Below are 57,671 nucleotides of genomic sequence, written 5' to 3'. Positions count from 1 at the left end.
TGATTGATATTGGATGGAATAATTGCCCGCCCTCTTGCAACTTCTTCACGCACAAATTCAGGTTTCATATTTTCCCTTAATGCGATAAATTCCATCTCAGGTGTGATGATGCCCTTCCTTGCATAATGCAGCTGTGTGACATTTCTCCCTTTTTTTGCACGTAATGGTTTACGCTTTAAACCTGGGAAAACGTTATGATTAGCACGAGGATCTTTCTTATCCTTATACCCATTGTCTTCAGCCTTAATTTCTCTTCCTTCATATTCCTCCACATCCCCTCGTTCATGAATCCATGAGCTTCGAAGAGCGGGAAGGCCTTTTGTAATATCTACTGAATAATCAGCATCCGTATATGGCCCACTTGTATCATAGACCCGAATTGGCGGATTTTCTTCTTCACCAAAGTTGCCTGTTGTAGGACTAAGTTCAATTTCCCGCATTGGTACCTGGATATCGGGTCTTGAGCCTTCAATATAAACCTTTTTACTACCTGAAAAGCTAGACATAATGGAAATGCGTTTTTCGTTTAATGAAGTTGTTGACATAAAGTAAATCTCTCCCTGTTTTTAAAATTAAAGGTCGAGATCTAGAACAAAACGAGTGGATGAAAAGTAATGAAGTACATAAAAAAAGCCGAGTCCAAAAAGGATGGACCGGCTTTGTATGTAGAAGTTTATTCAATACATGATGACTTTTTCTAACTTCCCCACGCTAGTATGATCTAGATCAGGTCCAAAGGGTCAAGAAACTTTAACGTGTTTCTCTCTCAGCCCACCTCATTGGACTCCCCTAGTTATTTCTATTCAATTTGGTTTTAGTATACATGAGTCTTAAGTAAAATAAAAGGAATATTAAAAAAAATATAAAAAACGGTTGATTAAAAGACCGTATTTTAATTGGAGATAGTTTCCTCCTCTAATTATAGTAAGGTTAACGTAACGCCAGGTCTTTTTTGCCCAAATATGCTTTAATGGCTATCCGTTGATACGTGTAAAAGAAACATGTTAGAATGAACGAGGATATAATGTTTTTTAATACATAGGAGGTTTTGAGACATGGTACAACCATATAAGCATGAACCATTCACAGACTTTACAATTGAAGAAAACCGTCAAGCCTATCTCAACGGGATAAAAACAGTTGAAGGTTATTTAGGCACAGATTATCCACTAGTAATCGGCGGCGAAAAAATTACAACAGAAGATAAAATTGTTTCTTATAATCCCTCAAATAAAGACGAAATAATTGGAAGCGTTTCAAAAGCTAGCAGAGATCTTGCGGAACAAGCAATGCAGGCAGCCGTTGAAGCATTCAAAACGTGGAAAAAAGTGAAAGCCGAAGTCCGTGCAGATGTATTATTTAAAGCTGCGACGATTATTCGTCGCCGTAAGCATGAGTTCTCTGCTCTTTTAACAAAAGAAGCAGGTAAACCATGGAAAGAATCGGATGCAGATACTGCAGAAGCGATTGACTTCCTTGAATATTATGGCCGCCAAATGCTGGCAATGAAAGATGGCGTTCCCGTTAATAGCCGTCCAAACGAATTTAACCGTTATAATTATATTCCACTAGGTGTTGGAATCATCATCTCACCTTGGAATTTTCCATTAGCAATTATGGCGGGTACAACAGTAGCCGCAATCGTTACAGGTAATACGGTACTATTAAAACCAGCTTCTACTACTCCGGTTGTTGCAGCGAAATTCGTTGAAGTAATGGAAGAAGCAGGTCTGCCTAAAGGGGTATTAAACTTTGTACCAGGAAGCGGTTCGGAAGTGGGCGACTACTTAGTAGACCATAAAGATACTCGTTTCATCAGCTTCACAGGTTCACGTGACGTTGGTCTGCGTATATTCGAACGTTCTTCAAAAGTGAATCCAGGCCAAGTTTGGATGAAGCGATTGATTGCTGAAATGGGCGGTAAAGATACGATTGTTGTTGACGCGGAAGCAGATCTAGAGCTGGCTGCACAATCTATCGTGGCAGGAGCATTTGGCTTCTCAGGTCAAAAATGTTCAGCATGCTCTCGTGCGGTTATCGTTGAGGATGTTTATGATGCAGTATTAAACCGTGTAGTTGAGTTAACGAAGGAATTATCAGTAGGTGACCCAACTGAGCAAGGGACTTTCATGGGACCAGTGAACGACAACAATGCTTTCAAGAAAATCATGGAATATGTTGAAATTGGCAAGCAAGAAGGTAGGGTATTGACTGGCGGCGAAGGCGACAATTCAAAAGGCTACTTCATTCAACCAACTGTAATTGCAGACCTTGCTCCTGATGCACGTATCATGCAGGAAGAAATTTTTGGACCAGTGGTTGGTTTCACAAAAGCTAAAGATTTCACGGAAGCAATTGAAATTGCGAACAATACCGAGTATGGCTTAACAGGTGCCGTTATCACGACTAATCGTGAACACCTGGAGCAGGCTCGTGAAGACTTCCATGTTGGTAACCTATACTTCAATCGGTCATGTACTGGGGCAATTGTTGGTTATCAGCCATTCGGCGGTTTCAACATGTCTGGAACTGACTCCAAAGCAGGCGGTCCAGACTACTTATTGCTTCATATGCAGGCGAAAACTACATCAGAGATGTATTAATATCACATTTTTACCCCTTCTCGGCTGAGGAGGGGTTTTTATTTGTTTGATTATGACAATAATGTGAACTGATTCACAAACTTCCGTTGATATGTGACGTACTTCACAAATTTTCTAGAACTGAACATTTACAATGTAACTATAGAGAAAACTTAAATAACGTAAATTCATAAATTATCAAATATAAGGAGCGATCCGACATGAAAAAACTAGTGATGATTGGGAATGGGATGGCTGGCGTTAGAACGATTGAGGAAATTCTTAAACTTTCACCAAATCAATTCGAAATTACTATTTTTGGACAAGAGCCACATCCTAACTATAATCGCATAAAGTTATCGAATATTCTTCAAGGTGATACAAACTTTGAAGATATCATTATTAATCCACTAGACTGGTATAAAGAGAATAATATTCAGTTATTCACAGGAGAAGCAGTAACAGAGATCGATGTTGAGGCAAAGAAGGTCATTTCCGACCAGGGACGTGACGTAGAGTATGATGAATTAATTATTGCTACAGGTTCTAACTCATTCATTCTGCCTATTCCAGGTGCGGACAAAATTGGCGTTACCGGTTTTCGTGATATAAAAGATTGTGAAATGATGATCAAGTCAGCGGAAGATTATAAAAAAGCTGTTGTAATTGGAGGCGGGCTTCTTGGACTTGAAGCAGCACGAGGGTTAATTAACCTTGGAATGAAGGTTGATGTCGTACACTTAATGCCGAATTTAATGGAACGACAGTTAGACCCAATTGCTTCTAGTCTCCTAAAAGCAGAGCTCGAATCTCAAGGCATGAAATTTTTGATGGAAAAGGAAACCGTTGAAATCATAGGGGATGAGCGCGTTGCTGGTCTTCGTTTTAAAGATGGATCTTTTGCGAGAGCGGATCTGGTTGTAATGGCCATCGGGATTAAGTCCAACACCATGGTAGCAAAAGAAAGTGGAATTTTTGTAAATCGTGGAATTGTAGTCAATGATTTTATGGAAACAAGTGCACCAAATGTGTATGCAGTGGGTGAATGTGCAGAGCATAGAGAGATTGTTTATGGGCTGGTTGCACCATTATACGAACAAGGGAAAGTTCTTGCAGAAAGAATTTGTGGGAAAGAAGCTGCACCATATGCAGGCTCAGTAACTGGAACTCAACTTAAAGTTGCTGGAGTGGACCTTTACTCAGCCGGTGAGATTTTTGAAGATGGTACAACAAAATCAGTTATGGTCTATAACGAATATGAAGGGATCTATAAGCGGGTTTTAGTTCGTGATAACAGGATTGTTGGGATTGTCCTTTATGGCGATACCAAAGATAGTACGAGATTGTTCCGAATGCTTTCGAAAAAAGAAGATATCACAGGAATCTCGATTTTTGAATCGCAATGTTCAGCTGAAGGCGGTAGTGGTGATATTGCTTCCATGCCGAATGATGAATTGGTGTGTGGCTGTAATGGCGTGACAAAAGGAGCCATTGTTGATGCGATTAAAGCACAAGGTCTGACAACTCTTGATCAAGTAAGTCACTGCACGAATGCTGGCCGTTCTTGCGGGCGTTGTAAGCCAATGGTAAATGACATTCTAGCTTATACACTAGGGGATCAGTTTGACGCAGCCGCTGCACAGAAAACGAGCATTTGCGGATGTACAACCATCAGCCGTGAAGAGTTGGTTGCTGAAATTAAAGAAAAAGGTTTAACGAGCGTTAAAGAAGTTATGAACGTTCTAGAGTGGAATAACGAGGAAGGCTGTACGAAATGCCGTCCTGCGATTAACTACTACCTAGGTATGATTCACATGGATGAGTACTTGGATGACCGTGACTCCCGTCTTGTAAACGAGAAAATGCATGCCAATATCCAAAAGGATGGAACATACTCAGTTGTACCAAGAATGTATGGCGGTGTAACGACTGCTGCCGACTTGAAAAAGATTGCCGAAGTGGCAGAAAAGTATGAGGTTCCACTTGTAAAACTAACTGGCGGACAGCGGATTGGCTTGTTCGGAGTAAAAAAAGAAGATCTTCCAAGTATGTGGGAAGAGCTGGATATGCCATCTGGCTACGCATATGGAAAAACACTTCGTACTGTCAAAACTTGTGTGGGAGCACAGTTCTGCCGCTACGGAACACAGGATTCAATGTCATTGGGAATCGAACTAGAGAAGAAATTTGAACGTCTTGATACTCCTCATAAAGTAAAAATGGGTGTGTCAGCCTGCCCTAGAAACTGTTCAGAGGCTGGGATTAAGGATATCGGTTTTGTTGGAATCGATGGCGGCTGGGAAATTTATGTAGCTGGTAATGGCGGTGTCGACCTCCGTGCAGGTGATCTTTTAGCTACGGTAAAAACAGAAGCGGATGTAATGGAAATGACCGGTGCCTACCTGCAATACTACCGTGAAACAGCTAATTACTTGGAACGTACTTCTAAGTGGGTAGAACGTGTCGGCCTGGATCATGTAAAAGAAGTCCTAGCAAACGAAGAAACAAGAAAAGAATTAAATGATCGTATGGACCAAACGTTGAAGAAATACATTGAGCCTTGGAATGAGGCAATTGAAAGTGAACAGATTAAAGATAAATACTATACAAAACACACTGTTAAGGCTGGAGAGTGATTATAAATGATCGAAACAAAAACTCGGACTCTAGTTGCTGCGTATTCTGACCTGCAAGTCAAGGCTGGATATTCTGTAAAAATAGACGATAAAGAAATCGCCTTATTTAAAGTAACAAATGGTAAGGTTTATGGAATTGAAAATAGCAGTCCGCATCCAAAAGGCGGGGTCTTAACGGAAGGTCTAGTAAGCGGTGAATATGTTTTCTGCCCAGTCTATGATTGGAAGATTTCCTTAAGTGACGGAAAAGTCCAGGCACCAGACGAAGGTCAAGTAAAAACCTATCAAGTGGAAGTCGAAGCGGATAACGTTTATATTATTATATAAGGTCTAAAAGCGACAAAGTTTAAGGAAAAAACTTTATATAAAGAGTTTGGAAGGATGGCTGCAGGATGGAAACAGGAAAAGTATTTTTAGTAGGAGCAGGACCAGGTGACGTTCGATTAATTACAGTAAAAGGATTGGATGCAATTAAGCAGGCTGAAGTTATTTTATATGATCGGCTTGCGAATCCAAAGCTTTTGGAGTTTGCTACAGAGGATTGTGAGCTCATTTACTGTGGAAAATTACCTGACCGCCATATATTACGCCAAGAGAATATCAACGACCTTTTAGTAGAAAAGGCGCTGGAAGGTAAAGTGGTTGTTCGGTTAAAAGGCGGAGATCCTGGTGTTTTTGGCCGTGTTGGTGAAGAAGCAGCAGCCCTAGCTCTCTATCAAATTCCATTTGAAATAGTTCCTGGCATTTCTTCGGGGATTGCAGCCCCCCTTTATGCAGGAATTCCTGTTACCCATCGCGAGCATGCAGAATCGTTTGCCGTCGTTACAGCGCATGATAAATCTACAGATGGCAAACCGGTACTTGATTGGGAAGGTCTTGTCCGTGGAGTCGATACCATCGCTTTTTACATGGGTGTTGGAAATCTGCCGTTTATTTGTGAAAATCTGATTGCTCACGGAAAGCCTTCAAGTACTCCGGTTATCTTAATTCACTGGGGCACATTTGGCCGCCAGAAAACCCTTCAAGGAACCTTAAGTGATATTTCTAAAAAAGTGCTAGAAGCTAAGTTTAGCAATCCGTCGATTATACTTGTGGGAGAGGTTATCTCCCTTCGTGAAAAAATTAGTTGGTTTGAAAAAATGCCATTATACGGCAGACAAATTCTTTTAGCCCGTACTAGTGAAGGTGCCAGCGGTTTGGTAAAGGGATTAATGGAACAGGGTGCGGATGTTATCGAATTTCCAAAATGGAAAAAGACCATTTTACCTGTAGAGGTAGGGAATGTCACAAATTACGATAAGATATTGTTCACATCCCCTGAAAGTGTCGGAGAATTTTTTGATGCAGTCATTGAAAAAGGAATCGATATTCGAAAAATAAAGGCTGAATTCTATGGGCGCTCAAGCAAATCTATTAAGGCCTTAAAAGAACGTGGAATTATCGCTAGCCTCACCGAAGACATGCAGCAAGAAGGAAGTTTGCTGGTGGTCGGAGACGATTGTAATTATGGTGTTGAAAATGCTGATTTCTTAGTCACGAGTAAAAAAGAGCTCGACCAGCAGTTCCTGCCAATTTTTCAAAGAATGCTTGAGGAAGCTGAAGTGAATACAATGGTATTTCCAAGCGGGGCATCAGTTGGTGCATTTATTGAAGGCTTAAAGAAATGCGGTATTGACGTGTTCGACCTGTTGAAAGATGTCCAGGTGGTTTGCATGGGACAGCATACAAAAGAGCAGGTTGAACGTGCCGGATTAGTTTCAGTAGGAATGCCGGTTTCTCCAACCCGTGAAGCGTTGGTCGAATACTTAATTCAGTATCCGATTGTATAGGAAAGGCAGGGTGCATACTTGAATTCGAATTATCCGATTATGTTAAGGCTTGAAGGTAAAAAGACAGTGGTTGTAGGCGGCGGCAAGGTGGCAGAACGGAAAGTTACTGGTCTGCTTGGTACAGGCTCGCATATCACCGTGATTAGCCCTAATGCTACAGATGAACTTAAAAGGCTAGCTAGTTGTGGAATGATAGGGTGGCTTGAAAAATCATTCTCAAAAGAAGACATAGAAGGTGCATTCTTAATTTTTGCCGCAACGAACAACACTGAGTTAAATCAGTTTATAAAAATGGCAGCAAGTGACCAACAGCTTGTCACCATTGCCGATGACCCGGAAGGATCGGATTTTCATGTTCCCTCACATATTCAACGGGGACGATTGAGTATTGCGGTATCAACAGGCGGAGCCAGTCCAACACTGGCAAGGCAAATAAGGGAACAGCTGGAACAGCAGTTTGATGAAGGATTTGAAGACTATCTAGAATTTTTATTTTCAGCAAGGCAGCGAGTTTTGAAAGAAGTGAAAGATGGCTCAAGAAAACGAAAAATATTATCGGCAATTGCTAGTCGAGAGTTCTTGAATAGCCCAAATCGTGAGGCTGACTTTTTTCGGTTATTGCATAACAAAAGAAAATGACGTGTGAATTAATTTCACACGTCATTTATTTTACAAATTTATAACATCGTTATCGTATTCTTCCAATTGTTCTTGTAAATTTAAAATGTAATTCATTATCGCTATTCTCACTATCGAAGGGTAATATCGATTATTTAACTCATGTTCACATTCCTCTAAATCCATCTTTTTTACAGCAATAATTTTGGTTAGCTCTTCAACGCTCATTCATAAACACTCCCCATTTTGATCTTTCCATCCATAATCCAACCATCATATTCTCCTAATCTATTTCTATAGCTTCAGCATGGGCAAACTTTTAATAGTTTATACATCATTTTTCTTGTATAAAAAGTTCATGATAAGGCGAAAAAGATAGCAAAAAGCTTGTGAGGGTGAATTATGAACGAGAAAATAATCCATAGCTATCAAATCCTAGATCAGTTACGTTTACCGCACGGTTTGTATTTAGCTTCATCATCCCAGGACTATCAATATGTTTGGTTACGTGATTCCTTTTATATGTCACTGCCTTATTTGAATCAAAACAATCAGATTTATGAGATGACCTACCACCGAATTCTGGACATATTTAGAGAATACGAATGGAAGCTGGATATTCATACCGTTCAAAGACCGAGGGAGCAATGGGAATACCTTCATTCCAGGTACTCTGCTTCCGAAGTAAGGGAAATCGATACCCCATGGGGACATGCTCAGCATGATGCCATAGGAGCGATACTCTGGGGGATTGGAATGGGCCAACAGAAGGGCAAAAGGATCATTAGAGATGCAAAGGATCATGATATCGTTCAAAAGCTGGTTGGCTATTTAGGTTGTGTTCGATATTGGGAGGACGCAGATAATGGAATGTGGGAGGAATGGAGAGAGGTCCATTCAAGCTCTGTAGGGGCATGTGTTGCTGGCCTTCAAGCAGTGAGAGATATCGTATTTGTTCCCGGAGAATGGATTACCAATGGATGTGAAACTCTATCGAATATCTACCCGCAAGAAAGTAACCAGCGCCCCTTTGATTTAGCTCAACTGAGTTTAATTTATCCATATCGGGTTTTGGCAGTGGAAGAGGCGAAAGTGGTGGTTGACCAAATTGAAACGCACCTTTTACGGGAACGGGGGGTAATCCGCTACAAGGGAGATTCCTATTATTCAACCATTGAACATGAAGGAAGGCATCACGATCTATCCTTTTATTATGGTACTGAGGCAGAGTGGACATTTGGATTGCCTTGGCTGGCATTATGCCATTTAGAATTAGGTAATGTCAAAAAGGCTAAACAGTATATAGCCCAAACCGAAAACGTAATGCTTCCAGATGGCAGCTTACCCGAATTGTATTTTGCTCAATCGGAAAAGTACAACACTAATACCCCATTGGGATGGGGAAGCGCTATGTATATCCTAGCTAAAGAGCGATATGAAGGACTAATGTAATAAGGAGAGGCTGCCTGAGATATTTCGGCAGTCTCTTCTTAAGCTATTCGAACGTAGTTCACTGTCATGGAGTTTGTTAAGCAGATAAACGAAGGAAAATGCAGGTAAAATAAAAAATATGCAGGTAAGCAGTTAAAATCCGCAGGTAAAGGTGTCATTTTGGCTGGTAAGAAGAATTAAAGCATCTGGCTTACTATTATAAAAATAGGTCTTATGTATTATTTTGCCTATTTTTATAAAATTTTCTGAAAACTAGTTCCATTTTTAATTTTTGTGTTATATAATACATCACAGAGCAAGGTACTGTAGTATAACAAAGAGGTGAATCGTTCATGTCGACGCAAACAACAGGTATTGAAGTAGTTGGAGCTCTCAAAGCGCACTACGATGAGATTTTAACCCCCGAAGCGCTGAAATTCATTGAGGAGCTTGAACAAAAATATGGAGCAAGGCGAATTGAACTGTTGCAGTACAGGGAAAAACGCCAAGAGGAAATCAATAGCGGTAATCTTCCGGATTTCCTTCCCGAAACAAAGCAAATTCGTAATGGTGACTGGACAATTGCGCCATTACCAAAAGACCTTCAGGATCGCCGTGTAGAGATTACCGGACCAACCGATAGAAAGATGGTCATCAACGCTTTAAATTCGGGTGCAAAAGTTTTTATGGCGGATTGTGAAGATGCTACTTCACCAACCTGGGAAAATATCGTCGAGGGACAAATCAACTTAAGAGACGCAGTAAATCGGACGATTTCCTATGAAAATCAAAATGGAAAAAGATATGTGCTGAATGATGAAACGGCCGTCTTGTTTGTAAGACCGCGTGGACTTCATTTAGAAGAAAAACATGTGCTGCTTAATGGCAAGCCCATTTCTGGGAGCTTCTTTGATTTTGGACTGTACTTTTTCCACAATGTGAAAAATCTGCTGGCAAGAAGAACTGGTCCATATTTTTACCTGCCAAAGTTAGAAAGCCATTTAGAAGCACGACTATGGAATGATGTGTTTGTTTTTTCGCAAAACAGGCTTGGAATTGCTCAAGGAACAATTAAAGCAACTGTCTTACTTGAAACCATTATGGCGGCATTTGAAATGAATGAAATTCTATTTGAATTAAAGGAACACTCGGCGGGCTTGAACTGCGGCAGATGGGATTATATTTTTAGTTACTTAAAAAAACTGGGTAGTCATGAAACAATCATTCTGCCAGATCGATCCCAGGTAACCATGACTGTACCGTTTATGCGTTCCTATTCATTGCTTACCATTCAAACCTGTCATCGCCGGAAGGCCCCAGCGATAGGAGGGATGGCGGCACAAATACCAATTCGCGATAATCCTCTGGCAAACGAGGAAGCATTTGCGAAGGTTCGTGCTGACAAAGAGAGAGAAGCACGTGATGGTCATGATGGTACATGGGTAGCACACCCAGGTCTTGTTCCAGTTGCTTTAGAAGTATTTGATAGAGAAATGCCGGTAGCAAACCAGATTCATACAACGAAACAGCAAAAGATTACGATAACCGCAAGTGATTTACTCGAGTCACCAGGCGGTAAGATTACCGAAGAAGGTGTCCGCGTTAATATCAATGTGGGGGTTCAATACATTGCTTCGTGGTTATCGGGAAGAGGAGCTGCACCCATCCACAACTTAATGGAGGACGCGGCAACTGCTGAAATCTCACGGGCTCAAGTTTGGCAGTGGATCCGCCACCCAAAAGGTGTACTCGCAGACGGCAGAAAAGTAACTGTAGAAATGTATGAGCAATTAAAGGCCGAGGAATTATCGAAAATTAAGGATGAGATTGGCTTGCCTGCCTATGAGAATGGCCGTTTTACTGAAGCTATTGAGCTGTTTGACAGCTTAATATTAAATGATGAATTTGTAGAGTTTTTAACATTACCCGGATATAAGCTTTTATAAAAAATTTTAATAGATTAATAGGAGGAATTTAAAATGACAAATTCAAGAGCCAAGGCATTACAAGAAAGCTGGGAAATGGATAAGCGCTGGAATGGGATTACAAGACCATATACAGCTGAAGATGTTATCAAACTTCGTGGATCGCTTGATATTGAGCATACATTGGCTAGACGTGGAGCAGAAAAGCTTTGGAAGCAAATGACTGAAGAAGACTACATTAATGCTTTAGGAGCACTAACAGGCAATCAAGCGGTACAGCAGGTCAAAGCTGGATTGAAAGCCATTTATCTCAGTGGCTGGCAGGTTGCTGCCGACGCTAACCTATCTGGACATATGTATCCAGATCAAAGTTTATACCCTGCAAACAGTGTACCAAGTGTGGTAAAACGAATTAATCAAGCTCTTCAGCGTGCTGACCAAATCACCCATTCAGAAGGCGATAATTCTATCGACTGGTTTGTGCCAATTGTTGCGGATGCAGAAGCAGGCTTTGGCGGGCAGTTAAACTGCTTTGAATTGATGAAGGGAATGATTGAAGCAGGAGCAGCGGGTGTTCACTTTGAGGATCAGCTTTCTTCTGAGAAAAAGTGTGGTCATTTGGGTGGTAAAGTCTTATTGCCAACACAAACGGCGGTTCGTAACTTAATTGCGGCTCGTTTGGCTGCTGACGTTATGGGTGTTCCAACCGTATTGGTTGCGCGGACAGATGCCAATGCTGCTGATTTAATTACGAGTGATATTGATATGAACGACGCAGCGTTCATTACAGGTGAGCGCACTGCAGAAGGCTTTTTCCGAACAAAAGCAGGACTTGACCAAGCGATTGCGCGCGGCTTAGCTTATGCACCATATGCAGATTTAATCTGGTGTGAAACATCTGAACCAAATATTGAGGAAGCTAGACGTTTTGCTGAAGCTATTCATGAGAAATTCCCTGGAAAAATGCTTGCCTACAACTGTTCTCCGTCCTTTAACTGGAAGAAGAAACTTGATCAAGATACGATTGCCAAATTCCAGCAAGAGCTTGGGAAAATGGGCTACAAGTTCCAATTCGTAACACTTGCAGGCTTCCATGCCTTGAACCACAGCATGTTTGAACTAGCTCGTGGCTACAAAGAGCGCGGTATGGCGGCATACTCCGAATTACAGCAAGCTGAGTTCGACAGTGAGCAATACGGCTACACAGCAACAAGACACCAGCGCGAAGTAGGAACAGGCTACTTTGACCAAGTGTCAATGGTGATTACAGGCGGAACATCCTCTACAACTGCGTTAAAAGGGTCTACAGAGGAAGAGCAGTTTACAAAGTAATTGAAGTGGTAAGACCCCTTCTCCCATGGGAGAGGGGTTTTTGCTTATTTAATAGGCAGGTTACTGGTGGATGGCGGGAATTAGTTGCGGATAGCAGGAATTAGTTGCGGATGGCAGGAATTAGTTGCGGATAGCAGGAATTAGTTGCGGATAGCAGGAATTAGTTGCGGATGGCAGGAATTAGTTGCGGATGGCAGGAATTAGTTGCGGATAGCAGGAATTAGTTGCGGATAGCAGGAATTAGTTGCGGATGGCAGGAATTAGTTGCGGATGGCAGGAATTAGTTGCGGATAGCAGGAATTAGTTGCGGATGGCAGGAATTAGTTGCGTATAACAAACTATAATTTCGTAAAGATGCCGCCATTTTGGAAATGAACACTTTTTGGGGTATTATCATACATAATAATAGCCTTTTTAATGGAGTTGATCTTTTTGAAAAAGCAGAGCGTGGATGAAGTCCTTCAACAGGGAATTCATGGTCCTTTGGAAACGAAGCCGGACGAAAGACGGAAATTTTTAGGAACATTACGAGAACGAATTATTCTTGCTCTTAAGAAAAACCAAGTGGCTGAACCAACGATATACCCTCAAGTGGAGAGGGAAATGAAAAAAAATCCACAGGCGAATCTCTTATTAAATGGAAATATCGAGTACGCAGCGTTATCCAAATACGTAAAGTTGGCAGCCAAACACAACATTGACCATAAAATTGTAACCAATAAGGAACGCGATACAGATATCGGCCTGCTGCTTGCTATGGACCATGCAATTGATAAGGAAGAAATTTATATCACGCAAAAGGAAATTAGTCAGCCTGAACCCCCAAAAAGTAAAGGACTATTTGCAAAATTATTTAAACGATAAAGGGCAAACAACTAAGCAGTCAGTTAGACTGCTTTTATTTTTTATTGGGTTAATAGGAGGAGGTACTTCGACCTAAAAATGGATATAACTGGAATTATATAAAATATTGGAATATTATTATTATAATGAGATTACCATTTGGGTCTATTAATATAAGGGGGACAGATTACTCATAATGGGCACGAAAAGAAAAATGGTCAGGTAAGAAGGTGGGGTTTCTATTCCCTATTACTTTTTACTAGAGATTACTAGATTACTAACATCTGGCCAAATCTAGGAGGAGAGAATTATGAGAAGAGGTAAAGTTCTTTTTATCGCAATTGTTCTAATGCTTATTCTTACGGGGTGCAAATATCCAACACTAGAAAAAGCCATTGCTGAGACAATTCCATTCGAGGTTCAGGAAGTTTTGTACAAGACAAAAAGTGATGGAATAACAATCGTCTTATACACTACGCAAGCAGAAGGAAAAGAAGTGGAACATATAAAAGAGCCGGTACTAGGTGTTTCTTTCTTTGAAGGGAACGATAAAAAGGGATGGAAAAATGATGGACCAAATGGCTGGGAGCATGCAGAAAGCGAAACCTATTCCATTTACAATGAAAACTATACAAAATATGATGATAAAGGGAATGTTCTTAAAGATATTTACGTTGTGTTTGGAGAAATCAATAGTGAGAATATCACGGCCATTGAAATCGCCAACCAGGGTACTGAGGAGTATAAAAAAGCAAAGATGATTGAGAAAGATGGAAGACGCTACTATGTGGGAATAGGCATCCGCCCGCAGGTTAGAGCTTTAAATGGTAATGGTGAGGTTATTCCTCAACAATAAACAAATACATAATTCAGGGAGCAAAATGCTCCCTTTTTTTTATGGCTAGCAATCTAAAAAGAATTTAATATGCCAATACTGATGAAGGAATCATTGCGGTGAAGCGAAAAAGTTTGGTATTATCAATAGTAAATTAACTAAGACATAAGTGATTGGAGGAATGAAAAAAATGACACGAATCTCAAACGAGCAGGTTAAGCATGTAGCCAACCTAGCGAGGTTAGAAATATCGGAGGATGAAGCTGAAATCTTCACAAAGCAACTTGACGCTATCATTACATTTGCAGAACAGTTAAATGAGCTCGACACGACAAATGTTGAACCGACTTACCATGTACTCGATATGAAAAATGTTTTCCGAGAGGACATTAAGGAAAAGGGATTACCGCGTGAAGAAGTATTAAAAAATGCACCAGATCAACAGGATGGACAAATTAAAGTACCTGCAATTATCGGGGAGTAAGGAGGAAAACGTGAGCTTATTTGATTATAAAGTTTCAGATCTTCATGAACTTTTACATAAAAAAGAACTAAAAGTGGCAGATCTCATTGATGAGTCGTATAAACGTATTGCTCAGGTGGATGGCAAGGTACAAGCTTTTTTAACATTGGACGAAGAGAAGGCGAGACAAGCGGCAAATTCACTAGATGAGAAGCTTAACGCCAACTCCACAAGTAACTTGTTATTCGGAATGCCAATTGGCATTAAGGACAATATTGTCACAAAAGGACTTCGGACAACCTGTGCAAGTAAAATTCTAGAAAACTTTAATCCTATCTACGATGCTACCGTGGTTCAAAAGTTACAGCAGCATGAAACCGTAACAATTGGAAAGTTAAATATGGACGAGTTTGCAATGGGCTCTTCAAACGAAAATTCCCACTATCAAAAAACACGAAATCCGTGGGATCTAGACAGAGTACCAGGCGGTTCATCAGGCGGCTCTGCTGCTTCCGTTGCAGCAGGTGAAGTCCTGTTTTCACTAGGTTCGGATACAGGTGGATCCATCCGACAGCCGGCGGCTTTTTGCGGAGTGGTAGGGTTAAAGCCAACTTATGGACGAGTATCCCGTTTCGGACTTGTGGCATTTGCCTCGTCTCTTGATCAAATTGGTCCTATTACGAGAACAGTTGAAGATAACGCCTATCTTTTACAAGCAATATCTGGATTAGATCCAATGGATTCAACTTCAGCAAATGTGCAAGTACCGAATTTTATATCTGCATTAACTGGCGATGTAAAGGGGTTAAAAATAGCGGTACCGAAAGAGTACCTAGGTGAGGGTGTGACTGACGCTGTCCGCCAGTCTGTGATGGATGCATTAAAAGTCCTTGAAAAACAAGGAGCTGTTTGGGATGAGGTTTCCTTACCTCACTCTAAATATGCATTAGCAGCCTATTATTTGCTTTCATCTTCAGAAGCATCCGCCAATCTAGCCCGGTTTGATGGCGTTCGTTATGGCTACCGGACACCAAATGCTGATAATTTACTTGACTTATATAAGAAATCAAGATCGGAAGGTTTTGGGGATGAGGTAAAACGCCGTATTATGCTCGGTACCTTTGCATTAAGTTCAGGTTATTACGATGCCTATTATAAAAAAGCACAGCAAGTCCGTACGCTCATTAAGAAGGACTTTGAAGATGTTTTTGAAAAATATGATGTCATCATTGGTCCAACGACTCCAACTCCGGCGTTTAAAATCGGTGAAAATATTGAAGACCCATTAACCATGTATATAAATGATATATTAACAATTCCAGTGAATCTAGCAGGAGTGCCAGGAATTTCTGTTCCGTGTGGATTTGATAATGGATTACCGCTAGGTTTACAAATCATCGGTAAGCATTTTGATGAAGAAACCATATACCGAGTCGCACATGCATTTGAACAGGCAACAGATTATCATAAACAAAAGCCAGGATTATAGGGGGTGAATAAGATGGAATTTGAAACAGTGATTGGTCTTGAAGTTCATGTTGAGTTAAAAACGGATTCAAAAATCTTTTCGGCAAGCCCAAACCATTTTGGTGCAGAGCCGAATTCGAATACAAGCGTAATCGACCTTGGTTATCCAGGGGTATTGCCAGTCCTTAATAAAAAAGCAGTAGAATTCGGAATGAAGGCAGCAATGGCCTTGAATTGCCAGGTAGCCACTCATACGAAATTTGACCGTAAGAACTATTTTTATCCAGATAATCCGAAGGCGTATCAGATTTCTCAATTTGATAAGCCAATTGGGGAGCATGGCTGGATTGACATTGAAGTAAATGGCTATACAAAACGAATTGGAATCACAAGGATACATTTAGAAGAAGATGCAGGGAAACTCAGTCACGGGAATGGCTATTCATTGGTGGATTATAACCGCCAGGGAACACCGCTTGTGGAAATCGTATCTGAACCTGATATCCGGACACCTGATGAGGCCTATGCTTATCTTGAAAAATTAAAATCAATTATCCAATATACTGGAGTATCTGATTGTAAGATGGAGGAAGGCTCTCTTCGCTGTGACGCTAATATTTCCATTCGTCCAGTTGGTCAAGAAGAGTTCGGAACGAAAACAGAGTTAAAGAACTTAAACTCTTTCAATTTTGTTCGGAAAGGATTGGAATTTGAAGAGAAGCGTCAGCGTGAGGTTGTGTCAGCAGGCGGAAAAATCGATCAGGAGACACGTCGATTTGATGAAGCGACAGGTGCTACCTTACTTATGCGGGTAAAAGAAGGATCAGATGATTATCGTTACTTCCCGGAACCAGACTTACTTGATATCTATATTGATGAGGAATGGAAAGCTAGTATTGCGGCTGAAATACCAGAACTTCCCGATCAGCGGCAAAAGCGCTATGTAGAAGAGCTGGGATTACCTGTCTATGACGCCAAGGTACTAACTGTAACGAAAGAAATGGCTGATTTCTTTGAAGGAGCAGTAGGAGCAGGTGCTGAGGCGAAATTGGCTTCCAACTGGATTATGGGGGATGTTTCTGCATACCTGAATTCTGAGGGTAAAGAACTTCATCAGATCGCATTAACACCTGAAGGCTTAGCTAGTATGATTAAGCTAATTGAAAACGGAACAATTTCTTCCAAAATCGCAAAGACTGTTTTTAAAGAATTGATTGAAAACGGCGGCGATGCTGAGAAGATTGTTAAAGACAAAGGTCTCGTACAAATTTCAGATGAAGGAACACTGTTGAAAATCATTTCAGAAGTTCTCGATGCGAATCCACAATCCGTTGAAGATTTTAAAAACGGTAAAAATAAGGCAGTTGGTTTCCTCGTTGGGCAGCTAATGAAGGCAACAAAAGGACAAGCAAATCCACAAAAAGTAAACCAATTATTGAATCAGGAATTAAGCAAACGATAAATATATTCGGCTGGCAGATATCATTCTGCCAGTTTTTTTGTCGAAAATATCTCGACAATTATTATTTAAAGATTTCCCAGGAAACTCACTAAACATAGGGAATTATATAAAACTAATCAAACGTTTAATTAGTCGACACCAATCATCCCTTTTTTTTAAGGGAAAGCTTTTAATAACAAGGGTCTCAGCCTATATTAATCAAACGTTTGATTAGTATAAACGCTGGGGAACAATGTCGAATTGCTATCCATTTGCAGACAATAATGATAATCCATCTGATTCGGGGTCACATATTGACAATAAATTTAATGAGAATTGCGCAAAAACCCTCTCGTCTAAGCATTTCATCGCTATTTAATCAAATGATTAGTTAAATGACATGAATCTACCATTTTCCAAAGAAAAATCCTTTAATATTAGGGATTAAATCAAAACTAATCAAACGTTTGATTAGCTAGGAAAAGGAGAAACTTGACGGCCAGATAGACAAAAAATGCCCGGATAGTGTTATCCAGGCATTTCAAAAAGTTCTATTCCTTTTTTAATAAGCTTACACTTTCATCAAATTCTTTTTCAATGTCTTCATTTTTCTTGTACGTAAGTAAGCTGATGATATAAGAAACGATTAAGTTAAAAGCAAAACCTGGTACGATTTCGTAAAGTCGATCACCAAGTCCAACGTTTTTCCATACGATAACGGTTAACGCGCCCACAATCATACCGAAAAGAGCACCCCAGTTAGTCATCTTCTTCCAGAATAAGCTTAGAATAATGATGGGACCAAATGCAGCTCCGAAGCCTGCCCATGCATATGCTACAAGGTCTAGGATGGTGCTGTTTTGATCAAGAGCAAGGATTGCCGCAACAACTGCTACCAAAAGAACTGCCATTCTTCCTAAGAAAACGAGGTGTTTGTCTGAGGCCTTTTTGTTCATGACTACTTTGTATAAGTCCTCCACAAGTGCACTCGACGTAACGATTAATTGTGATGAAATAGTACTCATAATAGCTGCAAGAATCGCGGCTAAAGCAAATCCAGCGAATAAAGGATGGAATAGAATCTGACTTAGTTCAATAAATACTGCCTCTGGATTCTCTAATACATGTTGAGGATTATTATGGAAGTAAGCAATTCCAATGAATCCAGTAAAGATGGTACCTAGCAGTGAGAAAATCATCCAGCCCATTCCAATACGGCGTGCACTTTTGGTTTCTTGTATCGTTGAAATGGCCATGAAACGCACAATGATATGCGGCTGACCAAAATAACCAAGTCCCCAGGCCATTGCAGAAATAATTCCTAATGTTGTTGTTCCTTTAAAGAAATCAAGGTATGTTGGGTCAATAGCTCGAATCGTATCAAACGTTTCTGCGGGACCCCCTACTGTGAAAATTCCAATTGCCGGAACAAGAAGGAGAGCAATGAGCATCATTAATCCTTGAATAAAGTCGGTGTAACTAACAGCAAGAAATCCTCCGAATAATGTATAGGCAATGGTAACACCGCCAACAATTAAAAGTCCTGTCAGATAGCTCGTTCCAAAGGAACTCTCAAAAAAGACTGCCCCGGATACTAAACCTGAAGAAACATAGAACGTAAAGAAAATCAGAATAACGATACCAGATACAATCCGCAAGAGCTTGGTGTTGTCTTTAAAGCGGTTTTCTAGGAAACTTGGAATTGTTATAGAATCATTTGCTACCTGAGTATAGGAGCGAAGGCGAGGTGCCACCAATAACCAATTAAGGTATGCTCCAATGGTTAAACCAATAGCAATCCATGCGTCGGCTAAACCCGTTACATAAATTCCTCCTGGCAATCCCATTAATAGCCACCCGCTCATATCTGCAGCTCCAGCGCTTAATGCTGTGACAGCAGGTCCTAGTGACCTTCCTCCAAGCATATAGTCTGTTAGATTGCTAGTTTTACGATAAGAATACCAACCGATAAAAAGCATCATCGCAAGGTAAATTCCAATCGAAACAAGCTGTAGTGTTTCGTTTGACATAATTTTCCCCCTTTATTATGTTGAAAAATAATTGAAATAATATTTTTTATATATAAAATATTCTACCAACTGGATATAACTATATCCACTAGTATTTTTTTACTTTCCTAAAATAGGTTAAAGTACTCTTGGAATATTAGTAAAAAAGGTAGAAATCCTTTCATTTGTAACGAAGAAATGAAAGGGCTATGATAAAAGAAATAGAAGGGAGTGTTTAGTTTGGAATTAAATTCTTGGTTTCAAAAAGGGTTAACGAAAGATGAGTACATAAGCTCAATGACTCGGAATAAAGAAGAAATGACTTCTATTTATGATCGCTTCGAGTTAACACAAGATGATAAAAAGCAACTTGAAGCAGTCCAGTCAAAGAAATTACGCGCAATTGTTCTAACAGAGGATTGGTGCGGTGACGCCATGCTTAACAATCCAGTATTGCTTAGATTGGCTGAAGCTGCTGGAATGGAGGTCCGGTTTGTTCTGCGAGACCAGAACCTTGAACTAATGGACCAATATTTAACGAATGGCACCTCTAGAGCAATTCCTATTTTTATTTTCATTGATCAAGAAGGAAATGAAGTGGGAGTATGGGGACCACGTGCACCTGAAATGCAAGCTCTTGTAGAAAAAGGCCGAGGAGAACTGCCGGATAAAGACGCTCCAGATTTCCAAGAGAAACAGATGGCTTTATATAAGCGTCTAGGTCAATCTTATCAGACTGACTCATCGATTTGGCAAACCGTTGCAAACAGTATTATGAAAGCTTTTTTATAAAATTTGAAAATCCCTGGCTGGTTGGCCAGGGATTCTTTTACATCTTAAAGTTGTTATTTTTTGGAGGAATACGGTCATTGATAAGATTTTTATCATTTATTTTCGGTTCAATTCCTAGGATAAGGTTACGAATATTAGAGCGGTGAAGGTAAATTAAAAATAAAGTAAAGAATGAGAATATAAGTTCAAAATCTTGTTGAGGAGAAATGAAAGAGTAAATCAAAAGGCTGAGACCAACTGAGATGGAGCCGAAGAATACATACTTAGTTAAAAAAATCACCAAAAAGAACGTTACATAAGCGATCAAGGCCAATGGGAAATTTGCTACTGCTAAGGTTCCGGCAGTAGTGGCAATAGCTTTTCCACCACGGAAACCAGCAAAAATAGGGTAGCAGTGTCCTACGACTGCCATCAGACCAAAGTAAAGTGGTTCAACATCAAGGTTAAAGTGTAAAGGCAGGTAAGCAGCAAGTGCTCCTTTACCAATATCAACAAGTACCACGATAATAGCAGATCCTTTGCCAAGAACCCTTAATGTGTTGGTGGCACCAGGATTTTTACTGCCATGGTCGCGAATATCAACCCCGTAAACCAGCTTGCCCACAATTAGCGCAGTCGGAATGCTTCCAATCAAATAAGAGGAAAGGAGCAACAACCAAAGCATATCATCATTCCTTTGTCAGAGTATCTTCTATAACAATAGCATTTTACCATACTTCAATGGTATTATTTTAATAATTCCTAAATTAGGAAATATTAAAGGGGCGGCTAGCATGGAACACATCGATTTTGGTCAAGTTGCTAAAAGTTATGCGAAAGCAAGAGAAGATATTCCCGTAAGTTTAATGGATAGTCTTTATGTCCGGGGGATTTTTTTGGATGGGAAAAAGGTTGCGGATATTGGCTGTGGGACAGGATCCTTAACAAGAAAGATCGCTATGAGGAAAGCAGATGTTACTGGGATAGATCCATCAAAAGAATTGCTTCAACATGCAGTGGAGTTAAATAAGTCAAAAAATTATACCATTCCATATCTGCACGGTACTTCTGAGAATACTGGTTTAGATGATTCTCAGTTTGATATAGTAACGGTTATGCGTGCCTGGCACTGGTTTGACCGTGAAAAGGCAATTGCAGAAATGAAGCGAGTATTAAAAGCAAAAGGGACACTAATTGTTATAGATTCTGGTTTTCTTGCAGGGTCATCAGTTGTTGAAAAGACTTTCGAAGTGCTAACTAAATATGTAAGTGATGGACTTAAACCTGCAGGGGCAAAGGCAGAATCCAGCCAGAGGATTAACGGCTTTCCGGCAGAGTGGTTCCATGAATGGCAAAGCAATGGTTTCGAGTTAAGGGATTTTTATAAACTCAACTATAACATTACCTTTACAAAGGACACATGGGTAGAAAGAGTGGAATCCATCTCCTGGCTTGCAGGGTTAGTAAAGGATGTTAGGAATAAGGCGCTAAAGGATTTAACTGAATCCTTATCTGACCAAGAAACGTTCGTAATTCCACACGAATGTAATGTTTGTATATTAAGGCTTCAAGAATAAAGTTATTCCTTGGACGTGCGACTAGCTCGCACGTTTTTTTATGCTACTATTTTACCTAGAATAAAAAATAATTTTTAAAAAGTGTAGGGGTTTGTAAAATCAATTCGTCTATTAAGGTGAAGGTCAGATAGAAAGGGGGAGAGAGCGATTAGTGATTCAGTATTAATACAAAAAGTAATGGACGGCAGTGATCATGCCTTTCGCCTTTTGGTTGAGAAGTACCGCAATGATGTGTTCCGGACCGTCTTTGCTGTTCTTCGTGATCAAAAGGAAGCAGAAGATGCCGCTCAAGAAGTATTTATGAAAATATATTCCTCTCTCTCCCAATATGAAAATCAAGGCTTTAAGACTTGGATGACCAGAATAGCCGTTAATCATGCCATCGATATGAAGAGGAAGCAAGCACGAAGAAAAGAAGAAGTGATGGAGGCTTTGGAACAGCAGGCACTTGGCACTCCAAAGGATAGTGTTGAGAAAGAACTCATCGTTAATGAAAGACGAAGGCTTGTAAGAAATAAACTGGATGAGCTTCCCGAGAATTATCGTGACGTCATCTATGGTTTCTATATAGCGGAAAAAAGTTATCAGCAGATGGCTGAAGAACAAAATGTACAAGTGAAGACAATTGAAACAAAGCTTTACAGGGCAAGGGTTTGGATGAAAAAGAATTGGAAGGAGGGCGATTTTTCATGAAGCATTATAGTTATGATGAGTGGTTGAGCTATGTGAAAGACGAAGTCATCGGCACGATCCGAGAGGAAATCGAAAGTCATTTATATACATGTGACCAATGTCTAGAGCATTATTTACAAGCTGTTTCAGAACATGAATCATCACTTCCAGTTCTATCAAACGAGAACAGTTTTACAGACCTGGTAATGGCGGAGGTTTCTAAGCAAAAAGAGTTCACAGAAAGTCCGACAGCAGTGAAACAGCCAGTTAAAACGAAAAAGTCATTCTATCAACAGGCATCTTTTCACTATTTAATTGCAGCCGCTGCAACACTATTGCTTACTTTTTCAGGAGTGTTTCAATCACTTGCCACCTATGCAAGTGCGGTAGAGGCACCACAGCATAGTAAGGAGAAAAAGCATACAGTGACAGAAGGCGTTATTGATAAAACATTTGCATGGATGGACTCACTAGAAAAAAAGGAGGCAAATAAGAAATGAAAAGTTCAACAAAAGCTTTAACCTTATCGCTTTTCCCAGGCCTCGGTCATATTTATTTCGGAAACATGATTCGTGGTGTGCTTTATTTATTATCAGTGTTTGGATGTGCATTGTTTACAGTATTATTTCTTGCAAGTGGTGTTGGCGAAGAGACCATCATTCCGTTTATGATTGGAATTTTCATTTACTTAATCAGCTTTATAGATATGGGAGTACAAATTTCCAAACAAAAGAAAGCATTAATAGCGTCTAATCCTGCTGTACCGCAAATACAAGCGACACAGGATTCAGAGCGGTTCTATACGATAGTACTTTCGTTTGTCCCGGGATTAGGTCATTTCCAGCTGGGACTGATGAACCGAGGACTCACCTTGTTAGCTGCATTTTTAGGACTTGGTGTTATGGTGATTTTCATAACGGCTCTTAGCAGTCGTTCAGAGTTTCTCGTTTTCTTAGCGGGCTTGCCAATTATATGGGTGTATGGCTTTTTTGATTCCGTACAGCAATTAAACAAGAAACAGCGTGGTGAGGAATTGGTTGACCGTACCATATTCGAAGACTTTGAAACACGAAGAGAAGATGGAAAAAAGAGCAAATCGATTGCCACCTTTCTGTCAATTTTCCCTGGTGCAGGGCACCTTTATCTAGGTTTACAAAAACGCGGCATTCAGTTAATGGCAGCTTTCCTGTTTTCAATCTATATTTTAGATATTTTACGTCTTGGTATTTTCTTGTTCTTGATACCGATTATCTGGTTCTATAGCTTTTTTGACGCCATGCAAAAGGTTTCCAAATATGGTGAGGAAGAAATTGAGGATGTTCCGATTATTTCTTACTTAATTAATCACCAAAAATGGGTTGGAATTGGTCTAGTCGTGCTGGGGGTTTATTACCTATTCATGAATGTGGTTATTCCTGTCTTTGCCCCAATGTTATCAAATCTTATCCAAATTGATTTAGTGTATTGGGTCCAAAGTTATTTTCAAACGGGGATTGTTTGTGTGCTGTTAATTGGCGGCGGCATTAAGCTTTTATCAGGGAGCAAGCAAAAAAGGGAGGAAAAAAGATCATGAAAAGGTGGAAAAACACACTAACAGGGGTGCTCTTAATCGGGGCAGGTATTGGGTTCCTTTTTAAAAAAAGAAAGGAGGAGCAGGCATGAGGACATGGCGTGTTGGCACGTTTTCAATGGGGGCCTCGCTCGTTTTTCTTGGCCTCTTCCTTTTTCTTTCACGTTTTTTAGGATTTGATTTAGTTCATGTGATGTCGGCTTGGTGGCCAATTTTGTTAATTGTTCTTGGAGTTGAAATTCTCCTCTACTTATTTTTCTCGAGGCAGGAGAAGCCTATTTTAAAATATGACTTTGTCAGTATTCTTTTTGTTGGATTGCTAGGTATGGTAGGGATACTATTTGCGACCCTTAGTGCAACGGGGATTATGGGGAAAGTGGAGGAAGTGGTTGCAAGGGAAGAAATGTCTTTTGAACTGCCGGACTTTTCTCATCAGGTGGATGACAGTATCAAACGTGTTGTCTTAAAAACCGTAGGTTATCAAACAACGATTGAAGCAACGGATGAAAAAGAAGTGTCAATGTTTGGAACGTACCGGACACAGACAACGAAAAAGAAAAAGCTCCTAACAAGTGCGGATGAATATGTGTATGCAAACAGAAAGGGAGATACTCTTTTTATAAATGTTAAGACACTTCCGAATGAATTGGGACCTTTTTATAGCCATCAAGAAGTTTCCTCAACCATTCTTATCCCAAAAGGGGTAAAACTTGAGGTAATTGGAAACGGAAATGAGATTACGTTAAACCCGCGGGATCTTGAGAATGACTGGAGTATAAATGGTGCCTCTTCACTAAATATAAAGGTTGTAGAAAACAGCAATTTGAATATTGCAGCACTTGGTGTAAGTGAAGTAAATGGTAAGGATGGAGCATGGAAGATAACTGAAAAAGTGGACCCGAATGTTGAAGGAGTAGAAAGAGACGCTGTATACCAATCCGGTGAGGGTACCTATCATATTAATATCACCAATATTCCTTATGTTAGTTTAAACTCGAATTAGTTCACATCTTATTTTTTGCAAAAAAATAAAAAAAAGGTATGATAGTAGACGGCAGAGTTATGGACAGAATAATATTTGATGCCTGGGTTAATAATTGTAAGCCAAGGGGTAAGTTGGTAGAATATAGAAGAGGTCCATAAGAAGCCATTTATTGATTTCATAAAAATAGGATGATGAAACATGAAAAGAGCACGATTAATATATAATCCTACTTCAGGGCGGGAAATCCTTAAGCGCCATCTAGCAGAGATACTAGAGAAACTTGAGATTGCCGGGTATGAGGCCTCTTGCCATGCGACGACGGGTGCAGGTGATGCAACGGCAGCCGCTCGGATAGCAGTTGAACGACAATATGATGTTGTCATTGCTGCTGGAGGTGACGGCACCATAAATGAAGTAGTCAACGGACTTGCGGAGCAGGAGTTCCGGCCAAAATTAGGAATTATTCCAGCTGGTACAACGAATGATTTTGCAAGAGCTCTCCATATACCCAGAGATATTGGTGCAGCGGTCGATATTATCACCAAAGGTGAACGGATTCCGGTGGATATTGGCCGAATTAATGACCGTTATTTTATTAATATCGCTGGTGGCGGCAGAATCACGGAGCTTACATACGAGGTTCCAAGTAAACTTAAGACGATGCTTGGGCAGCTTGCATACTATTTAAAAGGGATGGAAATGCTTCCTTCCATTAAAGCTTCGGATATAAGTATTGAGTATGATGGTAAGCTTTTTGAAGGGGAAGCAATGTTGTTCCTTGTAGGGCTGACCAATTCTATCGGCGGATTTGAAAAGATTGCTCCGGACTCTTCGATTAATGATGGTCTATTTTCATTGCTGATTTTGAAAAAAATTAATTTGGCCGAATTTATTCGAGTTGCAACGTTAGCCATTCGCGGTGAGCATGTGAATGATCCGAATGTTATATATGCAAAAGCGAGCCGGATAAAAGTCCATTCAAATGAAAAGGTACAATTGAATCTTGATGGTGAGTTCGGTGGGTTACTGCCTGCAGAGTTTGCTAACTTGTACAGGCACTTAGAAGTATTTGTCCCACTTGATGACATTCGTCCTCTCGATAAACCAACAGATTGGGTACCGGGTCAGAGATATAGCTGAAAAAGTCCGTTCCGACGAGGAATGGGCTTTTCTTTTTTAAAAAGGTATTTTACTATTTACACATTCGATGTAAGTAATCCTGATTTCAAAATCCTACTTTTTGTCTATAATCAGCTAGGTCATAAGATACTTACATATTAAGCTTAGGCTTGTTACTATTTAATGGTAATTACTAAATATTCTGTGTTTTAAAGTATTATTAAAAAATGAAACCCATTTCATAAAAAAGTCAAAAATACTACATTGGAACTTTAGCTGGAGATTGAACAGTTAAATTACTTCTAAGCATATTAGAGGAGGTGTATGCCAAGAGCTAATTTTCACAGAATATAGGTAACCCAATTTGTTTTCTACCTTTTGTATTAATTTTTATGAAACCGATTTCATTTTAAAGTTAGGATTAAAATTTTATTCGAACAAATCATTCTGGAAGTTTATTTACAATAAGACTGGAGGTTTATTATGTTTCGAAAATTTACTAAACTCGGGTTAGGCATTTTTCTTCTCAGTTCTACCCTTTTTACTGGAGGAGCTTCTGCCATTACTAATACACCAGTAGCAGACCGTGAGCCAATGAACACGGAAGTAAAATCCATTGATGGAACGAACGTTTTGTACCAATATGGTGAACCAGTCCCATCGTTTGATACTTGGACACAAGAAGAGCCGAGTAGAAACTACTTATCACTTGATGGGAAATGGAAATTTGCGATGGATCCCGATAGCCAAGGGATGACTGAAAAATGGTACCAAAAGGATTATAATGATTCAAGTTGGCAGCAAGAAAAGGTGCCAGGCAGCTGGGATCTTTATGATACACCTGGGTTTGGTACATACGATGGTTCGAATTTTGGTGAAGGAACGGCATTTTACGATGGCGATGCCTGGTTCCGGACACATTTTTCACCTGATGCCAGTTGGAAAAATCAATTCGTAAAACTTAATTTTCTTGGCGTTAACTATCGTGCATGGGTTTATGTGAATGGTCATTTTGTAGGCGAGCATGAAGGTGGAAATACCCCGTTTGCGCTTAATGTTAGTGAGTATTTACAACCAGGGAAAGATAATGTGATTGCGGTTCGAGTACATCGCAGAGCAGACTTTGATTCTTATACCAGTCCGGATGCGAAGCCTGTTACAAATGACGTGGAACTGCCATACAAACCTGTAGACTACTGGAGATATGCAGGAATTACACGTAGTGTCTATTTGGAAGCAACATCAAATGTAAATGTTAGTAAAATCCTTACTTCAACAGGTGATCATACTTTAACAACAAAAGTGGTTGTATACAATCATGGAGACAAAAAAGTAGATCGTCAACTAGTTGTAGATCCAGGTGAACAAACTGGTGGAAAGCCTAAGTCACAGGAAATAGAATTAAATCCAGGCGAGGTAAAAGTGGTCTCAATGGATTTTGATATTAAGAGTGCAAGCTATTGGACACCGGAATCCCCTAATCTTTATGAAGTAACTGCAACTCTTTATAAGGGAAAAGGTGAAGGTCAAGTTTCACAGAATGGAATTGGCTCTGTTGATGACAGCCTTTCAACAACTTATGGTATGCGAACAATTGCTACAGAGGGTAGTAAATTAACCTTAAATGGAGAACAGGTATTCTTGAAAGGTCTTAACTGGCATGAGGAAACAGCTGCAAACGGCAAATCTATGACAATTGAAGAGTATGATACCGAGTTGAATCATGTTCTGAATGTAAATGCAAACTTTATTCGTAACAGTCACTACAACCGTCACCCATATGTATATGATTTTGCTGATAAGCATGGAATAATGGTATTGGATGACGTTGATAATATGTGGCTAGATACGAAGCAAGAAGCGTTACAAACAAACTCATATGGTCTTTCAAGATCACTAGTATTAAGTATGGCGTGGAATCAAATTAATCGCCCTTCTGTTATCATGTGGTCATTACAAAATGAGTCTCAAATTTGGGATGATGAGCAAGTTTACCGTGACTGGCTTTCGGATATGAAGAGTGCTGTCAAAAGTGTTGATATCCAAAACCGCCCTGTCACATGGGCATCTGGAAGCAGTTGGGATCCAGCCTATGACTTGGCAGATGTCATCGGTTTGAATGAATACTTCGGTTATTTCTATATGAAGGATGAGGACCTAGGGACCACGTTAGAGGCGGTTCATAGAAACCATCCAAATAAACCGATATTAATTACGGAAAATGGAACGTGGGCCTATGCAGAAGAGGAACTCAAACATGGAGAACCTACAACGTCCGGAACTGAAGAATGGCAATCCGCTAAATTCCTAAATCACTGGAACCAGGTAACTGATTCTACTCGTCTAGATTATATGGCCGGATATACGTTCTGGGTGTTAAAAGATTATAAACAAAGGTTAGGTTATAACCAACAGATAAATGGGATTTCTACCATGGGATTAATGCGATTCGACAACGAAGAACCACGCTTGGTATATGAAACCTTTAAAAACGCAGCAAATCCATTTAAATAAGAGTTTTTGTACTATAAAATCTAATCATTTATAATCCTGCAATACTTAAAAAAGGTAAACACAATTTAGTTATGTGTTTACCTTTTTTAATTTCATATAATCAAAAGGGACTTGAATGGGCATTAGGGTATTTTGAACAACGCGTTCCATTGTGGAGCGGGCTTTTTGAGTTTAGAGGAATAAAAGGTTCTTGCACAGAAATATTTATAGGATGAAAGGGAGGTATCGAAATGGTTAAAAAAGCATTAATTAATATCGATTATACGTATGATTTTGTTGCAGATGGAGGGGCATTAACTTGTGGAGAGCCAGGGCAGGCAATTGAAGAGAAGATCGTTCAGTTGACTCGTGAGTTTATTAATAATGGTGATTATGTTGTTTTTGCTATCGATGTTCATAATGAAGGTGATTCCTATCATCCAGAAACAAAACTATTCCCGCCGCATAATATTCGTGGAACTTCAGGTAGAGATTTGTTTGGTGGGCTGCAAACACTTTATGAAGAGAAAAAAGAGCGTGAAAATGTATATTACATGGATAAAACACGGTACTCCGCTTTTGCTGGCACCGCTCTTGAAATCAGGCTACGTGAACGGGGAATTTCAGAGCTGCACCTTGTTGGGGTATGCACAGATATTTGTGTTCTTCACACTGCCGTAGATGCATACAATAAAGGTTTTAAGATTGTAGTCTACAAAGAAGCCGTTGCTTCCTTTAATCAAAAGGGACATGAATGGGCATTAGGGCATTTTGAACAATCACTTGGAGCGCTGGTTAAATAGTTTTTATAATGGTAAAATTATTTAATATGTTGAAAAAGTAGTTGTTCGGAGGGTTATGATGAAAAACATTTATCAGGATGATAGCTTAGCACTGCATACTGATCTATATCAGATCAATATGGTAGAAACGTATTGGAGAGACGGAAAATATAATAAACGCGCAGTATTCGAATTGTTTTTTCGTAAGCTTCCTTTTGGGAATGGTTATGCGGTTTTCGCTGGCTTGGAAAAAGTCATTCAGTTTATCCAAGGCTTCCGCTTTACAGAAGATGATCTGGAGTATTTAAAAAATGAAGTCGGCTACCAAGATGACTTTTTAGACTATTTAAGGGGAATGCGCTTTACGGGTACCATTCGCTGCATGAAAGAAGGCGAGCTTGTTTTTGGAAACGAGCCGATTTTAAGCGTAGATGCCCCGCTTTGTGAAGCTCAGTTGATTGAAACAGCACTACTTAACATCATTAATTACCAAACATTAATTGCGACAAAGGCTTCTCGTATTAAACAGGTGCTTGGAAGTGAAATTGCTATGGAGTTCGGTACTCGCAGGGCGCAGGAAATGGACGCGGCCATTTGGGGAACGAGAGCTGCATACCTTGCTGGATTCGATGGAACAAGTAATGTGCGGGCGGGTAAATTATTTCAAATTCCTGTTTCTGGTACACATGCTCACTCGATGGTTCAAGCCTATAAGGACGAATATATTGCCTTCAAAAAATATGCTGAATCTCATAAGGATTGTGTCTTTTTGGTTGATACATACGATACTCTTAGGTTGGGTGTTCCGAATGCAATTAAAGTCGCTAAGGAGATGGGCGATTCTATTAATTTCATAGGAATCCGTTTAGACAGCGGTGACCTTGCTTATCTTTCAAAGGAAGCACGAAAACTGCTTGATGAGGCAGGATTAAAGGACGCAAAAATCTTTGCTTCAAGTGATCTCGACGAGTATACGATTCTCAACTTGAAGGCACAAGGTGCAAAAATAGACAGCTGGGGCATTGGGACAAAGCTTATTACCGCTTACGAGCAAGCGGCACTAGGGGCTGTCTACAAGATTGTTTCGATTGAAGATGCGGACGGCAAAATGGAGGATACGATTAAAATCTCTTCCAATCCGGTAAAAGTCACGACACCTGGGATTAAGAATATTTACCGTATTATCAATAATAAGAATAACCATGCTGAAGGTGACTACATTGCGCTCGAGGATGAAAAACTGCCGGAGAAGCGCCTGAGAATGTTCCACCCAACGCATACTTATATGAATAAAATCGTGACAAACTTTACCGCAAAAGAGCTTCATGAAGTGATTTTTGAAAAAGGTGAGCTTGTCTATGAAATGCCATGCCTCGAGGAGTCGCGTGACTATTTAAAGCAAAACCTAGACGCCCTCTGGGATGAGTATAAACGTACAATGAATCCGGAGGAATATCCGGTCGACCTCAGCCAAAAATGCTGGGATAACAAAATGAGGAATATTGAAGAAGTAAAAGAAAAAGTGGCTGAAATGAAGGCAGAATAGGTAGTGTAAGGCATCCATTATTAATTGGGTGTCTTTTTGTATGAAAAATAGGTTGAGGGTTTATCACAGGAACCCGCGAGAATTCTCACGAATAAATAGGAAATCCCACGGGATTATGTCTAAAACCCGCGGGACCATCTCAGTTTATTTTTGTTTAAAGAAATCCATGAACGCATGGTAAATTTCTATGCCTTGAAAGGTTAGCATACCAGCTGCAGTTACTGAAAAAATACCAATCATAACAAAACGAATCCACATCATTTATTCCTCCCCTTTGTGTAAGTTTTTAACTTATCAATTTAGGGGAGAGGATTACATAATTGGATTGATGAAAAACCGGGATTAGAAAGATGGAGTTCCTGGTGTGGTTATCAGAAAAGATTCTGTGAAGGGTGACTACGACCAATGAGATTAGGCAAAGTACTTTGACAAAATCAAGATAAAATAAATGTTTTTCCTCATCATCCGTTTGTGTTTTTATACTCCAATCATCAATCAAAAGCACAGCTTTATTTGAATGATGTGATTGAACGAATAGATTGGAAGTATGAAGAACGGAAAATGAAATGAAGGCAAGCAGCAATGCGATGGGAAGAAAATATACCTTCTTTATCGTAACCACCTCCTTCCATGGGATTGTTATTATTATAAACACTATCACCATATTGTTAAATTAAAATGCTCCGACAATTTACGCGATAAGAATTTGATATACATTCATAATATGGCGGATTTCGCAATTAGACTGGGTTTGTGGTACAATCTTGCTAGTCAAATCGGAGTAAAGGAAGTAAATAATGAAGAAGACGATACCGGTTAAAAAAAATGATTATATAGATGTGGTATTTGAAGATTTAACTCACGATGGTGCAGGGGTCGCAAAGGTGGAAGGCTTCCCGTTGTTCGTACCAAACGGGCTGCCTGGCGAAAAGGCGCAGGTTAAAGTGATTAAAGTGAACAAGGGATACGGCTTCGGGCGTTTGATTGAAACTTATGAAAAAAGCCAATACCGTGTAGAAGTTCCTAACAGTGAGATTCATAAATATGGCGGCTGCCAGCTGGAGCACATCAGCTATGAAGGACAGCTGAAATATAAAGAGAATCAAGTGCGTCAGGTCCTGACAAGGATCGGAAAACTAGAGGATGTAATCGTCCACCCAATCTTAGGGATGGACAACCCATGGCATTATCGAAATAAAGCTCAGGTACCTGTTGGTGAAAAGGATGGAAAGCTGATTGCTGGTTTTTTCAAGCCTAGAAGCCATGAAATTGTAGATACTGATGAAAGTTTGATACAACTTCCTGAAATAAACGAAGCTGTGCAGGCAGTGAAGGGAATATGCAGTGAACTTGGGATATCAGCTTATCATGAAGAGTCACATAAAGGTGTTCTGCGACACATTATGGCCCGTTATGGACAACAAACAGGGGAACTAATGGTGGTGCTTGTTACCAGAACCACGGATATTCCAAAAAAAGACAAACTAGTTGAGGAAATTGTTGCACGCCTTCCAAAAGTGAAGTCGATTGTCCATAACGTTAATTCAAAGCGTACAAATGTAATCCTTGGCGAAAAAACAACAGTACTTTGGGGTAATGAAGTTATCTATGACACGATTGGTGATGTGAAATTTGCCATTTCTGCTCTTTCTTTTTATCAGGTAAATCCTGTTCAAACAAAGGTTCTTTATGATAAAGCGCTTGAGTACGCAGGGCTCAGTGGGGAAGAGTCAGTCATCGATGCCTATTGCGGAATCGGAACGATATCACTGTTTTTAGCACAAAAGGCAAAGAAGGTCTTCGGAGTAGAAGTGGTTCCAGAGGCGATTGAAGATGCGAAACGGAATGCAGAGTTAAATGGAATGACAAATGTAGAGTTTGCAGCCGGGGAAGCGGAGGTTGTGATTCCTAAGTGGTATAAAGAAGGGAATTCTGCTGATGTGCTTGTCGTGGACCCGCCGCGCAAGGGCTGTGATGAGACATTTCTGCAAACGATTATTAAGATGAAACCTAAAAAGGTTGTCTACGTATCCTGTAATCCAGCTACCTTGGCACGGGATTTGAGGATCTTAGAAGATGGTGGGTATAAAACTGTGGAAGTGCAGCCGGTGGATATGTTTCCGCAGACTACACACGTTGAGTGCGTATCGCAGTTAGTGTTGAAATAGTCTGCGATCACCACTCAAGCCATTGTGAGGCAGTGGCAAAGGTAGTTTTGAAAGAAGAAGCAGAAGCCTGATAGGTTTCTGTTTTTTTGTTTTTGAGAGCAGAAGGTGAATTAGATAAAAATTGTAGAATTAATTTATCATGTAATAAGCATCTCTGAAAATATAGACACTTATTACATGAAAGATCGATTTTGCGTGTTATGGATCATCTTGGTCTAGTTATGACTAAGTTATTCTATTTATTGATGACATATTACAAATCAAATCTCTTAAGAGAGAATAAAGAAATATCAAAACTACTTTTCCCTTTTTGCGCCAGTTGGCCGAGCACTTCTCCCATAACGCTACCAAACTTAAAGCCGTGGCCGGAAAAACCGCATGCAATGATGATATTTTCATGTTCAGGGTGATAATCAATGATAAAGTGATTGTCACTTGAGAGGGTATATAAGCATGTTTTTCCTTGTTTTAATTCTCCATTTGCTTTAGGCATATAGGTTCGGAGGAAGAATCTTAGGTCCTCTTCATCTGTTTCGTATTGACCAAAGTTCTGTTTGTGTTGGTTAGGATCAATAGCTTGACCTCCATCTGATCTTCCTATCTTAAGGCCTGCTCCGTCTTTGCAAGGAAATCCATAACACATATTCGTATCGTCCTCTACGTAAAAAGAGGGGAAGTTGGTGATATCGTAAAGGTCTGCAGGGGCGTCAAACCAGCCGAAGGCTTTACGGGTTGGCCGAATAGGGAGATTTAAGTCTGGTAATAGTTTGGCTACCCATGCTCCTGCTGTAACAATCACTTTTTTCGCATAATAAACCTGGTTTTCAGTTGAGATTTTTATATTGTTCATTTCTTCCATCTCAATTTGCTGTACGGGTGTATTTGTAACAAGTTTTGCTCCATTATTAATGGCGATTTCTTTATAAGCTTTAATGGCATTCTCACTATAGATGAGGCCTGATTCTGACTCAAAACAACCAATAAAATGATCTGGTACTGAAAAACCTGGCCATCTTTCTTTTATTTCTTTGCTATTTAGAATATCTAATGGCAAATCATATTTATTAGCAGCCTCAATCGTTTCTTGAAGAAAGGAAGAATCTTTTGGACCTAATCCAAGAACACCGGTTTTTTCAAAGATTTTATAGGTGGTGTGCTGTTCTAATTCCTCCCATAATTGTTGTGCACGTTTTACTAGTGTTACATACTGTCTGCCTTCACCATAAGCATGTCGAATCATACGGGTATCTCCGTGATGGCTTCCATGATGATGTGGTGGGTCGAAAGCATCGATTAACACAGTGTTTACTTTCTGTTGAGCTAAAAAGGCACCGGCAGCTATTCCCATTGTACCAGCACCAATAATTGCTACATCAAAATAGGCTTCTTCTTTCAAGTTCATTTCTCCCATCTTTTTATCCTGAATTCTCAAAATCTATAAGATTTAGTGTTATACTAAAATCAGATTATTTAGTGAATTGTACATAGTGAAAAAGTAGTTGACAATAGTATTAATATTAAATATTATCATAATATACAAAAAATAACATAAAAAATGAATAACTTATCACGAGAGACCGAGGGACAGGCCCGACGACGTCCAGCAACCATCATTCCATGAAGGATGAAAGGTGCTAAATCCTGCAGAGTGTTTCATTCTGAGAGATAAGGTTTAGATAAAAAGCCTCTTTCTGATTGGAAGAGGCTTTTTTATTTTATTGTTCTGTTTCCGTTTTAGTGATTTGAATTGGATATAAGTAATGACTTAGATTCTTATTCAATAATAATAATAAATTTATTTTAAAGGAGATAGTAAAATGAAAAAGAAATCTAGGTTATTGTTATCAAGTATTGCACTAGTAGGTTTGGTTAGTATATTAAATGGTTGTTCCTCTAAAGAAACAACAACAGCAGATGGAACGGAGGAAAAGGTTATTTTAGTTGGAACTCAAAATGATTATCCTCCTTTCGCTTATGCGGATGAAAGTAATGCACTTATCGGATATGATATCGACGTAATAAAAGAAATTGATGAAAGATTAGAGGGGTATACCTTTGATTTTGTTGCTACTCCATGGGACAGTATGTTTCTTGCACTAGAATCAAATAAAATTCAGGCAGTTGCCGACCAGGTGGCGAAAACATCTGAACGTGAAGAGAAGTACTTGTTTACAGACGAATCTTATTTTGCTGCAGAAACCGTTATTGTTGTGAAATCAGGTCGAACAGATATTCAAACAGTAGAAGATTTAGAGGGGAAAAAAGTTGGAGCTTTAGCTGGTGATTCTTATACATTATTACTTGAAGAACATAATAAAAAAGCAGAAAATGATATTATTTTAAAATATAGCGAAAGTGGAACCCCTTCAGAAATTTTACAAGATGTACAAAATGGACGTGTGGATGCCTATGTAAATGACCCAATTATGATTCATTCTGTTATAGAAAAATATAATATAGATTTAGAAGTTGTAGGACAGCCTATCGTGAATGATAAGATTGGAATTGTTTTTAAAGATGGAAAGCAGGGAGAAGAGTTAAAAGGATTAATTGATCCTATTCTAAAGGAACTCAAAGAAGACGGTACATTAGCTGACCTGTCAGTCAAATGGACGGGTGGAGAATACATCCCTGAATAAGGCTGTAAAGGGAGGAAGAAATGGAAAATTTATTGGATATTCATTTTTTAATAGAAAGCTTTCCTGCGATAGTTGCACGATTACCTATTACAATTGGAATTGCCGTAGGTTCGTTGATTATTAGTTTATTTATTGGGCTTACTACAGCACTGATAAAAATTTATCGGGTACCCGTATTAAAGACAATCTCTTCTTTTTATGTCTCTTTTATTAGAGGAACCCCTCTCTTAGTGCAGATATATCTTGTGTTTTATGGAATACCAAAAGTGATTTACTTTTTTCAAACTGAATATGGATGGATCATGAATATTGATGTAAATATCATTGCACCGGAAGTATATGCTTTATTAGCCTTTTCAATTAATTTAGGTGCTTATTTGTCTGAAACGATACGATCAGCGATTGAATCTGTTGATCGTGGTCAGTTTGAGGCAGCCAGAGCTATAGGGTTGAGTCCCACTCAAATGATGCTGAAAATTATTTTCCCGCAGGCTTTATCGGTAGCCATACCTAATTTAGGTAATATGTTTATCAGTACAATTAAAGACACTTCTCTAGTCTTTATTATTGGGGTTATTGATATCATGGGACAAGCCAAAATTCTTGGTTCTCGTGGTTTAGCCTTTTTTGAAGTCTATATAGCAGTTTCTATTGTTTATTGGATCATTTGTATTATAGTCGAGAGATTGCTAGTTATAGTAGAAAAGCGTGCCCGGAGATATGAAAGAGGGGTTATCTCATGATTAAAGTGGAAAATCTCCATAAATATTTTGACCAACAGCATGTGTTAAAAGGAATAAATTTTTCCGTTAATAAAGGAGAGGTTGTTTCTATTTTAGGACCAAGTGGTTCAGGGAAATCAACCTTATTACGCTGTATCAATTTCTTAGAACAACCTACAAAGGGCATCGTTGAAATTAGTGGAAAGAGAGTAAATATTGAATCCGCTAGAAAGGTAGATATTCAGTCTTTACGATTATCCACAGGAATGGTCTTTCAACAGTATAACTTATTTAAAAATTTAACAGTGTTACAGAATGTCATGATTGGCTTAACAAGTGTGAAGAATATAAGTTCGAATGAAGCGAAGAAGGTAAGTGCAGAAATCCTAGAAAAAGTTGGTCTTCAAGATAGATTGGAGCATTATCCAGTACAGCTATCTGGTGGACAACAACAAAGGGTTGGTATTGCTCGAGCACTGGCGCTCAATCCAGAGGTTTTATTATTTGATGAGCCGACTTCATCGCTTGATCCAGAGTTAGTTGGGGAAGTGTTAACTGTTATAAAAGATGTAGCAAAGGAAGGCAATACCATGCTGATTGTCACACACGAGCTTAATTTTGCTCGTGAAATTTCTGATCGAATTATCTTTATGGAAAATGGAATGATTCTTGAAGAAGGAACAGCAGAACAAATGTTTACAAATCCAAGTGTTGAAAGAACGAAGCAGTTTATAAGTAAAGTATTAAAAAGGTAGGCTATTTTACTAGGAAGAAGGATAAGTAAAATGAATCCGATAGAACAGATCTTAGAAAATTATCCAATTATGATTATCGATGGAGCAATGGCTACAGAGCTTGAGAATTATGGGTGTAATCTAAATGACCGTTTATGGTCAGCAAAGATATTAATGGAAAATCCAGAGCTAATCAAGCAGGTTCATTTAGATTATTTTAAAGCGGGTGCAGATTGTGCCATAACAGCTAGTTATCAAGCTACTATTGAAGGTTATGAGGAAAGAGGGCTATCTGAAAAAGAGGCCGCTGATTTAATTAAAAAGTCTGTTCAACTTGCTATTAATGCACGTGATGAATTTTGGGATAATACCGAAAATCGGAAGAACAGACCTAAACCAATAGTGGCTGCATCAGTCGGTCCATATGGTGCCGTTCTTGCGGATGGTTCTGAATATCGTGGGGATTATGTATTAAATGAGGATGAACTAGTTTCTTTTCATAGAGAGAGAATTAGAATACTAGTTGAAGCTGGTGCTGATATCCTAGCGTGTGAAACCATTCCATGTCTGATAGAGGCTAAAGCAATAACAAGGGTGATAAGAGAATTCCCAGAAATCTACGCTTGGATTAGTTTTAGTGCAAAAGATGAGCTTCATATTAGTAATGGAGAAAAAATGTCTGATTGTGTGATGTGGCTAGAAGGGGAGAAGCAAATAGCTGCCATTGGTATTAATTGCTCATCACCAGATTTTATTGATTCATTAATTAAAGAAATAAAAGGCAAAACTTCTAAACCAATTATTGTTTATCCAAATTCAGGTGAAGAATATGATGCTACGAATAAAAAATGGAATGAAGGAGCTTCTTCTAAACAATTTACCATGTGCACTCAACGCTGGTACGAAGAAGGAGCAAAAATAATAGGTGGGTGTTGTAGGACGAAACCTGAAGATATAAAAGCTATTAACGATTGGGCACGTAAGTAGCTTTAACTTACGGGCGGCATGAGGTAATTACCACTAAATAATCTTTAAGCACTTTCCTTAAGTAAAGGGAAAGTGCTTTTTCTATGTTTCTCAATTTTTTTAAGGAAAGCATGCATAAAAAAATATTTATTATTAATGTAAACTTTTCTCTACGTAATACGTCTTGTAGACGGGAGGACGATAATGGATGGAATTAAAAAGAATCATGAACTTAATGTAGAACTTAATATTGTGTATAGATACCTACTTAAGGTTGGCATTCCAAAGATGGATGCGGAGGATGCGGTTCAGGAAGCTGCATATAAATATCTTCTTTATTTCGATTCAATCAAGAACTCAAAAATACGCAGTTGGTTAATACGGGTTGCGTTAAATTTCTATTATGATCAATGCCGTAAGCAAGGGAGGTTTGAGTTGAACTTAAACGAAGAGCTTTTGAAAGTAGATATAAAAGAGCTTCCTGAAACAATCTTTCTAAAAAAGGAAAGGAACAGTGAGCTTGGAAAGGCACTCTCACAGTTGAAACCTCATTTTCAAGAGCTGTTGCTGTTAAAATATCAATCAGGACTTACATATGAAGAAATTTCAAAACTATTAGAAATAAGAGTTAGTTCCATAAAGACGAATTTATTTAGGGCTAGAAAAAAGCTAGAGGAAATTTATAAGGAGGCAGCCTATGAGTGATAAGCGTGAACCCAAAAATGGTGAGGAAATCGATTTTATAAGTAGTCCTTCCATACAGAAGGCCATCAAAAAATCAAAAAGGAAACAAACCATTAAGTATGTAACCATTACAGTTCTTACGACGACTTTATTATTGACCATTCTTTTTATGGGCAGTCAATATATTTTAACAAAAAGAATACAGAACCAAGATATGTTTTATGAAAGTGTTCACGGAGCAAATATTTCACCTGGAGGAACTTCCTATAATTACAACCTTTTTAGTATAACTGCAGAGACAACCTACCGTAAAAACATAGGTGACCGTTCTATACTTTGGGATAAAAAGATTGAGAAAATTCCTCTAATCGGAAGAATTGAAACACTAGAAAAAGGAAGCGGAATGACAGAAGTCAATAGCCTAAATCCAGAAGCACAAAGATATGTTCGTTATAATGATTTCAACAATGAAAGAAAGATAGATTTTTATTATCCAGGGTTGGAATATGACTATTTGCCTCACGAACTCGATATTGCCGTTGGGTTGGATGAGAATACGTTAATCGAAGTGGCCCTTTCTTTTAAAGAACCAATGACCATTTCAGAAGTGGCAAATAAGCTTGGAAAAGGAAATGTCAATTGGCTTTGGGTTGATACTACTTCAGCCTCTCAAATGGAAAGAATGGAAAGAGAGCTAGATAGTGATAGTTTGAAGACTAAGGGAGGAGGAGGTGCCTTTGGGTTTGCGGTTATGCCTGAATATCCTTACTCTGAAGAAAGTGGGGAAGGGTTCGTCGGAATGCTGGAACAGTTGAGGGATAAAGGTATCCATAAAAGTACAATTAAGGAAGCCTTGAAGGGAATTAAAGAAAATACACAAGCGACAAATGGAAAAGTCCGTTTAAATGGAGCCGTTGTAACAGGTACTCCAGTTGAACTTAAACGGTTTCAGGAACTTGACTTCATCCGAGCATCTGTCCTTGGCGCTACAATCGATAAATATTAATTGTAAATTAATAATGGTTGAACCTGTTAGCCGGTATTAAAAGTGAGGCGGCTGAGAGTGGACCCTCTTTAGCATTACTAATACAAACATCTGGGATATTATGCAATCGCGTCCGGATTTTTAGTTTAGATCCATTGATTCCAATTGAAACATTGATTCAACTGCTTAAAAAACTCACCAGCACCACATGTGTTGCCAAATACACTCCGCACACGTGGAAGCCGTCACTAAACTTGTATTAAAAGAAGGTAACTGACCCATACGTGAGTTGCCTTCTTATATTTCTTGCGATGGATTTGCGGCTCAGGGATTCCCCTTTTTAATTCTTAGGCAGAGGATTTATTATCCTCTACCTATTTTGCTTTAGACCTGCAAATGGATCATTATTATGAAGGGGTGAATTTGATCACGCAACGAGCAATTCTATCTTTTCTTTATATTTTTAATGACTGAGCAGATAATTTTTGGTTGAACACATCCGATAAGTAGTCCTCTACTGTTAAGTACAGCAATCCGTTGCCTTCGAGTTTTGGCGAGTTTCCTAGAGGAACTGTTCTCTTAATTAATTGTGCATATAGCTCAGGCTCTGTCAGATTACGCTCAAAGTTTTTGTTAGCTACATCTTTTATGAGGGCAAGTGCACCGGATATATGCGGTGTTGCCATTGAAGTTCCGCTGAGCCTAGCATATTGTCCGTTTATATACGTTGAAAGGATTTCTTCGCCAGGAGCCACTAAGTCGACTTCATTATTCGAATTTGAAAATTCAGATGAGCGTCGTTTTAGATTAATGGCTCCAACGCTAATCACTTCATTGTAAGAACCGGGATAGGAGAATTCATCTGAGGAAACCTGTCCATCTCCCTCGTTTCCAGCTGCACAAACGACTAGAATTTGATTAGTGATTGCGTTTTGAATCGCTTGATGCAATTCAGGTACATCCTCAGAACCGCCAAGGCTCATTGAGATGATAGCCACCTTTTGTTCAACTGCATAATTAATTCCTTTTATAATCCAGTCGTATTGTCCTGATCCATTTTTATTGAGCACCTTTAAAATCAGTAAGCTTGCTTCAGGTGCAACCCCAATGACTCCGTTGTTATTTTGGGCGGCAGCAATTGTCCCAGCCACATGCGTTCCATGACCATTATAGTCAGTGTATAAATCAGGGTTCCCATTATCATCATCTGTAAAATTACATCCGCCAATAATCCGTTCACTCAAATCCGGATGGGTGATATCGCACCCTGTGTCCAGTATTGCCACTGTGATTCCTTTACCTTTCGATTTCTCCCAGATTTTTGGAGCACCAATCATATTAATACCTTCAGGCACCTCAGATACCACTTCGACGACTTCATTCACTTGATACGGAATTAAACGTAATCTTTTCTCCATTTGTATCCCTCCTGACAGAATTAGTTTTCTGTGTATTCTAGGGAGTTGCTAATAGTTTAACAATTCAGAATATATTTAAACAGTTACTTTAGTTGTGTTTTTATCGAACTAACGTTCTTGTTGAGCGTAATTTAATAGACAAATTTATAAAACTATATTGTGGTTTAACGAAAGGTTGAAACATTTTTATCTAGCATGAAAGAATCTTAATAGAATTAGCATAAATGTTATCCATTCTTATAATGAAATCCCAAACCCCTATGTTAAGATAATGCAAAGCCAATTTGAGTTATTGGCGAAACATGGGCCAGTCCTTTTTGAATGATTACATGTATAACAGGAGGTCTCTTTATGAAACAAAAAATAATTGCAATGTTGCTTGCGATATCAATGCTTCTTTCTATTCCTTCTACGAGCTTTGCAGATTCAGTCGAAGGAGATGTCATGGTTTCATTAGGAGAAAATCTAACCGAGCAGCAAAAAAATGATATGTTAACAGAGTTAAAGGTACCAGATAACGCACAAATGATTACAGTATCCAATAAAGAAGAGCATGATTATTTAGGGGAGTTTATTCCTAAGTCACAAATAGGTTCCCGTGCGATTTCATCAGCAAGTATTACAATGGGGGCGAAAGATTCCGGGTTAGAGGTTCAGACAAACAATATTACATGGGTTACGGATGAAATGTATATCAATGCATTGACTACAGCCGGTGTAAAGGATGCAGCTATACAGATTTCCGCTCCGTTTGAAGTATCAGGTACAGCTGCTTTGACAGGAATTATGAAAGCTTATGAGGCGACAACGAATAAAGAAATTCCGGAAGAAATAAAAAAAATGGCAAATGAAGAAATGGTGAAAACCGCCCAGCTTGGTGACTCGATTGGAGCTGACAATGCTGCTGCTCTCATGGGAAAAGTCAAGGATGAAATCGCCAAGAATGAACCGAAAACAGAAGCTGACTTGCGTGCGTTAATTGAACAAGTGGCCGCAGAGCTTGGGATTACATTAACAGATGGAGAGTTAGATATGTTAGTAGACTTCTTTAACCAACTGAAGGCGATGGATATTGATTGGAATCAAGTAAAAGAACAGTTAAGTGTGACCGCAGAAAAAGTCTCGACATTTTTGCAATCTAAAGAGGGGCAGTCATTCCTGCAGAAGTTGCAAGATTTCTTAAATCGCTCGCTTGATACGATTCGTGAACTCACTGCTTAATGTACACAAATAAAACTTTTAATGCCCCTCTTTATCGAGATGGGGCTGTTTTACTTGTTTAATATTGACAATTTTCTCTCTGCTTTTGAGATAAAAAGCTGATATGTGAAAGGATCATACTGAATCTAATCAAGCGTTTGTGTAATGTATTTTTATGGCGAAAAAAGTTATTTTCACAATTCCTGCAGATGATTAGCGAAAAACGTTACTATTTCCTCGACAATAATTTCTCCTCAAAACTAGCCAAGGTCCGTTTTTCAAAAGGGTTCTTGGACATTTAATCAAACGTTTGATTAGGAGATGCTGTTCGAATTTTGTTGAATACTGAGATGTATTTGTAGATTTGGTAATAATAAAAGGAGAAATTAACACTAGAAGGTGGATTTTCTATGGAAAGAATCATTTTGTGGGCATTGTTACTAGTTGGAATTACCCTATTAATATTCAGTTTAAGAAAGCCCTTCATTAAAGACTGGATTTTAATTTTTTTATTGAATGCTTATCTTTCAACGTTTATTGGCGTTCTTGTTGTAGAAGAAAACATGCTTGAATATCCAATAAGGTTTTTAGATAACTATTTCACTTCGAGCCTTCTGTATGAATATCTTCTCTTTCCCGTTGTTTGTATTTACTTATATCAAAAAACGTATCATTCCAGCTTTAAAGCCATTTTTCTATATTGTTTATTGTTCACCTCTGCCTTAACAGTCATTGAGGTTCTATTTGAAAGATATACCGATTTAATTGAATACCATACATGGACATGGATGCACACATTTATTAGCACCTTTATTCTAATGTTTTTTATCCGCAGTATTATGCAATTAATAAATCAAAAGGTAAGTTAAATTTGAAAGAAATCCGGCACAATGAATGAGCTGGATTTCTTAAGTCTCCTTCCCCTAAGGTGATGAAAAGACTTTTCGAAAGTGTCTGTTCAAACAATCTTCAGGTCATCTTTGACCCAGTAAATTATTTAACAATAAGTACATCGTATTAAATATAACACTTTACAAACGTTGAATTTGTTACGTATTTAACTAAAGTTGGACGCAGAAAACGTACAACTTTAAACAATATTTTGAAGAATAGTACAATTGACATAACAGCAGCGCCGTGCCTATAATACAAGCTGGTGTGTTAATAATAGTATATCAGTTTGGAGTGACAATATTGGAGAAGACAGTTACAACCATTAAAGAGATAACAGCTAACCCTGCTCCACTTGGTTTAATGGGATTTGGTATGACAACAATCTTGTTGAACATTCATAATGCAGGATTTTTTGCATTGGATGCAATGATTTTAGGAATGGGAATATTTTATGGTGGCCTAGCACAAGTAATAGCGGGCATCATGGAATTTAAGAAAAACAATACATTTGGAACGACAGCATTTACATCCTATGGCTTTTTCTGGTTATCATTGGTTGCATTAAAAATGATTCCACTAATGGGATACGGGGAGGCAGCCAGTTCTTTATCAATGGCCGCTTATTTATTTATGTGGGGACTTTTCACGTTATTCATGTTTGTTGGAACATTGCGTATTAATAAGGCCCTTCAAGTTGTTTTTGGAACACTTACGATTTTATTTTTCTTATTGGCGATTGGAAATTTCACAGGATCTAGCTTGATTTTAAATATAGCCGGATATGAAGGAATACTTTGCGGTTTTACAGCAATCTATGCGGCTATGGCACAAGTACTAAATGAAGTATATGGAAAAATCATTCTGCCAATTGGTGAGAGTAAAGTCCAAGAGCGTTTAGCGGATGATTCTAAAATTAGAAAAGCCAGCTAGTTATTCTATTAATAATCATTTTAGCGAAAAAAACTATGACATAACGACCCTAATCTCGCAAAAAAACTTTTGCGATTTTGGGGTCTTTTTAATCTCAAACACTTGTTCTGTCTTATGATTAACACGTTGTTTATATAAATTGTGGTATGATACTTCCTAAGAGATTTAGGAGGGCCCAAACATGTCTTCGGAGCGAAGCAACTGCTGTATTTAATGAGTTAGAAACCTCTTGAATATCGGTGCCTGTCACCCATTTTCTAAAAATGAAACATCCACATCAAAGAGGCACCGGAGGGAAGGAGAGTTATGTTGCAATTTAAGAGGATTTTTCATGCAGTGAGGATTTTTTTTGAACGGAATGTTTGGCTTAAGGTTAAGGGGAGTATTCGTTATAAGTTAATGGTTTTAATGCTTTCGGCGATGATTTTGCCTTTACTTATTTTAATTGTCTTTTCGATTAATGTTTCGCAGCGCAATTATGAAAAGGAAGTTGTTACTTCCAATGAGTCGAGGATTATTTTAGCGGGCAAGTATATAGATGAGAAGTTGAATGAAAGTGATAAACTCTTGTTTTCAAGTCTACTTGATGACAAATTAATACCAAGTATTAGCCGAAGCAATGAGGGAGATATTCCACTGGATTATAATACGCTCGAATATATCCAAGACAAATTGTACTCTACCTATTATCGAAATGACTATATTGATAGTATTTCGATTTATGCTAAGGAAACTCAAAAAGTGTATATGTTGAAAGAGGATGAATTCCATTTATTAAATCTATCCACTATCGATGGGACAAACTGGGACGAATTAAAGGTTAGTCCTCATTATGTTTTTAAGAGCGGGCTTCCACAAGAGAATTACTCCCTGACTCGGAGCATTATTCGGTTTGAGGACCGTGAAATCGTCGGGGGGATATCCTTTGATATTAACTGGAATACAATCGACAGTGTGATTGAAATGTTGAAAACTGAACAGGATAGCTCCGTTTACTTACTCAATAAAGAGGGTCAAATCATTTATAACCCTAACGCTGATGACAAGATAACTTTAGATATGCAACAAATCCTCCAACAAATCGATACTAGTAAAAACGTAAACTACCTAAAAACGGAAAGCAGTTATGTTTTTTTCAAAAAGGCTTTTAACTCTCAGGTAACAATTATAAAAGTAATTCCAATGGCCATCATTATGGAAGGTGTAACAATGACTTTTGTATATGGAATTATGATTAGTATTATTTCTATCATCATTACGGTTCTTTTATCGATTTATATGTCATTGAAAACCACAAAGCCGATCATTCAATTAGTGGATGCCATGAAGGAAGTCAGCGAAAATAACTTTGAAGTGCACATTAGAACAGATCGAAATGACGAAATAGGGCTGCTGGAAAAGAATTTCACAACAATGGTTTATAGAATAAAAGAGTTGATAGAAAAAGAGTATAAAAGTGAAATTGCTACTAAAGAAGCTCAGTTTAAGGCATTACAAGCACAAATTAACCCTCACTTTTTATACAATACACTCCAGTTAGTGGGCGGAATGGCAGTTGCACATAACACTACTACTATTTATTCAATCATTGGTGCACTAAGTGATATGTTTCGCTACATTACAGGGAAGCAAGGAGACCTGGTCGATATCGCCCATGAAATCGAACATATAAAAAATTACCTCTTTATCCAGGAGCAGCGATTTGAGGGGAGAGTAGTAACTGATATTTTTGTGGAAGAAGGTACAGAAAATTATATAATCCCTATGCTGATGATTCAGCCTATAGTAGAGAATGCATTTATTCATGGATTTGAACAAAAAACGGGGATCTGGAAATTATCTATTGAAGTCCAAAAAGTTTTTGATGATCTCGAAATTATCATTTCAGATAATGGCATCGGGATACCTGTTGAGCGATTGACAGTGCTGCAACAGCAAATAAATCATATCTCTAATCCTTTAAATACCAAAGGAAGTATTGGCATATTAAATGTGGCTGCAAGGATCGAATTTTATTTTGGTGAAGATTCTGATTTTGAAATTTCAAGTGAAGTTGGAAAAGGAACACAAGTCATAATTAGATTTCCTGCGATGCTAAGGGAGGCAACAGCATGATTAAGGTATTAATTGTCGATGATGAGAAATGGACACGTGAAACCATAAAAGAGTTTGGTCATTGGGAGCAGTATGGAATCGAAGTAATGGGTGAAGCGGCTGATGGACAAGAGGCGTTAAGGTTGATTGAACAAATGTCACCGGATATTGTTATCACAGATATGAAAATGCCGGGTATTGATGGCCGGGAATTACTTCGAATCGTGGCAGAACGATACCCGCAGATAAAGCTTATCGTGGCGAGTGGTTATGACGACTTTAACTATATGCGACAGGCAATCCTTTCTAAGGTGAATGAATATTTACTAAAACCGATTAATGCAAGGGAATTAAACCATGCTCTTGAAAAGTGTACAAATGAAGTGAAAAATGAATTAAGGTATCAGTTAAAAAAGTCGCTTTCGTTTGTGAATAAGGATACCTCTGCTTTGATCTTAGAGTATAAAAAAAACATCACATCCTTTTTGGAAGAATTAAACCTTGAAGGCTTTGAAAACAGTATGCAGCGTTTTATGAGCGTCCTTCAAAAAGTGGAAGGGCTTGATACCAGTGTCCTAGCTAAAATTGAACATGATATTCTCTTATTATTAGAGGAACAAATGATCAAAAATAATTGCGATTTCTTAGTGGTGTTTGAACATCATAAGGACCTGATGAATGAAAGCGGCAATACACTTGATTCCATTATCAATAAACATATGGTTCTTGGGAAAAGCTATATCGAATATATGCTCCATTTGAAAAGAAAGAAAAGCAGAGTGGATTTGGAAGAAATAAAAGAATATATTGATCGAAATTTTACAGATTCACATCTTTCATTGGAGATTTTAGCTAACAAGTTTTTTGTAAGTAAAGAGTATTTAAGCAAAGCCTTTAAAAGAATGTATCAATGCAATATCACAGAATATATCGTAGGACGGCGTATGGAACAGGCCAGGCAATTAATCGATAATAATGAACTGCAAATAAAGAGTATTGCGGCCATGGTTGGCTATGAAGATGTGACTTATTTCTATCGTGTCTTTAAAAAGTATTTTAAAATTTCTCCGGGTGAAATGAGGCAAGGTTAAAAAAGTCCAAATGTAAGCGCTAATATTTTCAATTTTCAGTTTGAAGTTAAATGATTAATATTGATTTATAAGCTAAATATTAATCAGGGGGTTGTAAAAAATGAAGAAAGCGTTTTCTAAGTTTCTTGTTCCGTTGCTGGCCATTGGGTTGTTAGCAGGTTGTAACTCTAATGATACGGCTTCTAGTAACAGTGATGAAAAAGCAGGAAAAGAAGTAGAACTTAAAGTTTTTATCGGACAACCACGATTTAAAGAACAATATGAAACCTATTTGGACCAGTTTGTGAAGAAGGAAAAGGAAGAAAAGAACATCGATGTAACCATCAAGCTGGAATTACCAAACGTTAACCAAGCGTCACAGCTTCTAAAAACAAGATTGGCATCTGGTGATAGTCCTGACATATTCAGTCTTCATGCAGTCAATGACATCCCGCTATTTCATAAAGCCGGGTATTTAGAAGATTTATCAGACGAGCCGTTTGCGGATAAACTTTATGACACTGTTAAGCCGGCTGTCACCACTACTGATGGAAAAGTGGTTGCTGTTCCTTTGGAAACACTTCAATGGGGATATTTATACAACAAGAAGATTTTTAATGACTTAGGTTTAGAAATTCCACAAACGATTTCTGAAATGAAAGAAACGGTTGAAGTATTAAAACAAAACAAAATCACACCATTTTTGTCAACGTATAAGGATGCCTATATTCCGCAATTATTCTTACCATTAACGGTAGGTGGAACGATTGGTACGGAAGCTCCTGACTTTATAAAGAGTATGAATGAGGGTAAAAGTTCATTTGAAGAAATCAAAGACATGTTTGCCATCATGGATTTAACAAATGAAAATGGTACAGACCGTGCATTTGAAAATGGACAAGACCAAGGTGCATCGGATTTTGCTAATGGTAAAGCAGCGATGTGGGTACAGGGACCATGGATGTCAGAATCAATTTTAAAAGCGAACCCAGACTTTGAATTCGGAGTTGCACCGCTGCCAATCAACGATAATCCTGAAGCTACTTTGCTAAATCTTAGTACTTCAACTTCCCTTGCGGTTTCCAAAATGAGTAAGAATAAAGAGGTTGCCAAGGACTTTATCAATTATGTTCTAGATGAGCAGGATTCAAGTGCATTTTATGAAAGCCTAGGATTTAATGCAGTTTCTGCTGTTCATACTTTTGAACCATTCCCATGGTTAACAGAATCAACGGAATATGTGTCACAAGGAAAAGCGGTTCAAGATCCAGCAATCCCAATCGCTGTTAAGGATGAGTCGCAAAAGTTGTTCCAGAGTTATTTTGCGGGTGATGCTTCTAAGGATGAAGTAATCAAAGGATTAGACCGTGCATGGGAGCAATTCAATAAGAATAATAAGTAAACTAAATCATCATTAGCCAACGATAAAGGCAGCTTTCTAGCTGTCTTTATCATTATCAAAAACAGCCGAGCGAGGTGTGGGGAAATGTCACAGCTAGGAAAACAAAGCAGTGAATTGGTAATCGAACAGGTGCAGCCGAAATTGAAATTCAAAGCATCATCCAGAACGAAGAAGCAAAAAGCTACACTTAGTTTGATATTATTTGTTCTACCAGCATTTATATTTTATTTTGTGTTCTTACTCATTCCAATGGTTGGGGCAGGGTTTTATAGCTTTACTGATTGGAATGCGTTATCCCAAACTTATAGTTTCGTAGGATTTAGTAACTATATTGAAGCATTTAAAGATGATCCGGATTTTCGTCACTCCTTTTTCTTTACGTTAAAATATACAGCTTTCATGTTTGTTTTTCAAAATGTGATTGCGTTGCTCCTAGCATTATTTATTGAAACGCGGGTAAGGACGAAAGGTTTTTTCCGAACTCTCTTCTTTATGCCGAATATGTTAAGTCTCATTATTAGTGCGTTAATGTTTTCGTTTATTTTTTCAAACGTCCTTCCTGAACTATCACAAAAAGCGATGTTACACTTTCTTGATCAACCATGGATTGGTGATGCAAGATTCTCATTCTACTCCATTCTCATTGTTTCATTATGGCACGGAATCGGTTATATGATGGTCATTTACATGGCCGCACTTCAAGGAGTTCCGTCACATCTGAAAGAAGCAGCGATGATTGATGGCGCTAATCCTTTCCAGCGATTGATTCACATAACAATCCCAATGATCATGCATGCGATTACGATTTGTGCCTTCTTGACTCTAAATGGAGCATTTAAAGTATTTGATGTGGTTTATGCACTAACGGCGGGTGGACCAGGAAGATCCACACAGGTAATGGCGCTGAATATTTATGAAGAAGCCTTTTCTAATAATTTTAGGTATGGTTATGCCAATGCCAAGGCTATGATTCTCTTTTTCATTGTTTTAGTCATTACGTTAATTCAAACAAGAATGTTGAAAAAGAAAGAGGTGGAAGCATAATGAAAAGAATGTTTGGGGTTATCACTACACTCATACTGGCTCTTTTTGCCGCCATTTCGTTTTTCCCTATCTATATGGCCGTTATTAATTCCTTTAAAACACAAGGGGAAATTTTCGATTCCGTTTTGAATTTGCCTACTACATTACATTTTGAGAATTATACCGGTGTATTTGAGCAGCTTGACTTATTTCATAGCGCTGGAAATACAGTGATTGTTACGGTGATTGGATTAGCGGGGATTGTAATTTGTGGATCGCTAGCTGGATATAAGCTTGCTAGAACTCCAGGTAAACTAAGTAATTTTATCTTCACCTTATTTTTAGCTTCGATGCTTGTTCCTTTCCATTCCATCATGATTACCTTGACCAAAGTTGCTAAGGGTATGCAAGTTCAGGGATCCTTATGGGGGTTAGGGTTAATTTATATCGGACTTGGTGTTAACATGGCCATCTTTTTATACCACGGCTTCGTGAAAACAATCCCGAAGGAGCTTGAAGAGGCAGCTAGGATTGATGGATGTAATGATTTTCAAATCTTCACGAAGATCATTTTTCCACTTTTGAAGCCGATTACGGCGACCATCCTGATTTTAGATATTTTATGGCTATGGAATGACTTCTTACTTCCGTTGATCATGCTGACGGATGTTAATAATTATACACTGATGTTATCGGTAAATATGTTATTTGGGCAATACAATAGTGATTGGCCAAAAATCCTTTCTGGTCTTATTGTCACCGCCCTGCCAGTGGTAGTCTTCTATGCAATCTTCCAAAAATACATCCTTAAAGGAATTGCAGATGGAGCGATTAAATAATTTTATAGACTAGATAGTTAGAAGGAGATTAGATTATGAAGCAATTGTTATATGGAGTGGCGTATTACGATGAATATATGCCCTTTGATCGATTAGAAACAGATATCCAGATGATGAAAGATGCAGGAATCAATGTCGTCCGTATTGCAGAGTCCACGTGGAGTACCCATGAGCCACAAAACGGGGTTTTCGATTTTTCATCCGTAGATCGTGTATTAGAGGCGATGCATAAAGCTGGAATGAAAGTCATTGTGGGAACACCCACTTATGCCATTCCTACTTGGATGGTGAAAGAACATCCCGATGTTTTGGCCATTACTCCAAGGGGACCGGGAAAGTATGGGGCTCGTCAGATTATGGACATTACGAATCCTACCTATCTTTTTTATGCGGAAAGAATCATTCGAAAATTGATTGATCGTGTAAAAGATCATCCTGCGGTTATTGGGTACCAAACGGATAATGAAACAAAGCATTATGACACATCCGGTCCCAATGTTCAGCTATTATTTGTAAAATATATGAAAGAAAAGTTTAAATCGCTTGATGCTGTAAATAAGAAGTTTGGTCTTGATTACTGGAGTAATCGCATTAATAGTTGGGAAGACTTCCCATCAGTTGTTGGAACGATTAATGGCAGCTTGGGGTCAGAATTTGCAAGGTTTCAACGTCAACTTGTTACCGATTTTCTAGCTTGGCAGGTTTCCATTGTAAATGAATACAAGAGCAGTGACCAGTTTGTCATGCAGAACTTTGACTTTGAATGGAGAGGTTATTCTTTCGGGATTCAGCCAAGGGTGAATCACTTTGAAGCAGCGAAGGCTTTTGATATTACCGGAGTGGATATTTATCATCCATCCCAAGACGATTTAACAGGAATTGAAATTTCCTTTGGTGGAGACGTGGCCCGTTCGACAAAGGGAACGAATTATCTGGTTGTCGAAACAGAGGCACAAGCTTTTACAAATTGGACGCCATACCCTGGTCAACTTAGGCTGCAAGCATTCTCTCATCTCGCTTCAGGAGCGAATATGGTAGCCTACTGGCACTGGCATTCTATCCACAATTCTTTTGAAACCTATTGGAAAGGGCTATTAAGCCACGATTTTGAACCGAATCCCGTTTACCATGAAGCGAAAACGATTGGCAGGGATTTTGAAAGACTTTCTCCAAAGCTAGTTAATCTGAAGAAAAATAATAAAGTTGCGATACTTGTTAGCAATGAGTCATTAAGTGCTATCGATTGGTTTAAATTCAATGGTAAGAGTTCGAAAAACTACAATGATATTGTTCGAATGATGTATGACGAACTTTATAAAATGAATATTGAGTGCGATTTTGTGAATCCCACTAGTGAAAACTTTAAAGACTATCAGATGTTGATTGTCCCAGCTTTGTACACGGCACCTGATAGTTTACTAGAACGTTTAAACGAATTTGTGTTAAACGGCGGACATATTGTTTACACCTTTAAGAGTGGATTTACTGATGAACATGTAAAAGTAAGAACCACCCATCAGCCTGGGATTATTAATCAAGCATGCGGTGTTTATTACAGTATGTTTGTAGAACCGAAAAATGTATCGTTAAAAGATGATCCTTTCCAGGTGGGATCTGAAAATAATACTGTGGGTACCTGGATGGAACTTCTTACTCCAACAACAGCTGAGGTTCTCGCTTATTATGACCACCCGCATTGGGGGAAATATGCAGCGATCACGGAAAACCGGTACGGCAAGGGTATGGCAACCTATATTGGTTGTATACCAAGTCAAGCAATTATGAAAGAAGTACTACGGCATGCTGTCAAAAAAGCCAATTTATGGGGTGTAAATCAGGAACTTTCCTTCCCGCTTATTATCAAGGATGGGATGAATCAAGACGGAAAGTTGCTTCATTATTACTTTAATTATTCCGAGGAGCAACATTCCTTTACGTATCCTCATCAGCAGGGAAGGGAATTGCTAGCGGAAAGTAAGGTAGAGACGGGCCAAAACTTAGATATCGAACCTTGGGGCTTAGTTATTATAGAAGAGTCATAGATCACTGATGTTAATAAAAGGTTCTGTTGTGATTCACATCGGGACCTTTTATTATATGTCAATTTTGGAGGGATAACGATGGAGAAAAAATTAATTCAATGGGTGTCAACAACAAAGGAAGCTTATTGGAACACGCAAGAGGTAGTTCAAACAGCGACTGGTCCTGCCAATTTGTCTTTGACTAATCAAACTGATCGGATTATTGAAGGTTTTGGCGGATGTTTTAATGAACTAGGTTTTACCGCATTAGAAAATTTGCCAGAAGAAGAAAGAAGCCAAGTCTTTGATGAGCTTTTTTCACCTGATGGTGCGTGTAAATTCAGTATTTGCAGGTTGCCGATTGGGGCAAGCGATTATGCCTTGGAATGGTATAGTCATAATGAGGTAGATAATGATTTTACTATGGAGTACTTTAACATTGAGCGTGACCGGAAATATTTAATACCCTACATAAAAGAAGCGCTGAAGCGAAATCCAGACATGAAACTATTTGCTTCTCCATGGAGTCCTCCCACTTGGATGAAGTTCCCTAAGGCTTATAATTATGGAAAGCTTCGGTGGGAAAAAGAAATACTAGAGGCATATGCGTTATATTTTGTGAAATTTATAGAAGCTTATGAACAAGAAGGTATTAAGATTCACCAAATTCATGTGCAAAATGAAGTAGTTGCCGATCAGAAATTTCCTTCTTGTGTGTGGTCCGGGGAAGAACTTCAAGAATTTATCCGCGATTATTTAGGACCAGCCTTTGAAAGACATAATATCGATACGGAAATTTGGCTTGGAACCATCAATGGAGTTGTGAACGAGCTTTTTCAAAAATCATCCTCAGATTACGATCAGATGGCGAATGTCGTACTCAGTGACCCTGAAGCAAAAAAATACATTAAAGGTGTCGGCTATCAGTGGGCAGGGAAATATACAATCCAACAAACGGTACAAAGCTATCCAGAACTGCGTTACATGCAGACAGAAAATGAATGTGGAGACGGAGAAAACACATGGGATTATGCTCAATACGTCTTTAACTTGTTCCGACATTATTTTGTGAATGGTGCAAATGCCTATGTTTATTGGAACATGGTATTAGAACCGTTTGGACTTAGTACATGGGGATGGAAACAAAATTCTATGATTACAGTCGACCCTGAAACGAGAGAAAGTATTTATAATCCTGAGTATTATGTGATGAAACATTTTTCTCATTTTGTCGATTCCCATGCCGTAAGGATCGAAACCACAGGAGCATGGACTGGGAATACAGTGGCATTTCAAAATCCAGATGGTTCTAGAGTAGTAGTCCTAGCCAATCCGTTTAAAGATCAACGAGACCTCTTTTTATCAAATAATAATACAACCTATCGTATTACATTAGAGCCTGATTCTTTCAATACATTTATCATTAATAATGAGTAAATATGATTCTCTTGAAAATAAACCCTGGAATTTAGTTAGATGTAGCATTGAGTATAAAGGTCCCATACTGAGGGGCCTTTTTTTAATAGGAACCTTTGTGTTCCATAGTGAATTCCATTCGTCTTTTAGTTGATTAACTCTACATATTGTTTAAGACATTCCTCGTGCCGCGTTTTCTCCTTTAACATTAACATTTCATGGGCATTATGTGTCCCATTCCCTTCATTGCACTGAGGATATTCTCCTCATTACTCTTAGTTTTTCTAATAGAATTCTAAAAATAATCACTTTTACTATATATATGGTCTAAGCGTACAATTGTTTTGAGAATAGTCAAGAGTTTAGGAGGGAACGCAGTGGGAAATCGATATATTAAAATTAACGAGAATGATAACGTTGCCATTACAGTGAATGCAATTCCAGCAGGTACCATTATCATGGATGATATTCTAGCAAACCAGGACATTCCCCAAGGGCATAAAATTGCATTATGCAATATTGAAGAAGGTCAACCAATAATCCGATATGGTGTCACTTTAGGATATGCATTACATTCTACTAAAAAGGGTGATTGGATCAATGAACATATGTTGGAACTTCCAATTCCTCCAGCTTTAGATGAAATGCAGTTTGCAACAAATTTAGTAGAAGAGTTACCTGAACCGCCAGCAAGAACGTTTATGGGTTATCCAAACAAGGACGGAGAATATGCTGGAACAAGAAATATATTGGGAATTGTCACAACTGTTCAATGCGTAACAGGTGTATTAAATAACGCGGTAAAAAGAATAAAAAAAGAACTTCTTCCAAAATATCCAAAGGTAGATGATGTTGTAGCGATAAACCATGCCTATGGATGCGGAGTTGCCATCAATGCCCCTGAAGCAATAATCCCAATTCGGATGCTGCAAAACATGGTCAAACATCCGAATTTCGGTGGAGAGACGATGATCATCTCTTTGGGATGCGAAAAACTAACATTAGACATGTTATTGGATTCGGAATATAACACTTCAGACAATGTGGTAACGTTTCAAAACGAAAATGGACATCAAGCTATCATGGCAGAAATTATGAAAATGGCAGAAAATAAATTGAAAAGATTGAATGAAAGAGTTCGGGTTGAACTGCCTCTTTCTGAGTTATGCATTGGATTACAATGCGGTGGAAGTGATGCCTTCTCAGGTGTAACAGCGAATCCTTCAGCCGGATATGCTGCCGATATGTTAGTCAATGCGGGTGCGACCGTTATGTTCTCTGAAGTAACCGAGGTCCGTGATGGTGTCCATATCATTGCAGAGCGTTGTGTAAACGAAGAAGTTGGGAAGAAATTAGCTGACGAGATGAAATGGTATGATCAATACCTGAATAATGGTCAAGTCGACCGTTCGGCAAATCCGACTCCTGGAAATAAAAAGGGCGGTCTATCGAATATTGTTGAAAAGGCAATGGGTTCGATTGCTAAATCTGGTTCATCTCCGATTGTAGAAGTTCTTTCACCAGGAGAAAGACCAACCAAAAAAGGTATGATTTTTGCAGCAACTCCAGCCAGTGACTTTGTATGTGGCTCGTGCCAGTTATCCAGTGGAATGACGCTCCAAGTTTTTATGACAGGACGTGGAACTCCATACGGCTTAGAGGCTGCACCAGTCATTAAAGTATGTTCAAGAGATGATATGAAAAATATGTGGCAAGATTTAATCGATGTCAATGCAGGGCCAATTGCCACAGGTGAAGCAACCATTCAAGAAATTGGAACTCAATTATTCAACGAAATTATTGATGTTGCCAGCGGCAGGAAGCAAACTTTTGCAGAACAATACGAAATTTATAATGATTTTACTCTATTTAATCCAGCACCAATAACCTGATTAAAGGATAAATACATTTTGTGAAGGGAAACAACATTAGCTGTTCCCCTAGAGAGACTCTTAACTTTCGTTGAGATGAGCTTTTTTAAGGAATCTAAAAAGTTTATTTTTATGAAAGTTTTGGATGGTTAAAAAAGGGGTACCCAAGTGAATTATTATTCATTGGGTACCCCTTAATCTTAAGTTAAAACACTTTCGTAGTCCAATCCTCACAATTCCAAATATCGGTCGCAATTTCACGATAGAAATCTGGTTCGTGGGATACCATCAAGATACTTCCGCGATATGCCTTTAAGGCACGCTTCAGTTCTTCTTTTGCGTCAACATCCAAGTGATTGGTAGGTTCGTCTAGAATTAATAAATTGGTTGCTGTGTTAATAATCTTACACAAGCGAACTTTGGCTTTTTCGCCACCAGAAAGGACTTCGACTTTACTTTCAATATGTTTCGTCGTTAGTCCACATTTAGCAAGAGCAGCTCGGACTTCAGCCTGATTCATACTTGGGAACTCGCTCCAAATCTCTTCAATACAAGTGTTGTAGTTGGACTGTTTAACTTCCTGCTCGAAGTAACCAATGTGTTGATACTCACCACGCTCCACTTTACCTGAAATTGGATCAATTAAACCAAGAATACTTTTTAAAAGAGTAGACTTACCAATACCATTTGCACCTACGAATGCAATCTTTTGTCCGCGTTCCATTTTCAAATTCAGAGGGCGGGAAAGTGGTTCATTGTAACCAATAACAAGATCTTCAGCCGTGAAAATATAACGACTAGCTGCTCGAGCTTCTTTGAAGTTAAACTCTGGTTTCGGCTTCTCTTTCCCCAATTCAATAACTTCCATTTTGTCGAGCTTCTTCTGACGAGACATCGCCATATTACGAGTCGCAACACTTGCTTTGTTACGAGCAACGAAGTCCTTCAAATCAGCAATTTCTTGTTGTTGGCGCTTGTAAGCAGACTCTAGCTGTTGCTTCTTCATTTCATGAATATTTAAGAAGTTATCATAGTCACCAACATAGCGATTCAGCTCTTGGTTTTCCATGTGATAGATCAAGTTAACAACATTGTTCAAGAATGGAATATCATGTGAAATCAAGATAAATGCATTCTCATATTCCTGAAGGTAGCGCTTCAACCATTCGATATGCTGTTCATCCAAATAGTTCGTAGGCTCGTCTAGTAATAGGATTTCAGGCTTTTCTAGCAAAAGCTTAGCTAGCAAAACTTTCGTACGCTGCCCACCGCTAAGATCATCTACATCTCGATCGAGTCCAACATCGTCTAATCCTAGACCACGAGCAACTTCCTCAACTTTTGAATTGATTTGATAGAAATCATTACTATCTAACGTTTCTTGTAGCTCTCCAACTTCTGCAAGCAGTGCATCGATATCAGCACCTTCATCACCCATTTTTGCATAAAGTTCATTGATTTCTGCTTCCGCATCAAAAAGATATTGAAAGGCAGTACTCAAAGCGTCACGCATCGTTGTACCTTTTTGAAGTACAGCATGCTGGTCTAAATAACCAACACGAACTTTTCGTGACCACTCAACTTTCCCCTCGTCGGGCTGCAACTTCCCAGTAACAATATTCATGAAAGTAGACTTACCCTCACCATTTGCCCCAACTAGTCCAACGTG

The 57,671-nt window shown here is 38.7% G+C and carries 50 protein-coding genes and 2 riboswitches (2 of these 52 only partly in view); of the genes, 42 read left to right on the top strand and 8 right to left on the bottom strand.

Going from position 1 to position 57,671, the window contains the following annotated elements; genetic code table 11:
• Window positions 1-545, bottom strand: the start of a protein-coding gene (gene thiC / locus ABC255_RS28115; protein ID WP_412998406.1) for a phosphomethylpyrimidine synthase ThiC. It extends 1,240 nt beyond the left edge of the window; the window shows 545 of its 1,785 coding nt (coding positions 1-545); the start codon lies at window positions 543-545; its stop codon lies beyond the left edge, outside the window.
• A gap of 141 nt (window positions 546-686) precedes the next feature.
• Window positions 687-801: riboswitch (TPP riboswitch) on the bottom strand.
• A gap of 254 nt (window positions 802-1,055) precedes the next feature.
• Here thiC and pruA point away from each other — a divergent pair.
• The 5 genes from pruA (at window position 1,056) to ABC255_RS28090 (ending at window position 7,686) form a co-directional block, all read left to right on the top strand.
• Entirely contained in the window at window positions 1,056-2,603 is a 1,548-nt protein-coding gene (gene pruA / locus ABC255_RS28110; RefSeq protein WP_412998405.1) for an L-glutamate gamma-semialdehyde dehydrogenase, read from the top strand.
• A 200-nt stretch (window positions 2,604-2,803) separates the two neighbouring features.
• Window positions 2,804-5,218 (top strand): nitrite reductase large subunit NirB, encoded by a 2,415-nt coding sequence (gene nirB, locus ABC255_RS28105; RefSeq protein WP_412998404.1) that lies wholly within the window; start codon window positions 2,804-2,806, stop codon window positions 5,216-5,218.
• A 6-nt stretch (window positions 5,219-5,224) separates the two neighbouring features.
• Entirely contained in the window at window positions 5,225-5,545 is a 321-nt protein-coding gene (nirD, locus tag ABC255_RS28100; protein WP_412998403.1) for a nitrite reductase small subunit NirD, read from the top strand.
• A 65-nt stretch (window positions 5,546-5,610) separates the two neighbouring features.
• The gene (gene cobA / locus ABC255_RS28095) at window positions 5,611-7,047 is read left to right on the top strand and encodes a uroporphyrinogen-III C-methyltransferase (RefSeq protein ID WP_412998402.1); all 1,437 of its coding nucleotides are present in this window, start codon (window positions 5,611-5,613) and stop codon (window positions 7,045-7,047) included.
• A gap of 39 nt (window positions 7,048-7,086) precedes the next feature.
• On the top strand, window positions 7,087-7,686 hold the full coding sequence (locus ABC255_RS28090) for a precorrin-2 dehydrogenase/sirohydrochlorin ferrochelatase family protein (RefSeq protein ID WP_412998401.1): 600 nt from the start codon (window positions 7,087-7,089) through the stop codon (window positions 7,684-7,686).
• A 30-nt stretch (window positions 7,687-7,716) separates the two neighbouring features.
• Here the strand turns inward: ABC255_RS28090 and ABC255_RS28085 are convergent, their stop codons facing one another.
• Window positions 7,717-7,893, bottom strand: coding sequence for a hypothetical protein (locus ABC255_RS28085; protein WP_412998400.1), 177 nt, complete (start codon window positions 7,891-7,893; stop codon window positions 7,717-7,719).
• Between the two features lie 174 nt (window positions 7,894-8,067).
• Here ABC255_RS28085 and ABC255_RS28080 point away from each other — a divergent pair, with 174 nt between their 5' ends.
• The 8 genes from ABC255_RS28080 (at window position 8,068) to gatB (ending at window position 17,423) form a co-directional block, all read left to right on the top strand.
• Window positions 8,068-9,117 carry a glycoside hydrolase family 15 protein gene (locus ABC255_RS28080; protein WP_412998399.1) on the top strand — a complete coding sequence of 350 codons (1,050 nt, stop codon included), beginning with the start codon at window positions 8,068-8,070 and terminating at the stop codon, window positions 9,115-9,117.
• 332 nt (window positions 9,118-9,449) lie between these two features.
• Window positions 9,450-11,042: a malate synthase A gene (gene aceB / locus ABC255_RS28075; protein ID WP_412998398.1), complete on the top strand. Its 1,593-nt coding sequence runs from the start codon at window positions 9,450-9,452 to the stop codon at window positions 11,040-11,042.
• 33 nt (window positions 11,043-11,075) lie between these two features.
• Window positions 11,076-12,353: an isocitrate lyase gene (gene aceA, locus ABC255_RS28070; RefSeq protein WP_412998397.1), complete on the top strand. Its 1,278-nt coding sequence runs from the start codon at window positions 11,076-11,078 to the stop codon at window positions 12,351-12,353.
• Between the two features lie 432 nt (window positions 12,354-12,785).
• Window positions 12,786-13,217 carry a YueI family protein gene (locus ABC255_RS28065; RefSeq protein WP_412998396.1) on the top strand — a complete coding sequence of 144 codons (432 nt, stop codon included), beginning with the start codon at window positions 12,786-12,788 and terminating at the stop codon, window positions 13,215-13,217.
• Between the two features lie 289 nt (window positions 13,218-13,506).
• On the top strand, window positions 13,507-14,052 hold the full coding sequence (locus tag ABC255_RS28060) for a hypothetical protein (protein ID WP_412998395.1): 546 nt from the start codon (window positions 13,507-13,509) through the stop codon (window positions 14,050-14,052).
• 169 nt (window positions 14,053-14,221) lie between these two features.
• Window positions 14,222-14,515 (top strand): Asp-tRNA(Asn)/Glu-tRNA(Gln) amidotransferase subunit GatC, encoded by a 294-nt coding sequence (gene gatC, locus ABC255_RS28055; RefSeq protein ID WP_412998394.1) that lies wholly within the window; start codon window positions 14,222-14,224, stop codon window positions 14,513-14,515.
• 10 nt (window positions 14,516-14,525) lie between these two features.
• A complete protein-coding gene (gene gatA, locus ABC255_RS28050; RefSeq protein ID WP_412998393.1) occupies window positions 14,526-15,983 on the top strand; it encodes an Asp-tRNA(Asn)/Glu-tRNA(Gln) amidotransferase subunit GatA in 1,458 nt (485 codons plus the stop codon).
• Between the two features lie 12 nt (window positions 15,984-15,995).
• The gene (gene gatB / locus ABC255_RS28045) at window positions 15,996-17,423 is read left to right on the top strand and encodes an Asp-tRNA(Asn)/Glu-tRNA(Gln) amidotransferase subunit GatB (protein ID WP_412998392.1); all 1,428 of its coding nucleotides are present in this window, start codon (window positions 15,996-15,998) and stop codon (window positions 17,421-17,423) included.
• 530 nt (window positions 17,424-17,953) lie between these two features.
• Here gatB and putP read toward each other — a convergent pair.
• A complete protein-coding gene (gene putP / locus ABC255_RS28040) occupies window positions 17,954-19,432 on the bottom strand; it encodes a sodium/proline symporter PutP (RefSeq protein WP_412998391.1) in 1,479 nt (492 codons plus the stop codon).
• Between the two features lie 219 nt (window positions 19,433-19,651).
• Between putP and ABC255_RS28035 the strand changes: the two genes are divergently transcribed.
• Entirely contained in the window at window positions 19,652-20,203 is a 552-nt protein-coding gene (locus ABC255_RS28035; RefSeq protein ID WP_412998390.1) for a thioredoxin family protein, read from the top strand.
• Between the two features lie 37 nt (window positions 20,204-20,240).
• Here the strand turns inward: ABC255_RS28035 and plsY are convergent, their stop codons facing one another.
• Window positions 20,241-20,867 carry a glycerol-3-phosphate 1-O-acyltransferase PlsY gene (plsY, locus tag ABC255_RS28030; RefSeq protein WP_412998389.1) on the bottom strand — a complete coding sequence of 209 codons (627 nt, stop codon included), beginning with the start codon at window positions 20,865-20,867 and terminating at the stop codon, window positions 20,241-20,243.
• A gap of 109 nt (window positions 20,868-20,976) precedes the next feature.
• Here plsY and ABC255_RS28025 point away from each other — a divergent pair, with 109 nt between their 5' ends.
• From ABC255_RS28025 to ABC255_RS27980, 10 genes are all read left to right on the top strand, one after another.
• Window positions 20,977-21,759 (top strand): class I SAM-dependent methyltransferase, encoded by a 783-nt coding sequence (locus tag ABC255_RS28025; protein WP_412998388.1) that lies wholly within the window; start codon window positions 20,977-20,979, stop codon window positions 21,757-21,759.
• A gap of 177 nt (window positions 21,760-21,936) precedes the next feature.
• On the top strand, window positions 21,937-22,452 hold the full coding sequence (locus ABC255_RS28020) for a sigma-70 family RNA polymerase sigma factor (RefSeq protein ID WP_412998387.1): 516 nt from the start codon (window positions 21,937-21,939) through the stop codon (window positions 22,450-22,452).
• Window positions 22,449-22,931, top strand: coding sequence for an anti-sigma factor (locus ABC255_RS28015; protein ID WP_412998386.1), 483 nt, complete (start codon window positions 22,449-22,451; stop codon window positions 22,929-22,931). Before ABC255_RS28020 ends, ABC255_RS28015 begins: the two co-directional genes overlap by 4 nt.
• Entirely contained in the window at window positions 22,928-24,004 is a 1,077-nt protein-coding gene (locus tag ABC255_RS28010; protein ID WP_412998385.1) for a hypothetical protein, read from the top strand. Before ABC255_RS28015 ends, ABC255_RS28010 begins: the two co-directional genes overlap by 4 nt.
• Complete coding sequence (locus ABC255_RS28005) at window positions 24,001-24,093, top strand: LPXTG cell wall anchor domain-containing protein (protein ID WP_335528252.1); 93 nt, start codon at window positions 24,001-24,003, stop codon at window positions 24,091-24,093. Before ABC255_RS28010 ends, ABC255_RS28005 begins: the two co-directional genes overlap by 4 nt.
• Window positions 24,090-25,004, top strand: a complete 915-nt coding sequence (locus ABC255_RS28000; protein WP_412998384.1) for a hypothetical protein — start codon at window positions 24,090-24,092, stop codon at window positions 25,002-25,004. Before ABC255_RS28005 ends, ABC255_RS28000 begins: the two co-directional genes overlap by 4 nt.
• Window positions 25,005-25,184: 180 nt before the next feature.
• Complete coding sequence (locus ABC255_RS27995) at window positions 25,185-26,126, top strand: diacylglycerol kinase (RefSeq protein WP_412998383.1); 942 nt, start codon at window positions 25,185-25,187, stop codon at window positions 26,124-26,126.
• Between the two features lie 462 nt (window positions 26,127-26,588).
• A complete protein-coding gene (locus ABC255_RS27990; RefSeq protein WP_412998382.1) occupies window positions 26,589-28,619 on the top strand; it encodes a glycoside hydrolase family 2 protein in 2,031 nt (676 codons plus the stop codon).
• Between the two features lie 230 nt (window positions 28,620-28,849).
• The gene (locus tag ABC255_RS27985) at window positions 28,850-29,401 is read left to right on the top strand and encodes a cysteine hydrolase family protein (RefSeq protein ID WP_412998381.1); all 552 of its coding nucleotides are present in this window, start codon (window positions 28,850-28,852) and stop codon (window positions 29,399-29,401) included.
• A 58-nt stretch (window positions 29,402-29,459) separates the two neighbouring features.
• Entirely contained in the window at window positions 29,460-30,926 is a 1,467-nt protein-coding gene (locus ABC255_RS27980) for a nicotinate phosphoribosyltransferase (protein WP_412998380.1), read from the top strand.
• A gap of 286 nt (window positions 30,927-31,212) precedes the next feature.
• On the opposite strand, the gene ABC255_RS27975 is transcribed toward ABC255_RS27980, so the two are convergent.
• Window positions 31,213-31,548 carry a hypothetical protein gene (locus tag ABC255_RS27975; RefSeq protein ID WP_412998379.1) on the bottom strand — a complete coding sequence of 112 codons (336 nt, stop codon included), beginning with the start codon at window positions 31,546-31,548 and terminating at the stop codon, window positions 31,213-31,215.
• A 175-nt stretch (window positions 31,549-31,723) separates the two neighbouring features.
• Here ABC255_RS27975 and rlmD point away from each other — a divergent pair, with 175 nt between their 5' ends.
• Window positions 31,724-33,094, top strand: coding sequence for a 23S rRNA (uracil(1939)-C(5))-methyltransferase RlmD (rlmD, locus tag ABC255_RS27970; protein ID WP_412998378.1), 1,371 nt, complete (start codon window positions 31,724-31,726; stop codon window positions 33,092-33,094).
• A gap of 253 nt (window positions 33,095-33,347) precedes the next feature.
• On the opposite strand, the gene solA is transcribed toward rlmD, so the two are convergent.
• Window positions 33,348-34,496, bottom strand: a complete 1,149-nt coding sequence (gene solA / locus ABC255_RS27965; RefSeq protein ID WP_412998377.1) for an N-methyl-L-tryptophan oxidase — start codon at window positions 34,494-34,496, stop codon at window positions 33,348-33,350.
• Window positions 34,497-34,655: 159 nt separating this feature from the next.
• Window positions 34,656-34,766: riboswitch (SAM riboswitch) on the top strand.
• A gap of 145 nt (window positions 34,767-34,911) precedes the next feature.
• Between solA and ABC255_RS27960 the strand changes: the two genes are divergently transcribed.
• The 6 genes from ABC255_RS27960 (at window position 34,912) to ABC255_RS27935 (ending at window position 39,845) form a co-directional block, all read left to right on the top strand.
• Window positions 34,912-35,733, top strand: a complete 822-nt coding sequence (locus tag ABC255_RS27960) for a transporter substrate-binding domain-containing protein (RefSeq protein ID WP_412998376.1) — start codon at window positions 34,912-34,914, stop codon at window positions 35,731-35,733.
• 20 nt (window positions 35,734-35,753) lie between these two features.
• Window positions 35,754-36,476: an amino acid ABC transporter permease gene (locus ABC255_RS27955; RefSeq protein ID WP_412998375.1), complete on the top strand. Its 723-nt coding sequence runs from the start codon at window positions 35,754-35,756 to the stop codon at window positions 36,474-36,476.
• Window positions 36,473-37,210: an amino acid ABC transporter ATP-binding protein gene (locus ABC255_RS27950; RefSeq protein WP_412998374.1), complete on the top strand. Its 738-nt coding sequence runs from the start codon at window positions 36,473-36,475 to the stop codon at window positions 37,208-37,210. The genes ABC255_RS27955 and ABC255_RS27950 overlap by 4 nt, the downstream gene beginning before the upstream one ends.
• A 30-nt stretch (window positions 37,211-37,240) precedes the next feature.
• Window positions 37,241-38,176, top strand: coding sequence for a homocysteine S-methyltransferase (gene mmuM / locus ABC255_RS27945; RefSeq protein ID WP_412998373.1), 936 nt, complete (start codon window positions 37,241-37,243; stop codon window positions 38,174-38,176).
• Between the two features lie 183 nt (window positions 38,177-38,359).
• Window positions 38,360-38,860: an RNA polymerase sigma factor gene (locus ABC255_RS27940; RefSeq protein ID WP_412998372.1), complete on the top strand. Its 501-nt coding sequence runs from the start codon at window positions 38,360-38,362 to the stop codon at window positions 38,858-38,860.
• On the top strand, window positions 38,853-39,845 hold the full coding sequence (locus ABC255_RS27935; protein ID WP_412998371.1) for an anti sigma factor C-terminal domain-containing protein: 993 nt from the start codon (window positions 38,853-38,855) through the stop codon (window positions 39,843-39,845). Before ABC255_RS27940 ends, ABC255_RS27935 begins: the two co-directional genes overlap by 8 nt.
• A 434-nt stretch (window positions 39,846-40,279) precedes the next feature.
• Here the strand turns inward: ABC255_RS27935 and ABC255_RS27930 are convergent, their stop codons facing one another.
• On the bottom strand, window positions 40,280-41,242 hold the full coding sequence (locus ABC255_RS27930) for a S8 family peptidase (RefSeq protein WP_412998370.1): 963 nt from the start codon (window positions 41,240-41,242) through the stop codon (window positions 40,280-40,282).
• 351 nt (window positions 41,243-41,593) lie between these two features.
• On the opposite strand from ABC255_RS27930, the gene ABC255_RS27925 reads away from it, so the two are divergent.
• From ABC255_RS27925 to garD, 11 genes are all read left to right on the top strand, one after another.
• Window positions 41,594-42,463 carry a DUF1002 domain-containing protein gene (locus tag ABC255_RS27925; RefSeq protein WP_412998369.1) on the top strand — a complete coding sequence of 290 codons (870 nt, stop codon included), beginning with the start codon at window positions 41,594-41,596 and terminating at the stop codon, window positions 42,461-42,463.
• Window positions 42,464-42,852: 389 nt separating this feature from the next.
• Window positions 42,853-43,311 carry a CBO0543 family protein gene (locus tag ABC255_RS27920; protein WP_412998368.1) on the top strand — a complete coding sequence of 153 codons (459 nt, stop codon included), beginning with the start codon at window positions 42,853-42,855 and terminating at the stop codon, window positions 43,309-43,311.
• A gap of 325 nt (window positions 43,312-43,636) precedes the next feature.
• Complete coding sequence (locus ABC255_RS27915; protein WP_412998367.1) at window positions 43,637-44,266, top strand: acetate uptake transporter; 630 nt, start codon at window positions 43,637-43,639, stop codon at window positions 44,264-44,266.
• Between the two features lie 306 nt (window positions 44,267-44,572).
• Window positions 44,573-46,381 (top strand): sensor histidine kinase, encoded by a 1,809-nt coding sequence (locus tag ABC255_RS27910; RefSeq protein ID WP_412998366.1) that lies wholly within the window; start codon window positions 44,573-44,575, stop codon window positions 46,379-46,381.
• Window positions 46,378-47,451 carry a response regulator transcription factor gene (locus tag ABC255_RS27905; protein ID WP_412998365.1) on the top strand — a complete coding sequence of 358 codons (1,074 nt, stop codon included), beginning with the start codon at window positions 46,378-46,380 and terminating at the stop codon, window positions 47,449-47,451. The genes ABC255_RS27910 and ABC255_RS27905 overlap by 4 nt, the downstream gene beginning before the upstream one ends.
• A 100-nt stretch (window positions 47,452-47,551) precedes the next feature.
• On the top strand, window positions 47,552-48,832 hold the full coding sequence (locus ABC255_RS27900) for an ABC transporter substrate-binding protein (RefSeq protein WP_412998364.1): 1,281 nt from the start codon (window positions 47,552-47,554) through the stop codon (window positions 48,830-48,832).
• 84 nt (window positions 48,833-48,916) lie between these two features.
• Window positions 48,917-49,876: a carbohydrate ABC transporter permease gene (locus ABC255_RS27895; protein WP_412998363.1), complete on the top strand. Its 960-nt coding sequence runs from the start codon at window positions 48,917-48,919 to the stop codon at window positions 49,874-49,876.
• On the top strand, window positions 49,876-50,694 hold the full coding sequence (locus ABC255_RS27890; protein ID WP_412998362.1) for a carbohydrate ABC transporter permease: 819 nt from the start codon (window positions 49,876-49,878) through the stop codon (window positions 50,692-50,694). The genes ABC255_RS27895 and ABC255_RS27890 overlap by 1 nt, the downstream gene beginning before the upstream one ends.
• A gap of 35 nt (window positions 50,695-50,729) precedes the next feature.
• Window positions 50,730-52,736, top strand: a complete 2,007-nt coding sequence (locus tag ABC255_RS27885; RefSeq protein WP_412998361.1) for a beta-galactosidase — start codon at window positions 50,730-50,732, stop codon at window positions 52,734-52,736.
• 78 nt (window positions 52,737-52,814) lie between these two features.
• Window positions 52,815-54,152 (top strand): glycoside hydrolase family 30 protein, encoded by a 1,338-nt coding sequence (locus tag ABC255_RS27880; RefSeq protein WP_412998360.1) that lies wholly within the window; start codon window positions 52,815-52,817, stop codon window positions 54,150-54,152.
• Between the two features lie 356 nt (window positions 54,153-54,508).
• Window positions 54,509-56,023, top strand: coding sequence for a galactarate dehydratase (gene garD / locus ABC255_RS27875; protein ID WP_412998359.1), 1,515 nt, complete (start codon window positions 54,509-54,511; stop codon window positions 56,021-56,023).
• Between the two features lie 184 nt (window positions 56,024-56,207).
• Here the strand turns inward: garD and ABC255_RS27870 are convergent, their stop codons facing one another.
• Window positions 56,208-57,671: the 3' portion of an ABC-F family ATP-binding cassette domain-containing protein gene (locus ABC255_RS27870; RefSeq protein WP_412998358.1), read on the bottom strand. 90 nt of this gene lie beyond the right edge of the window; the window shows 1,464 of its 1,554 coding nt (coding positions 91-1,554); its start codon lies beyond the right edge, outside the window; the stop codon is at window positions 56,208-56,210.

The sequence above is a fragment of the Neobacillus canaveralius genome, assembly GCF_047237705.1.
Lineage (GTDB): Bacteria > Bacillota > Bacilli > Bacillales > Cytobacillaceae > Neobacillus > Neobacillus niacini_K.
The sequence above is the reverse complement of the archived record's forward strand: the minus strand, read 5'-3'. Positions and strand labels throughout refer to the sequence as shown.

Bases quoted from the DNA above. Each gene is read 5' to 3' on its own strand.
- rlmD (WP_412998378.1), top strand. From the start codon at position 31,724: ATGAAGAAGACGATACCGGTTAAAAAAAATGATTATATAGATGTGGTA.
- ABC255_RS28000 (WP_412998384.1), top strand. From the start codon at position 24,090: ATGAGGACATGGCGTGTTGGCACGTTTTCAATGGGGGCCTCGCTCGTT.
- ABC255_RS27980 (WP_412998380.1), top strand. From the start codon at position 29,460: ATGAAAAACATTTATCAGGATGATAGCTTAGCACTGCATACTGATCTA.
- pruA (WP_412998405.1), top strand. From the start codon at position 1,056: ATGGTACAACCATATAAGCATGAACCATTCACAGACTTTACAATTGAA.
- nirD (WP_412998403.1), top strand. From the start codon at position 5,225: ATGATCGAAACAAAAACTCGGACTCTAGTTGCTGCGTATTCTGACCTG.
- ABC255_RS27905 (WP_412998365.1), top strand. From the start codon at position 46,378: ATGATTAAGGTATTAATTGTCGATGATGAGAAATGGACACGTGAAACC.
- ABC255_RS27985 (WP_412998381.1), top strand. From the start codon at position 28,850: ATGGTTAAAAAAGCATTAATTAATATCGATTATACGTATGATTTTGTT.
- aceA (WP_412998397.1), top strand. From the start codon at position 11,076: ATGACAAATTCAAGAGCCAAGGCATTACAAGAAAGCTGGGAAATGGAT.
- ABC255_RS27900 (WP_412998364.1), top strand. From the start codon at position 47,552: ATGAAGAAAGCGTTTTCTAAGTTTCTTGTTCCGTTGCTGGCCATTGGG.
- ABC255_RS27910 (WP_412998366.1), top strand. From the start codon at position 44,573: ATGTTGCAATTTAAGAGGATTTTTCATGCAGTGAGGATTTTTTTTGAA.
- ABC255_RS27990 (WP_412998382.1), top strand. From the start codon at position 26,589: ATGTTTCGAAAATTTACTAAACTCGGGTTAGGCATTTTTCTTCTCAGT.
- ABC255_RS27950 (WP_412998374.1), top strand. From the start codon at position 36,473: ATGATTAAAGTGGAAAATCTCCATAAATATTTTGACCAACAGCATGTG.
- ABC255_RS27920 (WP_412998368.1), top strand. From the start codon at position 42,853: ATGGAAAGAATCATTTTGTGGGCATTGTTACTAGTTGGAATTACCCTA.
- ABC255_RS28010 (WP_412998385.1), top strand. From the start codon at position 22,928: ATGAAAAGTTCAACAAAAGCTTTAACCTTATCGCTTTTCCCAGGCCTC.
- cobA (WP_412998402.1), top strand. From the start codon at position 5,611: ATGGAAACAGGAAAAGTATTTTTAGTAGGAGCAGGACCAGGTGACGTT.
- ABC255_RS27930 (WP_412998370.1), bottom strand. From the start codon at position 41,242: ATGGAGAAAAGATTACGTTTAATTCCGTATCAAGTGAATGAAGTCGTC.
- ABC255_RS28090 (WP_412998401.1), top strand. From the start codon at position 7,087: ATGTTAAGGCTTGAAGGTAAAAAGACAGTGGTTGTAGGCGGCGGCAAG.
- ABC255_RS27890 (WP_412998362.1), top strand. From the start codon at position 49,876: ATGAAAAGAATGTTTGGGGTTATCACTACACTCATACTGGCTCTTTTT.
- ABC255_RS27940 (WP_412998372.1), top strand. From the start codon at position 38,360: ATGGATGGAATTAAAAAGAATCATGAACTTAATGTAGAACTTAATATT.
- ABC255_RS27885 (WP_412998361.1), top strand. From the start codon at position 50,730: ATGAAGCAATTGTTATATGGAGTGGCGTATTACGATGAATATATGCCC.
- ABC255_RS28080 (WP_412998399.1), top strand. From the start codon at position 8,068: ATGAACGAGAAAATAATCCATAGCTATCAAATCCTAGATCAGTTACGT.
- ABC255_RS28005 (WP_335528252.1), top strand. From the start codon at position 24,001: ATGAAAAGGTGGAAAAACACACTAACAGGGGTGCTCTTAATCGGGGCA.
- ABC255_RS28025 (WP_412998388.1), top strand. From the start codon at position 20,977: ATGGAACACATCGATTTTGGTCAAGTTGCTAAAAGTTATGCGAAAGCA.
- gatC (WP_412998394.1), top strand. From the start codon at position 14,222: ATGACACGAATCTCAAACGAGCAGGTTAAGCATGTAGCCAACCTAGCG.
- nirB (WP_412998404.1), top strand. From the start codon at position 2,804: ATGAAAAAACTAGTGATGATTGGGAATGGGATGGCTGGCGTTAGAACG.
- ABC255_RS28020 (WP_412998387.1), top strand. From the start codon at position 21,937: ATGGACGGCAGTGATCATGCCTTTCGCCTTTTGGTTGAGAAGTACCGC.
- ABC255_RS27925 (WP_412998369.1), top strand. From the start codon at position 41,594: ATGAAACAAAAAATAATTGCAATGTTGCTTGCGATATCAATGCTTCTT.
- putP (WP_412998391.1), bottom strand. From the start codon at position 19,432: ATGTCAAACGAAACACTACAGCTTGTTTCGATTGGAATTTACCTTGCG.
- ABC255_RS28085 (WP_412998400.1), bottom strand. From the start codon at position 7,893: ATGAGCGTTGAAGAGCTAACCAAAATTATTGCTGTAAAAAAGATGGAT.
- ABC255_RS27880 (WP_412998360.1), top strand. From the start codon at position 52,815: ATGGAGAAAAAATTAATTCAATGGGTGTCAACAACAAAGGAAGCTTAT.
- ABC255_RS27995 (WP_412998383.1), top strand. From the start codon at position 25,185: ATGAAAAGAGCACGATTAATATATAATCCTACTTCAGGGCGGGAAATC.
- ABC255_RS27935 (WP_412998371.1), top strand. From the start codon at position 38,853: ATGAGTGATAAGCGTGAACCCAAAAATGGTGAGGAAATCGATTTTATA.
- mmuM (WP_412998373.1), top strand. From the start codon at position 37,241: ATGAATCCGATAGAACAGATCTTAGAAAATTATCCAATTATGATTATC.
- solA (WP_412998377.1), bottom strand. From the start codon at position 34,496: ATGAACTTGAAAGAAGAAGCCTATTTTGATGTAGCAATTATTGGTGCT.
- ABC255_RS27895 (WP_412998363.1), top strand. From the start codon at position 48,917: ATGTCACAGCTAGGAAAACAAAGCAGTGAATTGGTAATCGAACAGGTG.
- gatB (WP_412998392.1), top strand. From the start codon at position 15,996: ATGGAATTTGAAACAGTGATTGGTCTTGAAGTTCATGTTGAGTTAAAA.
- ABC255_RS28015 (WP_412998386.1), top strand. From the start codon at position 22,449: ATGAAGCATTATAGTTATGATGAGTGGTTGAGCTATGTGAAAGACGAA.
- ABC255_RS28060 (WP_412998395.1), top strand. From the start codon at position 13,507: ATGAGAAGAGGTAAAGTTCTTTTTATCGCAATTGTTCTAATGCTTATT.
- ABC255_RS27960 (WP_412998376.1), top strand. From the start codon at position 34,912: ATGAAAAAGAAATCTAGGTTATTGTTATCAAGTATTGCACTAGTAGGT.
- aceB (WP_412998398.1), top strand. From the start codon at position 9,450: ATGTCGACGCAAACAACAGGTATTGAAGTAGTTGGAGCTCTCAAAGCG.
- ABC255_RS27955 (WP_412998375.1), top strand. From the start codon at position 35,754: ATGGAAAATTTATTGGATATTCATTTTTTAATAGAAAGCTTTCCTGCG.
- plsY (WP_412998389.1), bottom strand. From the start codon at position 20,867: ATGCTTTGGTTGTTGCTCCTTTCCTCTTATTTGATTGGAAGCATTCCG.